Origin of the sequence: Pseudomonas sp. zfem005 (genome assembly GCF_032621735.1) — a bacterium.
In the GTDB taxonomy this organism is placed as follows: domain Bacteria; phylum Pseudomonadota; class Gammaproteobacteria; order Pseudomonadales; family Pseudomonadaceae; genus Metapseudomonas; species Metapseudomonas solani.
Window position 1 is genome coordinate 461374 of the sequence record NZ_JAVYJE010000002.1, and the last position, 56372, is coordinate 517745.

Genomic DNA, 56372 nt, shown 5'->3' on the forward strand with positions numbered 1-56372 from the left:
GTTGCGCGCGTCCAGCTCATCGGTGGTGCGCTCCTTCCAGTCCTTCAGCGGCACGAAGGACACCCCGGCGTTGCTGCGGGTGCCGAAGGTGAGCACGTCGAAACCGGCGAAGGTGACCACGTCCTGCACCGCCGGGTGCTTCATCAGTTGCTCGGTCACCGCGCTGGTGACCTCTTCGGTGCGGGTCAGGGAGGCGGCCGGCGGCAGGAAGTAGGCGTTGATCACATAGCCCTGGTCTTCATCCGGCACCAGCGAGCCGGGCACCCGGCCGAACAGCACCACCATCAGCGCGATCATCCCGCCGAACAGCAGCAGGCCGATGACGCTGCGCTTGAGGAAGAAGCGCACGCCGGCGGTGTAGCCGTCGGTGGCGCGGTCGAAGAAGCGGTTGAACCAGCGGAACGGCGCCGCCGGCTCCTCGTGGGTGGGCTTGAGCAGCAGGGCGCAGAGCGCCGGTGACAGGGTCAGCGCGACGATGCCGGAGATCACCACCGACACCGCGATGGTGATCGCGAACTGCTTGTACATCTGCCCCGCCAGGCCGCCGAGGAAGCCCACCGGGACGAACACCGCGCAGAGCACCAGGACGATGGCGACGATGGGCCCGGTGACCTCCTCCATGGCCTTGATCGAGGCATCGCGCGGGCTGAGCTTCTCGGTGCGCATCACCCGCTCGACGTTCTCCAGCACCACGATGGCGTCGTCGACGACGATGCCGATGGCCAGCACCATGCCGAACAGGGTCAGCAGGTTGATGGAGAAGCCGAGCATGTACATGCCGGCGAAGGTGCCGATCAGCGACACCGGGATGGCCAGCACCGGGATCAGCGTGGCGCGCCAGTTCTGCAGGAAGATGAAGACCACCAGCATCACCAGCACCAGGGCCTCGACGAAGGTGTGGATAACCTCCTCGATGGAGACCTTGACGAACTTGGTGGTGTCGTAGGGGATCTTGTAGGCGATGCCGTCGGGGAAGCGCTTCTCCAGGCGCTTCATGGTGTTCTCCACCGCCTCGGCGGTGTCCAGGGCGTTGGCACCGGGTTGCAGGTAGATGCCGAAGGCGGCGTTCTGCTGGCCGTTCAGCGAGGTCATCAGCGAGTAGTCCTGGGCGCCCAGTTCCACCCGCGCCACGTCCTTGAGCAGCAGGCTGGCGCCGGTGGAGTCGGTGCGCAGGATGACGCTCTCGAACTCCTTGGGTTCGGTGAAACGGCCCTTGGTGGTGACGGTGTAGGTGAAGTCCTGGGGCTGGTTCAGGGGCTGCTTGCCGAAGCTGCCGGCGGCGAACTGGGAGTTCTGCTCCTGGATGGCCTTGACCACGTCGCTGGGGGTCAGGTCGTACTGCGCCAGCTTGTCCGGCCGCAGCCAGATGCGCATGGAGTAGTCCTTGGAACCGAACTGGCTGGCGTCACCGACGCCGGGGATGCGCTTGAGCTCGTCGATCACGTTGATCAGCGCGTAGTTGCTGATGTAGATCGGGTCGCGGGAGTCATCCGGGGAGAACAGCGTGACCACCTGGAGGATGTCGGAGGATTTCTTCTCCACCTTCACCCCTTGCCGGCGCACCTCCTCGGGCAACTTGGCCAGGGCGGCCTGGACCTTGTTGTTGACGTCGATGGTGGCCTGGTCCGGGTCGGTGCCCACCTGGAAGTACACGGTCAGGCTCATGGCACCGTTGCTGTCGGAGTTGGACAGCTGGTAGATCATGCCCTGCACGCCGTTGATCTCCTGCTCCAGCGGCGCCGCCACGGTTTCGGCGATGACCTGGGAGCTGGCGCCCGGGTAGCTGGCGGTGACCGAGACCTGCGGCGGCAGGATCTCCGGGTACTGGGCGATGGGCAGCGCGCGCATGGCCGCGAGGCCGCCGAGGATGATGACGATGGAGATGACCGCGGCGAACACCGGGCGGTCGATGAAGAAGCGTGAGATCACGGCGGACGCTCCTCAGGATTGTTTCGGCTGGTCGGCGGGCTTGTCCTTCGCTTCGACGGCCTTGACCGGCGAATCGGGCCTGACCTTGGGCAGGCCCTCGACTATCACCCGGTCGCCTTCGGCGATGCCGGACTCGATGACCCAGCGCCCCTCGGAGGTGTCGCCGGTCTTGACCTCGCGCATGCGCGCCACGCCGTCCTTGTCCACCACGTAGACGAAGGTGCCGCGCGGCCCCTGGGCCAGGGCGCGCTCGGGCACGGTGATCGCCTTGGGCCGGCTCAGCCCCTTGACCAGTACCCGCACGAACTGCCCGGGCAGCAGCTTCTGCTCGGGGTTGGGCACCACGGCGCGGGCACTGACGGTGCCGGTGCCGGTGTTGACGAAGCTGTCGGTGAAGTCGACGCGGCCCTCCAGCGGGTAGGTGGAGCCATCGCCGAACTTGAGCACGGCGGCCATCTTGCCGCCCTCGGGTAGGGTCAGCTTGCCGGTCTGCACGTCCTCGCGGATGCGCTCGGCTTCGGTGTCCGGGTAGCCGAAGTTGACGTAGATGGGGTCGAGCTGGGTGAGCTGGGTAAGCAGGCTGGAATTGGGATCACCGGCCACCACCAGGCTGCCCTCGGAACGGGTCTCCTTGCTGGTCATGCCGGTGATGGGCGCCTTCACCGTGGTGTAGTCGAGGTCGATCTGCTTGGCCTGCACGTTGGCTTCGGCGGCCTGCACGTTGGCCTTGCTCTGCTCGTAGTTGGAGACGGCATTGTCCAGCTCGCTCTCGCTGGCGAAGCCCTTCTTCTGCAGTTCGCGGATGCGCTTGAGGTCACGCTCGGTCTGGCGGTAGCGCGCCTGCTCCTGGGCCAGGGCGCCCTTGGCGCTGCCGAGGGCGGCCTGGTAGGTGCGCGGGTCGATGCGGAACAGCACCTGGCCGCGCTGCACCTTGCTGCCCTCCTGGTAGGTGCGCTCCTGGAGGATGCCGCTGACCTGGGCGCGCACTTCCACTTCGCGGTAGCCGGCGGTGCGCCCGGCGTATTCCAGGGTCATCGGCAGTGGCGCGGTCTTCACCGTTTCCACCAGCACCTCGGGTGGCGGTGGCGCCGCCTTGGCCGGGGCATCCGCCGCTTCGGCGACCGTGCCCAGGGACATCAGGCCGAAAGCGAAGACGCGCAGCGAAAGGGTGAAAGAGGGTGAAAGCGGCATAGTGCGTCTCCATTCCATGACAGCGCCCGATTGGCAAAAACAGGAAACAGGTCAAGGCTGGATACATACATTCACGCTTGTAAAAGCAGTATCCGACTGCAAAATCGGTAAACTCTGGCCCCCGAACAGAAGCCTAGACAGTATTCGTCCAACTGCTATGCGCAGAACCAAAGAAGAAGCGGAGAAAACCCGCAGCGATATCCTGGCTGCCGCCGAGGTGCTCTTCCTCGAGAACGGTGTCGCCCACACGTCCCTCGAGCAGATCGCCCGGGCGGCGGGCGTCACCCGTGGCGCCGTTTACTGGCACTTCCAGAACAAGGCCCACCTGTTCCACGAGATGCTCAACCAGGTGCGCCTGCCCCCGGAGCAAATGGCCCAGCGCCTGCACGGCGCCGAAGGCCGCGACCTGTTGCAGTCGCTGCTGGAGCTGTGCGTGGAGGCCATCACCAGCCTGGCCCTGGACGAGCAGCGCCATCGCATCTTCAACATCCTCCTGCACCGCTGCGAGTTCACCGAGGAACTGCGCGAGGCGGAGGATCGCCACAACGCCTTCGTCAATCAGTTCATCGACCTGTGCGAGGAGCTCTTCGCCCGCCCCGGCTGCGTCGAGCGGCTGATGGACGGCCTCACCCCACGCCTGGCCTCGCGCGCGTTGCACGCGCAGGTGATCGGGCTGTTCACCGACTGGACGCGCGACCCCGAACTGTTCGATCCACAGCGCGAGGCCGGCATCCTGGTCGGCACACTGTTCCGCGGCATGTTCCGCGACTGGGACCAGGGCGCCTGAGGACGGGTCAGGCCGCCGCGGCCTGGTAGCCCTCCTCGCGGATCGCCGCCAGGACCTCGTCCAGGGACAGCCGGCTGGCCACCCGCACCTCGCCGGCGCCCAGGTCCACCTGGACTTCCGCCGCCAGGTCCCGGGCCTGCAGCGACTGGGTGATGGCGCGGACGCAGTGGCCGCAGGACATGCCGCTTACCTTGAGAATCTGCATGGTTCAACTCCTGAGTTGATGGGTCTGGAATCAGTCTCGGGCTTGCCACGGTGGCAAGGTCAAGCGGGCCGTGATCCCCTACACTCAAGCCATGCCGTTCCGGAGTCGCCGCCATGTCCCCCAGCCGTTTCTGCCTGCTCGCCCTGCTCACCCTCGCCGGCCCCGCCAGCGCGCAATCCCCCATCGACTACAGCGTGCTGATCGTCACCCGCGAACGGGTCGAGCTGCCCACCAGCTGCGACGTCGGCCTGTACCTGCAGGACCAGCTCGCCGCGCGCCTGGTGCAGGGCGAGAGCATCGCCGTCAACCTGCAACCGGGCCCGGTTTCCATCCGCCTCGGCCTGCTCGGCCCCGGCCGCTGCAAGCCCGGCATCGAGCAACAGCGCCAGCAGTCCATCAGCCTGGAAGCCGGCGAGGTGCGCAAATACCGCCTGGCGATGAACACCTCCGGCCTGTACCTGACGCCAGCGCTGTCCAATCCCTGAACCAGGCCCCGGTCCCGGGCTGAAGCCCGGGCTACCCGATGCGGCGGTGCCGGGCCATTACGGGTGAATCCGCTTCCACCAAAAAGCATGTGCTCATGGGGAGATCGCCGGGCGAATGAATTGGCTCTGTCTGCGTTAAGTGTTGCTAGAAGAATTGAGCCCAGCTGATTGCCGAGCTCTGGTGATGTTTCTGGTTTCGCCCCCCCGGGCGAGTCTCTTTTGGCAGTCGTCGGGGTGCCGAACCACCCAAAAGAAACCAAAAGGGCTTGCCCCATCATCCGGCCCCGGCTTCGCCGTGGTTCCCTCACTCCATCGTTGCTCTGGGGGCCGGCGCGATGGGCCATCCATGGCCTGGCGCGCCTCTCGCGGCATCCATGCCGCTCGTCCCCCGGCGCAACGACTGCGTTCGGCCTCCTGGAGGGGCGTTGGCGGCTGCTCCAACTTTCTTCGCTCAAATCCACACATTGATGTGCGCACCAAACCAACGTGCACGTGGCGGCGGCTTTCGTAGGATGGCGTAGAGCGAAGCGAAACCCATGCGGTGGAGCTGGCACCAACCCTTGGGCGCCCGGAAAGCACCGTGCTTGAGCGCCTGCATTAAAACCACAACAGCTAACGCAGACAGAGCCAATGAATTCGCCCCTACAGAGGGAGCGCTGCGACAACTCGCCGCTTGACCTTGCCCTCGTGTCAAGGTCGATCCTATGGGCAACCCAGGAGGAATTGCCCATGAATCCATCCGTTTCGTTCGACCTGCCGATTGCCGGGATGACCTGCGCCAGCTGCGCCGGGCGCGTGGAGCGTGCCCTGGCCAAGGTGCCGGGGGTGAAGGCCGCCAGCGTCAACCTGGCCACCGAGCGCGCCCGCATAGAAGCACCGGGCGACAGCCTGCCGGCCCTGCGCGCAGCGGTGGAAGGTGCCGGCTACGCAGTGCCCGGCCAGCGCCTGGAACTGGCCATCGACGGCATGACCTGCGCCAGCTGCGTGGGCCGTGTGGAACGCGCCCTGGCCAAGGTGCCGGGGGTGGGCGAGGTGACGGTGAACCTGGCTACCGAGCGCGCCCACCTGCTGTTGCTCGGCGAAGTGGAGCGCAGCACGCTGCTGCAGGCCGTGGAGCGGGCCGGCTACCACGCCCGCGCCCTGGATGCCGCCACACAGCCCGGCGACGACAGCGCCAGCCGCCTGCGCCGCGAACGCTGGGCGCTGTGCATCGCCCTGGCCCTGGCGCTACCCCTGGTGCTGCCGATGCTGCTGGAACCCTTCGGCCTGCACTGGATGCTGCCAGCCTGGGCGCAGTTCGCCCTGGCCACCCCGGTGCAGTTCATCCTCGGTGCGCGCTTCTACCGCGCCGCCTGGAAGGCCGTGCGCGCCGGCGCCGGCAACATGGACCTGCTGGTGGCCATCGGCACCAGCGCCGGCTACGGCCTGAGCCTCTACCAGTGGGCCACCGCCCACCCCGGCCACGTGCCGCACCTGTATTTCGAAGCCTCTGCCGTGGTCATCGCCCTGGTGCTGCTGGGCAAGTACCTGGAGAGCCGCGCCAAGCGCCAGACCAGCGCCGCCATCCGCGCCCTGGAAGCCCTGCGCCCCGAGCGCGCCATCCGCCTGCGCGACGGCCGCGAGGAAGAGATCGCCATCGCCGAACTGCGCCTGGGCGACGAGGTGCTGGTGAAGCCGGGCGAACGCTTCCCGGTGGACGGCGAGGTGCTGGAAGGCCAGAGCCATGCCGACGAGGCCCTGATCAGCGGTGAAAGCCTGCCGGTGCCCAAGGCCCCCGGCGACCGCGTCACCGGCGGCGCCATCAACGGCGAGGGGCGCCTGCGGGTGCGCACCACCGCCCTGGGCGGCGAGACGGTGCTGGCGCGGATCATCCGCCTGGTGGAAGACGCCCAGGCGGCCAAGGCGCCGATCCAGAAGCTGGTGGACCGGGTCAGCCAGGTGTTCGTCCCGGCGGTGCTGCTGATCGCCCTGGCCACCCTCGGCGGCTGGCTGCTGGCCGGCGCGCCCCTGGAAACCGCGCTGATCAACGCCGTCGCCGTGCTGGTGATCGCCTGCCCCTGCGCCCTCGGCCTGGCCACGCCGACGGCGATCATGGCCGGCACCGGCGTCGCCGCCCGCCACGGCATCCTGATCAAGGACGCCGAAGCCCTGGAGGTCGCCCACGCGGTGACGGCCGTGGCCTTCGACAAGACCGGCACCCTCACCTCCGGCACCCCGCGCATCACCAACCTGGCGGCCGCCGATGGCGACGAAGCCGCCTTGTTGCAATGGGCCGGTGCCCTACAGCGCGGCAGCGAACACCCTTTGGCCAAGGCGGTGCTGGACGCCTGCGACGAGCGCGGGCTGACGGTGCCCGAGGTGAACGACAGCCAGTCCCTCACCGGGCGCGGCATCCGAGGCGGGGTCGAGGGCCGCCTGCTGGCACTGGGCAACCGTCGACTGCTGGAGGAACAGGGGCTCGATGGCGGCGCCCTGCTGGAATCGGCCACGGCCTGGGAAGCCCAGGGCCGTACCCTCTCCTGGCTGCTGGAACTGCAACCCGAGGTGCGGGTGATCGGCCTGTTCGCCTTCGGCGACAGCCTCAAGGACGGTGCCCGCGACGCCGTGCAGGCCCTGCGGGAACGCCACATCGCCAGCCACCTGATCACCGGCGACAACCGTGGCAGTGCCCGGGTGGTGGCCGAGGCGCTGGGCATCGACGACGTGCATGCCGAAGTGCTGCCCGCCGACAAGGCCGCCGAAGTGGCGCGGCTCAAGGCCGGTGGCGCGGTGGTGGCGATGGTCGGCGACGGCATCAACGACGCTCCGGCCCTCGCGGCGGCGGACGTCGGCATCGCCATGGGTGGCGGCACGGACGTGGCCATGCATGCCGCCGGCATCACCCTGATGCGTGGCGACCCGCGCCTGGTGCCCGCTGCCCTGGAGATCGCCCGGCGCACCTATGGCAAGATCCGCCAGAACCTGTTCTGGGCCTTCATCTACAACCTGGTGGGCATACCCCTCGCCGCCGCCGGCATGCTCAACCCGGTGGTCGCCGGCGCCGCGATGGCACTCTCCAGCGTCAGCGTGGTGAGCAACGCCCTGCTGCTGAAGACCTGGAAGCCGGCCGGGGACGAACCCAAGGAAGACTGACGCCAGGACGCTGTTCTGGCAGGGGCGGATTCATTCGCCAAGCGCCCCCCACGGGGCGCCCGGACACCTCAACCCAAGAGGACAGATGCATGAACATCGGCCAGGCCGCGAAGAAGAGCGGGCTCACCGCGAAGATGATCCGCTACTACGAATCCATCGGCCTGCTGCCCGAGGCCGGGCGCAGCGACAGCGGCTACCGCCAGTACAGCCAGCAGGACCTGCACAGCCTGGCCTTCATCCGCCGCTCGCGGGACCTGGGCTTCTCCCTGGAGGAAGTCGGCAAGCTGCTGCAGCTATGGCAGGACCGTGACCGCGCCAGCGCCGACGTCAAGGCACTGGCCCGCGACCACATCACCGAGCTGAACCGCAAGATCGCCGAGCTGGCGGGGCTGCGCGACACCCTGCAGGAACTGGTGGATCACTGCCAGGGCGATCACCGCCCCGACTGCCCGATCCTCAAGGACCTGGAGTCGGGCGGCTGCTGCCACTGACCAGGCGGCCCAGCAGCCCCTTGGGCAGCACGGTGATCGCCAGGCCGACGAAGACGATGACGCAGGCCAGCCAGCCCGCCGGGCTCAGCGCCTCGTCCAGCAGCAACCAGCCGGACAGCAGCCCGGAGATGGGCACCGCCAGGGCGAAGGGGGTGACCAGGCTCGCCGGGTGGCGGCTGAGCAGGAAGCTCCAGATGGCGAAGCCCAGGGTGGTGGCGCCGAAGGCCACGAACAGCAGCGAGCCGTAGCCCACCAGGGTGGCGTGCTCGAAGGCTGCGGCCATCGCCTGCGGCCCCTCGAACACCCAGGACAGCGCCAGCAACGGCAGCGGCGGCACCAGGCTCACCCAGCAGATCAGCCGCAGCATGTCGGTGGCGCCCGCGCGCTTGGTGGCGATGTTGGCGAACGCCCAGGCCAGGGCCGCCACCAGCACCAGCGCGAAGGCCAGCAGGCTGTCGCCCATGGGCCGCTCCAGGCCGATCAGCACCAGCCCGGACGCCGCCAGCGCCAGGCCCAGCACCCCGCGCCGGCTGGGCCGCTCGCCCAGCAACAGGGCGGCGATGAGGATGGTGAAGAACACCTGGCTCTGTAGCACCAGGGAGGTGAGCCCCGCGGGCATGCCGATCTTCATGCCGATGAACAGCACGCCGAACTTGAACACCCCCAGCAGCAGGCCGATCTGCACGATGCGCCACAGCGGTGCCGGCATCGGCCCGCGCAGGAACAGCAGCGGCGTGGCCGCCAGGCCGAAGCGCAGGGCGCAGAACAGCAGCGGCGGGAATTCCGCCAGGCCAAGCTTGATGATCACGAAGTTGACGCCCCAGACCAGGGTCACCAACAGGGCGAGAAGGATGTGCGGCAAGGGCATGGCGGGCACTCGTATAGCGGGCTGGCCACGCTAGCAGGTCATCGGCCGCTTGTATGGATACAGATGCCCGCTAATGGCGGGATACAGGAGCGCCGGCGCGGCTCGGCGCCCATGAAAAAGCCCCCGGAGGCGCATCTACCTGGGTAGACGCCCCGCCGGGGGCTTTCCGGGACCCGGTGCGGACGCAATCAGCCCTGGGATTGCAGGTAGTTCTGCAGGCCCACGCGGTCGATCAGGCCCAACTGCTGTTCCAGCCAGTAGGCGTGGTCTTCCTCGGTGTCCTGCAGCTGCAGGGCGAGGATGTCGCGGCTGATGTAGTCCTTGTGCTTCTCGCACAGGGTGATGCCCTTGCTCAGGGCGGCGCGCACGTCGTACTCGAGCTGGAGGTCGGCGCGCAGCATCTCCGGCACCGTGGCGCCCGGGTGGATCGGCTTGGGCGACATGTCCGGGGTGCTTTCGAGGAAGAGGATGCGCTTGAGCAGGGCATCGGCGTGCTCGGTCTCCTCCTCCATCTCGTGGTTGATCCGGTCGAAGAGCTTGGTGAAGCCCCAGTCGGCGTACATGCGCGAGTGCAGGAAGTACTGGTCGCGAGCGGCCAGCTCGCCCCGCAGCAGGTCCTTGAGGTATTCGACTACTTCGGCTTGCCCTTGCATTCGTGTGTTCTCCCCTGCAAACGCGGTGATTCGAGCGCGTAATGGTCCTGCGCGGATCGGCCCCGGTCAAGCGAGCCGATGCCGCAGCCTCAATTCTGCATCCAGGGCGGGGGCGGCGGCTCGTCGCGGGCCTTGTCCTCGTCCTCGTTGAGCAACGCCTGGCGCCGCGCTTCCTCGGCCAGGGCGGCCTTGATCTCGCGCATCACCGAGTCGACATCAGCGGCGTCCTCCGGCTCGTCGAACTGGCCGGTGAGCGGTGTTTCCGGGGTCAGCTTGCCGTCCTCGTAGAGCGCCCACATTTCCTTGGCATAGCGCGTGTAGAGCAATTCCGGGGCGAACTGCCCGAAATACGCGGCCATGTTGCCGACATCACGCTCCAGCATGCGGAACGCGTGGTTGTTGCCGGCGGCATCCACCGCCTGCGGCAGGTCGATGATCACCGGGCCGTAGGGGTCGAGCAGGACGTTGAACTCGGACAGGTCGCCGTGGACCAGGCCGGCGCAGAGCATCTTGACGATCTCGCCGATCATGAAGCCGTGGAATTCGCGGGCGTCCTCGGGCGTCAGGTCGACGTCATTGAGGCGCGGCGCGGCATCGCCGTAGCCATCGGTGACCAGCTCCATCAACAGCACGCCATCGAGGAAGTCATAGGGTTTGGGCACGCGCACGCCGGCAGCAGCCAGGCGGAACAGCGCCGCGACCTCGGCGTTCTGCCAGTTCTCTTCCTGTTCCTTGCGCCCGTACTTGGAGCCCTTGGCCATGGCCCGGGCGTCGCGGCTGTTACGCACCTTGCGCCCTTCCTGGTACTCGGCGGCCTGGCGGAAACCGCGCTTGTTGGCCTCCTTGTAGACCTTCGCGCAACGCAACTCGCTGCCACAACGCACAACGTAGACCGACGCTTCCTTACCACTCATCAGGGGCCTGACCACTTCGTCGACCAGGCCGTCTTCCACCAAAGGTTCAATGCGTTTTGGAGTCTTCATGCTGCTTTGTAGCCAATCCTCTGTTTACGGGCGGACATCGTCCGACTTTATACGGCATGCGCGCCCCCGCGACTATCCGCCGCGCTGCAGACTGTGGCGCAGCGCATCCATGGCATAGCGCACCTTGGCCGGCTGGGCATCGCGGCGCGGGGTGACGATGTGGATGCCGACGGGGTCGGTGCGCCAATCCGGGAGCACCCGCAGCAGGCGACCGCTGGTCAGTTCGTCACGCACTTCCGGCTCCGGCTGCAGCGACAGGCCGAAGCCGGCCAGGGTGAAGCTGCGGGTGGAGAGGATGTTGTTGCACACCACCCGGCTCTCGATGCGCAGGCGCTGCACCTCGCCACCCGGCCCGTGCAGGGTCACCGGGCCCTGCTGGCGGTCGCTGCCCAGGCTCACCCAATCCAGTGCCAGCAGTTGCTCGGGGCGGGTGACGCCGGGGTGGCGGGCCAGGTAGGCCGGCGCGCAGCACAGCAGCATCGGCCAATCACCGATATGCCGCGCCACCAGGCTGGAGTCCTCCAGCTTGCCGACACGCACCGCCATGTCGATGCGCTGCTCCACCAGGTCGATCTGCTCGTCATGGAAGAACAGCCGCAGGCTCAGCCCGGGGTGCGCCTCCAGCAACGGTGCCAGGGCGTCAGTCATGAAGCGCCCGGAGAAGCCCACCGGGGCGGCGATGCGCAACTCCCCCACCGGCGCATCGCGCAGCTCGGCCAGGCGCTGCTCGGCCTGTTGCGCCAGCTCCAGCACCTGCGCACAGCTGCGGTAGAACAGGCTGCCGGCCTCGGTCAGGGTGAGCTTGCGGGTGGTGCGGTGGAGCAGGCTGACCCGGGTCGACTCCTCCAGCTTGCGGATCTGCTGGCTGACCGCCGAGGCGCTCATGCCCAGGGCTTCCCCGGCCGCCACCATCGAGCCTTTCTCCACCACCGTGGCGAACACCGCCATGCGCTTGAGCTGCTCCATTCGTAAGCACCGCTTAATTGTGAAAGCGCTTTCTGCCACTTTTTCCGTCGATTATCCAGCAGCGATGATGCAGCACCTCGAATCACTCACCCAGCTCCAGGAGAACACCATGAAGATCGCCCTTATCGGTGCCAGCGGTTTCGTCGGTTCCGCCGTACTCGCCGAAGCCCTGCAACGCGGCCACCAGGTCACCGCCCTGGTGCGCCACCCGGAAAAACTCGCCGCCCACCAACACCTGAAGGCGCTGCAGGCCGACATCCACGACTCGGCCGCCACCGCGTCGCAACTGGCCGGGCATGACGCCGTCGTCCACGCCTTCAACCCCGGCTGGGGCCGCGAGGACATCCGCGAGCAGTTCATCGCCGGCACCCGCTCGATCTTCGCCGCCACCAATCAGTCCGGCGTCCGCCGCCTGCTGGTGGTCGGCGGTGCCGGCAGCCTCTATGTCGCCCCCGGCGTACAGCTGATCGACACCCCGCACTTCCCCGCCGAATACAAGGAAGGCGCCGAAGGCGCGCGCCAGGCGCTGAACCTGATCCAGGCCGAAACCGCCCTGGACTGGAGCTTCATCTCGCCGCCCGCGCTGCTGCAGCCCGGTGAACGCACCGGCCGCTTCCGTATCGGCGGCAACGAGCTGCTGATGGACGGCGACCACCCGGCCAGCGTCTCGGTGGCCGACCTGGCCGTGGCCATCGTCGACGAGCTGGAAAACCCGCAGCACATCCGCCAGCGCTTCACCGTCGGCTACTGATTCCGGCGCAGGGTGGGCCCGCTTCCGGCGGCCCACCGCACCCCCTTATCCACAAGGAGCAGCCCATGAGCCTCACCGCCTCCGCGCACGTCGTCACCGACACCCCGGCGCGCTACATCAGCCGCCTGTGCAAGCACTTCGCCCACCGCATCCCGGTCAGCTTCGACGAGCACCAGGGGCGCATCGAGTTCGACTTCGGCATCGGCCTGCTGCACGCCGAAGCCGGCGGCCTGACCCTCAAGGTCGAAGCCGCCGACACGGCGAACCTGGAAAAGATGAAGGACGTGATCGCCAGCCACTTCGAACGCTTCGCCTGGCAGGAGGCGCTGCAGCTCGACTGGCGCTAAGCCTCACTCCGGCAACGTCAGCTCGATGCTTTCAGCGATGGAGTCTTCAAGGCGCTGCAGTTCGCCGTCGATGGCGGCGCGGCTGTCGGCGTGGCGTTGGGCGATGAGGGCGAAGCCGTCGGCCACTTCGAGGAAGGCCATCACCACCAGCGGGTCGAACTCGCTGCCGCTGCCGGCGCTGATGCGCATCACCGCCGCGTCGCCGCTCAGGCTGCTGCGATAGGGGTGGTAACTGGTGAGCCCGTCGTAGTGGTCCACCACCGCCATCAGGCGCGCCGCGAGGGGTATCTGGTCACCGCGCAGGCCCTGTGGATAACCCGAGCCGTCCCAGCGCTCGTGGTGCCCGTACTGGATTTCCTTGGCGTAGCCGAGAAAGCTCTGCTCGCGGCCGCCCAGCCGCGCTTCGGCGCGCTCCAGGGCTTCGCGGCCGAGTCGGGTGTGGCTCTGCATCAGGCGCAGGTCGTCGCCTTCCAGTTGCCCGGGGTTGAGCAGCACGCGATCGGGCAGCGCCACCTTGCCGATGTCGTGCAGCAAGGCCGATTTCGCCATCAGGTTGATGCGCTCCTCGGTCAGTTCCTCGGCCATGCCCGGCTGCTGCCGCGCCAGCGCCGTGCCCAGCAGGCGCATGTACAGCTCGATGCGCACCAGGTGGTTGCCGTCGGGGTTGTCGCGCATGTCGGCGAGGCCGGCCAGGGCTTCGATGGTGGCGTCGTGCAGGTGCTGGATCTCGCGGGTACGGCGGCGCACCTCCAGCTCCAGGTATTCGCTCTTGTCGCGCAGGAAGTCGGCCGTGGCCTTGAGCTGCAGCTGCGCCTGCACCCGCGCCAGGACGATGGGTGGGCTGATGGGCTTGGTGATGTAGTCCACCGCGCCCAGGTCGAAGCCCTTCTGCTCGTCGGCCATTTCGCTGCGGGCGGTGAGGAAGATCACCGGGATATCACGGGTGACGGCATCGGCCTTGAGCCGCGCGCAGACTTCGTAGCCGTCCATCTCCGGCATCATCACATCGAGCAGGATCAGGTCCGGGCGCATGTGCCCGGCGGCGATCTTCAACGCCTTGGCGCCGCTGCCGGCCACCTTGACCCGGTAGCGGTCCATCAGCAGCTCGCTCATCAGCTCGAGGTTGTCCGGGGTGTCGTCCACCACCAGGATCACCTCGCGCTCCGATCTGTCCAGCATGCCGACCATCTGCCGCACCTCGTCAAAGTGAAATGTCGCGTTGCCCCGCCATCTCCCGCAGGACCACCAGCGCCGACTCGAAATCGTAGCTGCGCACCGCCGACTCCAGCGGCCCGTAACCTTCATTGAAGGCGCTGCGGAGCAATTCCGCCTGTTCCTCGAAGAGCTTGCCGGCGCGCGGGTCGTCGTCCTCGAACAACTGCGCCAGGCGCTTGCACAGGGGCGCCAGGCGCGCCGGGTCGTAGGGGGCGGCGGCCGGTTCCGGTCGCTGCTCGCGCAGCAGCTCGTCGATGGCTCGGACCAGCGCCAGCAGCGGCGGTTCCAGCTCCAGCATCTGGCGCTCCAGCTGGGCCAGGCGCGCACCCTGATGAATGCTGCGCTCCAGGGCTTCGGCCTGGGCCTGCAGCGCCGTCGCCCCGAGGTTGCCCGCCAGCCCGCGCAGGCTGTGGGCCAGGCGTTCGGCGCTGTCGCGATCGCCATCACCCAGTGCCTGGCGCAGGCTGGCGATGAACGCCCGCTGGCCCCTGGCGAACTTGCCGAGCAAGCCGAGGTAGGCCTGCTGCTTGCCCAGCACCCGGCGCAGGCCGCTGGCGATATCCACCCCCGGCAACACCCAGTCGGGCAGATTCGCCACCACCGGCTTGGGCGGCTCGCCCAGCCCCCGTGAGCCCCGCAACCAGCGGCTGAGGGTGGCCCACAGCTCCAGGGGTTCGATGGGTTTGCTGACGTGGTCGTTCATGCCCGCCTCGATGCAACGCTCGCGGTCGCCGGGCAGGGCGTTGGCGGTCATGGCGATGATCGGCAAGTCGAGGAAGCGCGGTTCGCGGCGCAGTTCGCGGGTGGCTTCCAGGCCGTCCATCTCCGGCATCTGCATGTCCATCAGCACCAGCGCGTAGTAGCCCGGCGGCTGCCAGCGCAGGCGGTCGACGGCATCCAGGCCGTTCTCCGACTGGTCGATGAGCAGGCCGCTTTCCTCCAGCAAGGCGGTGGCCACTTCGCGGTTCAGCGCGTGGTCCTCCACCAGCAGCACACGCTGGTTGTCGAAGCGCGGCATGGCGTCCAGCAGCGCGGCGGTACTGGGTGGCGGCGGGTTGCCCCCACGGCGCCCCAGGCTGGTCAGCGACGCCTCCAGCAGCACCGAAGGGTTGAGCGGCTTGTGCAGGACCTCGTCTATGCCGGCCTTGGCGGTCTCCCCCAGGTCATCGAAGCCGTGGGCGGTGACCAGCAGCATCCGCGGTGGCTTGCGCAGGCCCAGGCGGTGCAGGCGGCGGGCGGTCTCGACGCCATCCAGGCCGGGCATCTGCCAGTCGATGAAGGCCATTTCGAAGGGGTCGTCCTCGCGCTCCGCCTCGGCCACCCGCAGCAGCGCTTCCTCGCCGGATTGCACCGCCTCCACCCGCAGCGCCAGGCTGGCGAGCATGTCGTTGATCACCTGGCGCGCGGCATCGTTGTCGTCCACCACCAGCACGCGGCGGTCGAGCAGGTCGGGCTGCAACAACAACTCATTGGGCTGCCGGGCCGATACCTGCACCGGCAGGCGACACCAGAACAGGCTGCCGATGCCCACCCGGCTGTCGACGCCCACGGCGCCGTCCATGGCCTCGGCCAGGCGCCGGCAGATGGCCAGGCCCAGCCCGGAGCCGCCATAGCGCCGGGTGGTGGAGTTGTCCGCCTGCTGGAAGGACTCGAACAGCCGTCCCTGCTGCTCGGCATCCAGGCCGATGCCGGTGTCGCGCACCGCCAGGTACAGCTCCAGCTCATCGCCACGCCGGTGCTCGCCACGGACGATCACTTCCACCTCGCCCTGTTCGGTGAACTTCACCGCGTTGTTGGCGTAGTTGATGAGGATCTGGCCGATGCGCAACGGGTCACCCACCAGTTGCAGGGGCAGTTGCGGGTCGATGTTGAACACCAGCTCCAGGCGCTTGCAGGCGGCCTTCTCGCTGATCAGCCCGGAGAGGTTCTCCAGCACCAGCTGCAGGTCGAAGTCGATGCGCTCGACGCTCAGCTTGCCGGCCTCGATGCGGGAGAAATCGAGGATGTCGTTGATCACCCCCATCAGGTGCTGGCTGGCCTGCTGGATCTTGCCCAGGTATTCGCGCTGGCGCGGTTCGGGGTCGGTCTTCAGGGCCAGGTGGGTCATGCCGATGATGGCGTTCATCGGCGTGCGGATCTCATGGCTCATGTTGGCCAGGAAGTCGGCCTTCGTCCGCGCGGCTTCCTCGGCCAGCTCCTTGGCCTGCTCCAGGGCTTCCTCGCTGTGCTTGCGCGCGGTGACGTCACGGCTGACGCCCACCAGGCCCAGCAACTGGCCCTTGTCGTCGTGGAAGGTGGCGCGCACGGTGTCGAACAGCACCTTGCGGCCGTCGCGCTGCACCACCCAGTCCTCGCTCTCGAAGGGCAGGCTCAGGGCCAGGGCCGCCTGGTCCTGGATCAGGCGCATGCGCGCCCGCTCGGTGGGCAGCAACTCGGCATCGGTGCGGCCCTGCAAGGCGTCGCGGCTCTGGCCGATGAGATCGGCGAAGGCCTGGTTGGCCCCCAGGTAGCGGCCGTCGGCATCCTTGAACCAGATCGGGTCGGGAATGGCATTGACCAGCGCCAGCAGGGTGCTGCGCTGGCGTTCGGCCTCGGCTTCGGCACGGCAGCGCTCCTCCACCTGCACCGCCAGGCGACGGTTCCACAGCAGCACGAAGCCCACCAGGACGATCACCCCCAGGGCGAACGGCCAGCCCACCTCGGCGGCCTTGCGCCAGTTGAACTCGGTGAGCGGCGGCAGCCAGCGATCCATGATCGCCTCGCGCTCCTCGCGGTCGATGCTGGCCAGGGCGTGGTCGATCAGGCCGGCCAGCTGCGGCCAGTCGCGGCGCACGCCGAAATGCAGCTCGCTGCTGCCCAGGCCGGATTCGCCGCGCAGCTCCAGGTTGCTCAGGTTGAACTGCCGGATCAGGTAGCTGGCGACGATCATGTTGCCCACGTAGCCGTCGGCACGCCCGGACGACACCGCCCGCAGCGCCGCCTCGGTGTCGGCGGTCTCCACCAGCAGCACCCCCGGCGCACGCTCACGGAGCATGGCCTGCACCGCATAGCCGCGTTCCACCGCAACGCGCTTGCCGGCCAGGTCGGCCACCCCCTGGAGGGCGCTTTCGCGGCGGGTGAAAAGCAGGCTGGTGCTGATCAGGTAGGGCTCGCTGAAGGCTGCCCAGCTCTGCCGCGCTGGGAGCCTGGCCATGGACGGCAGCACATCCACGCGGCGCTCACGCAGGGCGTCCTGGGCTTGCTGCCAGTCATCGAAATAGACCGGTTCGATACCCAGCCCGAGGCGCTCGCCCACCAGGCGCAGGAAGTCGGCGCTGATGCCCTGGTAGCTGCCGTCGGACTCCATCAGGTCGAAGGGCGGCCAGCCATGGCGCGGCACCCCCACGCGGATGCGCGGATGGTCCTGCAGCCAGGCGGCCTCGTCGGCGTCGAACTCGAGCCGCTCGTTTCCGCCCAGGGCCAGGGATGCCAGCAGCATCAGCAGCAGCCATACAGAGGCACGCAACATGGGTCTTTCCTTGTGCTCGTCCACCGCAGTTCAGCTTAGCCAGCGGCAGGGGGTTGGAAAGGTGAGGTGCCGAGTTCAGTGGCGCCGAGCGCCCGAGCGCGCCTGCAACTCCGCTCGGTGGACCGGTGAAGCGGGGTCCACCCTACAAGCCGCCAGCCAGCCGGAGAGCCCCGAACAGGGGAGAGGCGTCGAGCCTCAGCGGAACAGTTCGCCCGGTGTGACGCCGAACAGGCCCTTGAAGGCAGCGATGAAGGCCGAGGGCGAGTCGTAGCCGCTGCCGAGGGCGACCTGGGTGACGCTGTGGCCCTGCTCCAGCGGTTGCAGGGCGGCGAGCAGGCGCAGGCGTTGGCGCCATTGGCGGAAGCTGAGGCCGGTCTCGCGCTGGAAGGCGCGCATCAGGGTCTTTTCCGAGGTGGCCAGCAGGCTGGCCCATTCACCCAGGGGGCGGGCCAGGTCGGGCTGCGCCACCAGTTCGTTGCACAGGCGCAGCAGGCGCGGCTCGGCGGGCATGGGCAGGGAGAAGCCCGCCTCCGGCAAGGCGCGCAGCTGATCCAGCAGCACCGCCACCAGGCGCGCTTCGGGGCAGTCGCCCTCTGGGTATTCCACCGGCAGCTCGCAGAAGCCCTTGATCAGCTCGCGGGCCAGCGGCGTCACCTCCAGCACCCGGCAATGGTCCGGTGCCCAGGCGCAGGCGTCGCCGCGCACGTAGAGGCTGCGCATCTCGGCATTCATCGAGGTGACCACTTCGTGCTCCAGCCCGGCCGGCACCCAGATCGCCCAGTGCGGCGGGGCGAAGAAGCTGCCCGCGGCAGTGTGCACGCCGAGCACGCCACTGATGGCGTAGGAGAGCTGCACCCAGTCGTGGCTGTGGCGCGCCGTCCAGGAGCCGGCGCGCAGGCTTTCCACCCGCGCATAGAGCGGCCGGGGCAGCACGTCGAGGCTGGGAATGCTGCGTTGCAGGTCGATCTGTCCGTTTGGCGACATCTTCTGATCCGCTGTCGTTAGACGGTCGGATTCTGCGCCCGTTAACCTGCGGCCTCAATCCCGTTCGCTGCACGGAGGCCCCATGTCGGCACTCAACCCCCTCAAGCGCCTGGTCACCGACTGGTTCCTCGGCGGCATGCTCGTGGCCGTGGCACTGGCCTGGCTGTTCCCGGACATCGGCCGCCACGGCGGCGTGCTGCATGCCGAGAGCCTGATCAACGCCGGGGTGTTCCTGGTGTTCTTCCTGCACGGCATCAACCTGTCCACCGAGCAGATCCGCAAGGGCCTGAGCAACTGGCGCCTGCACATCATGGTGCAGGTCTTCACCTTCGCCCTGTTCCCGCTGGCCTGGCTGGCGGTGGACAAGCTGTTCGGCAAGCAACTGCCGCCGGCCCTGATGCTGGGCTTCTTCTACCTCTGCGCCCTGCCCTCGACTATCTCCTCGTCGGTGGCGCTGACCGGCAGCGCCGGCGGCAACGTGCCGGCGGCCATTCTCAATGCCAGCCTGTCGAGCCTGCTGGGGGTGTTCCTGACGCCCTGGCTGATCAGCCTGGTGGCTGACGCCAATGGCGGCATCGACCTGGGCAAGACGCTGATCGACCTGAGCCTGCTGCTGCTCCTGCCGCTGGTACTGGGCCAGGCGCTGCGCCCGCTGTGGGGCAAATTCTTCGCCCGCTACAAGCGCTACACGGCGGTGTTCGACAAGCTGGTGATCCTGCTGCTGGTGTTCGCCTCGTTCAGCGATTCGGTGGCCGGCGGCATCTGGCAACAACAAGGGCCGGAAACCCTGGTCATCGCCTTCATCGGCAGCGCCCTGCTGCTGGCGCTGATGCTCTGGGCCACCACACGCTCGGCGCGGGCGCTGGGCTTCAACCACGAGGACGAGATCGCCGCGGTGTTCTGCGCCACCAAGAAATCCCTGGCGGCCGGCGCGCCCATGGCGGCGATCATCTTCGGCGCCAACCCGGCGCTGGGCCTGATCCTGCTGCCGATCATGCTCTACCACCAGATGCAGCTGATCGTCTGCTCGGTGATGGCCGAGCGCTATGCCAACCGTGGCCGCGAACTGAGCCAGGCGCAGGCGAGCGCGGCCTGACACCCGCCCTCGAAAAGCACGCGAAAAAAAGGGCGGCCCAACCTGTGGGCCGCCCTAAATCACGGAGTTGCATACATCATGTGACCCGCGATGGATTGCGGTCACGGGTATTGGATTACTTTTCGATGATCGCGGTCACACCTTGCCCGCCTGCGGCGCAGATCGAGATCAGCCCGCGCCCCTTTTCCGCCACCGAAAGCAGCTTGGCCAGGTTGGCGACGATGCGCCCGCCGGTGGCCGCGAAGGGGTGGCCGGCAGCCAGGGAGCTGCCCTTGACGTTCATCTTGCTGCGATCGATGGAGCCCAGCGGCTGGTCGAGGCCGAGGCGGGTCTTGCAGTAGTCGGCGTCTTCCCAGGCCTTGAGGGTGCAGAGCACCTGGGCGGCGAAGGCCTCGTGGATTTCGTAGTAGTCGAAGTCCTGCAGGGTCAGGCCGTTGCGCGCCAGTAGGCGCGGCACCGCGTAGACCGGCGCCATCAGCAGGCCTTCCTTGCCACCGACGAAGTCCACCGCCGCCGCTTCGCCGTCCTTGAAGTAGGCGAGGATCGGCAGCCCGCGCGCCTTGGCCCACTCCTCGCTGGCCAGCAGCACCACGGAGGCGCCATCGGTGAGCGGGGTGGAGTTGGCGGCGGTCATGGTGCCGCGCGGGCCCTTGTCGAACACCGGCTTGAGGGTGGCGAGCTTCTCCGGATTGATGTCCGCGCGCAGGTTCTGGTCGCGGGTCAGGCCGAGGAAGGGGGTCAGCAGGTCGTTCTGCCAGCCTTCGGCATAGGCCGCGGCGAGCTTCTGGTGGCTGGCCACGGCCAGGGCGTCCTGCTCGTCACGGGGGATGGACCAGGTCTGCGCCATCAGCTCGCAGGACTCGCCCATGGACAGCCCGGTACGCGGCTCGCCGTTACGCGGGATGTGCGGCGCCAGGTGGCGCGGGCGCACCTTGAGCAGGCTCTTGATCTTGTCGCCGGTGGTCTTGCCGCGGTTGGCTTCCAGGAGGATCTTGCGCAGCTCCTCGTGCACGCCGATGGGCGCGTCGGAGGTGGTGTCGACGCCGCCGGCGATGCCGCTGTCGATCTGCCCGAGGGCGATCTTGTTGGCGATCAGGATGGCCGCCTCCAGGCCGGTGCCGCAGGCCTGCTGGATGTCATAGGCGCTGGTTTCCGGCGCCAGGCGCGAGCCCAGCACGCATTCGCGGGCCAGGTTGAAGTCACGGGAATGCTTGAGCACGGCACCGGCGACGAACTCGCCGATGCGCTCGCCGTGCAGGTTGTAGCGCTCCACCAGGCCTTCCAGCGCGCTGGTGAGCATCTGCTGGTTGGTGGCGGTGGCGTACACCGTGTTGGAACGGGCGAACGGAATGCGATTGCCGCCGACGATGGCGACCCGGCGCAGCTGGGTCATGGGTGACTCCTTGCCTGGGGAATGGATTGCGGTGCGCAACGTTGGCGACAAGACTAGTCGCCCGCCTGGCCGTCGCATTGGCCGCCTTGCCAACAGAGTGGTCAACACGGTCAATTGCGCGATTGTGTTGTCTGCGTAGAGTGAGCCCCACTTCATTTATGCGTGCAGGAGCCTGCCCCCATGTCCGACCGTTATCTCGCCTTCGCCAACTCCAACGCCGGCCGACGCCTGGTCGGCGCCCTCGGGCTGCCCGCGCCGATGCGCCTGGAGCGCTGGATGGCGGGCCGCACCCGGCCGGTGGATGGCGCCCTGCTGCTGGGCGGTGAGGGGGCCCTGGCCGAAGCCGCCAGCGGCGTGCTGAACAAGCTCACCGACCAATCCTTCGCCACCGAGGAAGGCCGCTTCGGCCTGACCCGCTGGACCGCCGAGCACGGCCCGAAACTCAAGGCACTGGTGTTCGACGCCAGCGGCCTGACCCGCTTCGAGCAGCTGATCGAGCTGCGCAACTTCTTCCAGCCGGCCTTCAAGGGCCTGGGCAAGTGCCCGCGCGTGGTGGTGCTGGGCCGCCCGCCGGAGTCGCTGAAGGACACCGTGGCCGCCAGCGTGCAGCGCTCCCTGGAAGGCTTCACCCGCTCCCTGGGCAAGGAAATCCGCCGGGGCGGCAACGTGCAGTTGGTGTACGTCGGCAAGGGTGCCGAGGACCAGCTCGAAGGCGCCCTGCGCTTCTTCCTCTCGCCCAAGAGCGCCTATGTTTCCGGCCAGGTGCTGCGCCTCTCCGCCAGCAGCGCCCAGGTCAAGGACTGGAGCCGCCCGCTCAATGGCCTGAAGGCGCTGGTCACCGGCGCCTCCCGCGGCATCGGTGCGGCCATCGCCGAAACCCTGGCCCGTGACGGCGCCGACGTGGTGCTGCTGGACGTGCCCCAGGCCAAGGACTCCCTCGACGCCCTGGCCGCACGCCTGGGCGGGCGTGGCATCGCCCTGGACATCTGCGCCGCCGACGCCGCCGCGCAATTGGTAGAAGCGCTGCCGGACGGCCTCGACATCGTGGTGCACAACGCCGGCATCACCCGTGACAAGACCCTGGCGAAGATGAGCGATGCCTTCTGGGACTCGGTGATCAACGTCAACCTCAACGCCCCGCAGGTGCTGACCCAGGCCCTGCTCGACGCCGGCAAGCTGCACGACAACGGCCGCGTGGTGCTGATCGCCTCCATCAGCGGCATCGCCGGCAATATGGGCCAGACCAACTACGCGGTGAGCAAGGCCGGCGTCATCGGCCTGGCACAGGCCTGGGCCCCGGCCCTGGGCAAGCGCGGCATCACCATCAACGCCGTGGCCCCGGGCTTCATCGAAACCCAGATGACCGCCGCCATCCCCCTGACCATCCGCGAAGCCGGCCGCCGCATGAACTCCATGAGCCAGGGCGGCCTGCCCCAGGACGTCGCCGAAGCCGTCGCCTGGTTCGCCCAGCCCAGCTCGGGGTCGTTGACCGGGCAGGTGATGAGGGTGTGTGGGCAAAGTCTGCTTGGAGCGTAAAAGCAACTGGAAGCTGGAAGCTGGAAGAAAGAGCTTTGGGGGCTGGGAGCTGGTTGTCACTTGTAGGGTGGGCTTCAGCCCACCAGCGATGTAACCGGTGGGCTGAAGCCCACCCTACGCGCAGACCCCCGCTTCCAGCTTCAGGCCTCTAGCTTCCAGCTGGCGACAAGCGACAAGAAAAAAGCCGGGACCTGTGTGCCCGGCTTTGACGTTGCGGTGTGATCGGTGGGCTGAAGCCCACCCTACGCGCAGAACCCTGCTTCCAGCTTCCAGCTTCAGGCTTCTAGCTTCCAGCTAGTTCCCCGCTGGCTTCCCCCGCCTGCGGAATTCCACCGGCGTCTCCCCCACCCAGCGTTTGAACGCACGGTAGAAGGTGCTCGGTTCGGAGAAGCCGGTGCGCTCGACTATCACTTCGATGCGCTCGTCGGTTTTCAGCAGCAGTTCCTTGGCCAGGCGGCAGCGGTAGTCGGTGACCAGGTCGTTGAAGCGAACGCCGGCCATGGCCAGGCGTTCGCGCAGGCGGCGGGCGGGCATGTTGAGGCGGGCGGCGACCTGTTCCAGGGTCGCGCCGCCGTCCACCAGCAGTTCGCCGATCAATTCACGCACCTTGCGCACCAGGTCCAGGCGCTCCACTTCGGCCAGTTGGCGGCGGGCCAGGGATTCGTGCATGCGCAGCAGTTCCGGGGCGGCGTGGCGCGAGGGCTTGTCCAGCACCGCGGCGTCGAACACCAGGGCATAGCGCTCGGCGCCCAGGCGTGCGGGGCAGCCGTACACCGTCTGGTAACGCTCGGCAGCCGCGCCTTCGGTGTGCATCAGTTGCACTTCGCAGGCCTTGAAGTCGCCTTCGGTCAGGGCGTCGAACAGGCGGATCACCGCGCCGGCGAGCATCTCCGGGAAATGGCGGTTGATGCTGGCGTCCTGCCCCAGGGACAGCACGGCGCGCTCGCCTTCGACTTCCAGGCGCGCGTTGAGGGTGTCGGACAGCAGGCGCACGTAGCGCAGGGCGTGGCGCAGGCCTTCGCCGAAGGTCTCGCTGGAGAGGAAGAGGTATTCGAGCAGCAGCCCGTGGAAGGCCGGCAGGTGCCCGGCCAGGTGCAGGCCGACGTGCTCCTCGGCGCATTCCTCGGCGGCGGCTTTCCAGAACAGGGTCTGCGCCGTATGGGGGAAACGGCCGGCGGGCAGCCCGCCCGGCGGCAGGCCGACACGCACCAGCACCTTGTCAGGGTCGGCACCGCTGGCTCGCAGGGCGTCGATCACCGGGCGCATTAGCGCCACGTCGTCGGTCAGATCACGCATCATTTTCTGAATATTCTTGTTATGCGGGGCGGGGGCCATCTTATGCATCTTCAGGCCCCCCGCTCAAGGCGCGGATAGCGATTGCAGACGGATTGACTCGCCTGCCAGCCGCGCTTGCCCCACGGCCAATGCACCCCGCCTGCGGGCGGCTAAGCTGCACCGTTCCGCAACGAGGAGACTGCCCATGGCCACCGACTGGCTCGACCTGCCTGCCCCACCCGCCCTGCCCGGCCTGTTCGCCCGCGCGGCCCTGCGCCGTGGCGCCACCGGCCGCACCCTGCCGGACCTCGGCCTGCGCAGCCAGGTGGACGTGGATGCCCGGCACCTGGCGCGCTACCGGCAGGTCTGCGGTTTCAAGGACAACGGCCAGCTGCCGCCCACCTACCCGCACATCCTCGCCTTCCCGCTGCAGATGCAGCTGCTCACCGACAAGCGCTTCCCTTTCCCGCTGCTGGGCCTGGTACACCTGGAAAATCGTATCCGCGTATTGCGCACCCTCGGCGGCCTCGGCCCCTTCCGCGTCAGTGTCGCGGTGGAAGGCCTGCGCCCCCACGACAAGGGCGTGACCTTCAGCCTGATCACCCGCCTGGAAGACCAGCTCGGCCTGCTCTGGGAAGGTGACAGCCGCATCCTCTTCCGTGGCATGCGCCTGGACGGCAACGCCCCCGAGCGCGCCGAAAGCGAAGCCCTGCCCCTGGAGGAGATCGACCACTGGCGCGCCCCGGCGGACATCGGCCGGCGCTATGCCAAGGTCGCCGGCGACTACAACCCGATCCACCTGTCGGCGCCCACCGCCAAGCTGTTCGGCTTCCCCCGCGCCATCGCCCATGGCCTGTGGAACAAGGCGCGCACCCTGGCCGCCCTCGCCTCGCGCCTGCCCGATGCCGCCTACGAAGTGGAGGTGCGTTTCCAGAAGCCGGTGCTGCTGCCCGCCGAGGTGCGCCTGCTGGCCAGCGCCCCCGCCGCCGAGGGCCAGTTCGCCCTGCGCGGCAAGGATGACCTGCCGCACATGGCCGGCAGCTGGGGCCCGCTGCAGGGCTGACGGCCGAGGCTTGCGCGGCGCCAGCCGGCGCACCAAGCTATGCGGCTCCAGGAGAGCCGCATGAACCTCGCAGAACTGACCCAACGCCTGCACGCCATCCGTGACCACAACGATTGGCGGCCATTCCACAGCCCGAAGAACCTGGCCATGGCCGCCAGCGTCGAAATGGCCGAGCTGGTGGAAATCTTCCAGTGGCTCAGCGAGGACCAGTCCCGCCAGCTGCCCGCCGCCACGCTCGAACACGCCGGCCAGGAAGTGGGCGACATCGTCCTCTACCTGCTGCTGATGTGCAGCGAACTGGGCATCGACATGGAGCAGGCGGTACGCGCCAAGCTGGCCGACAGCGAGAGGCGCTTCGTCCAATGAGCGCCCCGACCACCGACGACCGTCACTTCGACGAACTCGCCACGCGCTTCGCCGAGAAGATCTATGGCGGCGCCAAGGGCGCCATCCGCCTGGCGGTGCTCCAGGCCGACCTCGCCGAAGCCCTGCCCGAGCGCCCGCTGCGGGTGCTCGACGTGGGCGCCGGGCTCGGCCACATGAGCCTGTGGCTGGCCCAGCGCGGCCACCAGGTCACCCTCGCCGAACCTGCCGAACCCATGCTCGAAGGCGCCCGCGCGCGCTTCGCCGCAGCCGGCGTCGAGGCCACCTTCATCCAGGCGCCCTGGCAGGACCTGCTCGGCCAGTTCACCGAGCCCTACGACCTGGTGCTCTGCCACGCCGTGCTGGAGTGGCTCGCCGAGCCCCACGCCATCCTCCCGGTGCTGCACCAGTTGACGGCGCCGGGCGGCTGGTTGTCCCTGGCGTTCTACAATCGGGATGCACTGATCTACCGCAACCTGCTCAAGGGCCATTTCCGCAAGCTGCGACGCAACCGCTTCGCCGGCGAAGGCCAGAGCCTGACCCCGCAGCAACCGCTGGACCCACGGGAACTGGCCGGGCAACTCGAGGGGTTGTGGAAGGTCGAAACCCAGAGCGGCGTGCGGGTTTTCCATGACTACATGCCGAGTGAATTCCAGGCCAAGGCCGAGCTGGTCGACCTCCTGGAAATGGAGCTGGCCCACCGTCGCCACCCAAGCTTCATGGGGCTGGGACGGTACCTGCACTGGATCTGCAGACCCCAATAAGAGAGCCCCCACAGGCTCGCCTCGACGGAGGCCCCATGAAACGCACTGCCCCTGCTGCCCGTAACGCCCTTGCCGCCCTCGGCCTGCTGGCCCTCGCCGCCTGCCAGAGCCAGAACCCCTACAAGGCCGAATCCAAGCCGATGCCGCCGGCCCCGCCGGAGGCGGCCACCACCTTCGACCGCTCCGCCTACCCGGCGGCCCCGCGCGACTTCGGCCGCTACCGCAACTGGACCTGGCTCAACGGCCGCCTGCCCGCCGGCAACAGCTGGGCGACGCCGGAGCAGATGGTCGACATCGTCAACTCCGGGCTGGACCAGCACGGCCTGCGCCAATCCCGCGAGCCGGCCAGCGCCGACCTCAAGGTCGCCGCCAGCCTGCGGTTCGAGAAGCGCCTGCGCCAGTACAACGACTCCAGCGGCGCCTACTACGGCAATGGCCCCTACCGCGACCAGTACGGCGCCTGGGCCACGGTGCCCCTGGTGCGCACCTACGAGCAGGAAGTGGCGGTGGTCTACCTGGAGTTCTACGACGCCCGCGACAACCAGCCGGTGTGGAGCGGCAGCGCCGAGAGCGACGCCAGCGGCAGCCGCAGCGACCGCACCACCGCACTGCGCGAAGCCATCAGGGAAGCCCTGGACAACTACCCGCCCCGCTGACCCTTAACGCCCGGCGCCTCCGCCCCTCCCGCCTCACCCGGGGGTGGGCGGAGCGATCTACCACTCCCTCCCTGCACCATGTTCCTTTCCGGGCGCTCGACGAACGGAACCGCAACACGCCGTCACGATCCACATGGAAGCAGTCGCGGGCTTGCACGAAATCTTCTTGCCGGCCGCTCTGGCTTGCGCTTGGATAGTGATTCCGGCAGAGGAGATATGACCATGTTCCGCCGTCTGTTCATCGCTTCCACCCTCCTGCTCCTGGCCGCCTGCCAGAGCTACGAGATCAACCGCGACTTCGACCGCAACCGCGACTTCGCCGCCTACCGCAGCTGGAGCTGGAAAGAGCCGGCGCTGCAGTACAGCCCCGACGACCCGCGCATCAAGAGCGACCTCACCGAACAACGCATCCGCGAGGCCGTGGGCCAGCAGCTCGACCAGCGCGGCCTGCGCCCTGCCGCCAACGGCGCCGCCAGCGACCTCAAGGTGCAGAGCTGGCTGATCGTCGACGATCGCCAGCAGCAGGTCACCACCGGCTACGGCGGCTACTGGGGCGGTTACTGGGGCAACTACTGGGGCGGCCCGGCCATGACCGAGACCCGCACCTACGACTACAAGGTCGCCACCATCCAGATCGACCTCTACGACGGCAAGGACGGCAAGCTCGTCTGGCGCGGCAGCGCCGGGCAGATCATGCGCACCGACCCGCCGACCCCGGCCGAGCGCGAGGCCGCCATCCGCGAGACCGTCGCCAAGGTCCTCGCCCAATACCCACCGCACTGACCGAGCATCGATGAGCGCATTCGACACCGTACTCAGCCACCGTCCTGCCCAGGCCGCCGACCTCGACAAGGTCGTCGGCTTCCCCCAGGACCGCGACGAACTGTTCTTCTGCTACCCCAAGGGCATCTGGCCGCTCACCGTCGGCCAGCTTGCCGCGGTGATGGCCGAGCGCCGCGACAACACCGTGGTGCTGCTGGACGGCCGCGTCGCCGGCTTCGCCAACTTCTACCAGTGGCAGCACAACGACTTCTGTGCCCTGGGCAACCTGATGGTCGCCCCCTGGGCCCGTGGCCATGGCGTCGCCCAATACCTGGTGGGCGTCATGGAAAACCTCGCCCGCGAGCACTACCACGCCACCCGCCTGCGCATCTCCTGCTTCAACGCCAACGCCGCCGGGCTGCTGCTCTACACCCGCCTCGGCTACCAACTCAACGGCATCGCCGAACGCCAGGCCCCGGACGGCCAGCGCGTGGCCTTGGTGCTGATGGACCGTGCACTCACCCCAGGCGACTGACCGCCAGACAAGGAACAGGGATGACCCCGCAAACCGATGAACCCACCTTCGACGGCACCCGCTGGAGCAACGCCGACAGCGACCGCATCGAGGTGGTCGACCCCAACCCCGAGTGGCCCCAGCGCTACCACGAGGAGGCCGCCGCCATCAGCGACGCCCTGGGCATCCGCGGCCTGCGCCTGGAGCACTACGGCAGCACCTCGGTGCCCGGCCTCGCCGCCAAACCCATCATCGATATTCTCCTGCTGCCCCCGCCCGACTATGACTGGCAGCGCCTGGTCGCCCCGCTGGAAGCCCTCGGCTACCAGTTCTGGCGCGACAACCCGGCCACCGACCGCATGTTCTTCGTCAAGGGCATGCCACCCAAGGGCACAGGCCGCACCCACCATGTGCACGTGATGACCCAGGCCAACGCCGTGCGTCACCTGCTGTTCCGCGACCACCTGCGCGCCCACCCCGAGGACGCCGCCGAATACGCCCGGGTCAAACGCCAGCTCGCCGAGCGCTACCCCACCGACCGCGACGCCTACACCGCCGGCAAGGACGAGGTGGTCGGCGCCATCCTCGGCCGCGCCACGGCGGCCATGCATGAAGCGGGCGGGATACAGGGTGGCGATGAAGGCGGCCCGGTGAAGGGCTGAGTACCACAACACAAAGGACGTGAAGAACATGAAACCGTACTGGATAGTGCTGGCAGCGCTCCCGCTGTCAGGCTGCCCCGCCTATGGGGTCTACGACCGCACCGCTGAACAACCTGTGCTCACCAGCACCTGTTACGCGGTGAAGCTGTCTTCGTTTCTGTTCGAGGCCCGTTGCGCCGACCTGAAGGCAGGCGGGCTTGGAGGGCGTGAATTCTGCCCCGGCATCCAGGCGTTCAATCCTCCACCCCGTATCTACTCCAGCGGCTTCATACCCCCCTTTGCGTTTCCCAAGTCCTGGGCCGACTACGTGAGCGATAGGGAGAAATGGGATCAGCGGCTTCTGGAAAAGCCGCTGTTCGAAAAACAGCGGACGCTGATCGCTCCGATAGACCCGGGCACCCAGATGAAGATTTCAGGCCTCTACGACTATCCCAAGGGTGAAACCGGCCACGTCTCCATCGTTCGCGCACTGATAACCAGCGGTCCCCATGCAGGCACCAGCGTCGAGCTGACGAGCCCGGGCGACTTCAAAAGTTTGGGCCCTGCGTGGACAACCGTTCCCGACATCGGCAAATCCAACGTGGAGGTCGTGAACACCTACCTGGAGCCCTGCGAGACCCGGCCATAGCACCGTAGCCCGGGCTTCAGCCCGGGACGCTCCGCAAAGGTGAACCACGCCCGGCCGCACCCCGACCCGCTTCACGTATGATCCGGCGCCTCGGAAACAGGCGCGTGCAAGGCTCTTCGCAATGCTGGAATGGAACACCCTCAGCCTCAGGCAGCGGGCCTCGGTCATCTGCCTTCTCGGTTTCGTGCTGGCCTATGTGCAGATCACCCTGCCCTTCATCCTCGCCCTCACCGAGGTAGCGGCGATGCTGCAGAGCCTCTGCGAGCTGCTGGGCTGCATCGCCCTGTTCAGCGCCCTCGCCTTCGACCCGATGATCGCCAGGGGGCAGCTGCTGCAACTGCGCCCCAGCCGCATGCCGCCCCTCTGCAAGGGCCTGTGGATAACCGTCATCCTGATGTTCGGGCTGGGCAACCTCGTTCGGATCATCGGCAACTGATGCCTGGCTAGCAGATAGTTCGGGAGAGCCTGGCATTAATCTTCATTGGCAAAACTTGCCAACAAGGAGAGCTCGAATGAGCAGCATGACCATCTCCCTGCCCGAAGCCCTCAAGAGCTTCGTCGATGAACAGGTCAGCCAACGCGGCTACGGCACCAGCAGCGAATACGTATGCGAACTGATTCGTAAGGATCAAGACCGCCAGCGCCTGCGTGGCTTACTGCTGGAAGGCGCCACTTCCGCACCTGAAGGCCCGGCTGACGAGCACTACTTCGAGGCGCTGCGCAACCGGGTGCACAACGGCCAGGCATGAAGGCCAGGACAGTCGTTCCACGGGCGCGACCCAGCCAGGACGTCGACTGACCAGCGCCGAAGCACGGGCTACGGCGCCATGCCACCCGACTAGATCGCGGCCAGCGCCGCGACCCGCGATGCCAGGTAGGCATTCCAGGGCACCTTCTGGAAGTTGGTCCTGGGGCTCCCGCCACCGCCGCCATGGTTGACGAAGTTGTTGCTCGGCGCCCAGTACTGGTAGATGTCGCCGCTGGCGAATTCATAGGGGAAGGCCACTTCCTGGGCGTTGCCGAGGGTGCCGCCGTGGCTCCAATAGGTGGTGCCGATCGGTACCAGGAATACGTAGCAATGACCGTTGAAGCCCCACAGCTGGCCGACCGCCGGGGACTTGGCGGCATTGGCCGGCAGGCCGGCGCCGGCGCAGACCGGGAAGGTGAAGATCATCCGCCCGCCGGCGATGGCCGCGTCGTTTTCATCGACCAGGTATTCGGTGGAGTGGTCCGGGGAGATTCCGCCCCGGTGGACCTCGGAAGGGGTCAGCGCGGTGCCGTGTACGAAGTAGCGGGCGGCGCCGGTCAGGCCCTGCTGCCAGCCGTTCTTCTGCTGGCGGATCAGGTTGCCCCGGGCGCCGGCATAGAGATAGGGAGTCATCGCGTGTCACATCCTTTTGCTGGGGGTTGATCACCCACTCGCAAGATTGCCCTGCAACGTCCACTCAAGGCGCCCTGGTCCGGGCTCACGACGATACGGCGGTGCAAAGTTCTGCCAGTGCCAACGGCCCGACAGGGCCTGCAGGAAAAGATAGGCCGCACAGCGCGTGGTGTCGCCCGCCGCTGCTCTTAGCCGACGGGCGTGAAGCGCCTTGACCGAAATGCCCGGCGATGCCGTCAGCCGGGCCGTTCACCGCGCCTGCGCATCTTTCTATGGTGAGGGTCCGCCCCCTCCTCGACGGCCCCCCATGCACAGCCCATCGCCCTACCCGCATCTGCTGTCCCCCCTCGATCTCGGCTTCGTCCAGCTGCGCAACCGCGTGGTGATGGGCTCGATGCACACCGGGCTGGAAGACCGCCTGTGGGACTTCGGCAAGCTCGCCGCCTACTACCGCGAGCGCGCCCGGGGCGGCGTGGGGCTGATCATCACCGGCGGTTTCGCACCCAACCGCGAGGGCTGGCTGCTGCCCCTGGGCAGCAGCCTCACCGGCGGCATGGAAGTGCCCGCGCACCGGCGCCTGACCCAGGCGGTGCACGCGGAAGGTGGGCGCATCCTGCTGCAGATCCTCCATGCCGGGCGCTACGGCTATCACCCGCTGGTGGTCTCCGCCTCGCCGGTCAAATCCCCCATCAGCTGGTTCGCCCCGAGGGAGCTGAGCGAGCGCGGCATCGAGAAGACCATCCGCGCCTTCGTGCGCTGCGCGCGCCTGGCCAAGGCGGCGGCCTATGACGGCGTCGAGGTGATGGGCAGCGAGGGCTACCTGCTCAACCAGTTCCTCTGCCCGCGCACCAACCAGCGCCGCGACCGCTGGGGCGGCAGCCTGGAGAACCGCATGCGCCTGGCGCTGGAGATCGTCCGGCGCATCCGCCGCATGGCCGGCGAGCGCTTCATCCTCTGCTACCGCCTGTCGCTGCTGGACCTGGTGGAAGGCGGCAACACCTGGGAGGAAGTGCGCGAGATCGCCCTCGCCCTGCAGGACGCCGGCCTCACCCTGCTCAACACCGGCATCGGCTGGCACGAATCGCGGGTGCCGACCATCGTCACCTCGGTGCCCCGTGGCGCCTTCGTCGAGGTCACCGCGCGGCTGCGCAAGGAGCTGCGCATCCCGCTGATCGCCAGCAACCGCATCAACACCCCGGAACTGGCCGAAGCCATCGTCGCAAGCGGCCAGGCGGACCTGGTGTCCATGGCCCGCCCGCTGCTGGCCGACCCGCAGTTCGTCGCCAAGGCCGCCGCCGGCAAGGGCGACGAAATCAACACCTGCATCGCCTGCAACCAGGCCTGCCTCGACCATGCCTTCGCCAACCGCCGCGCCAGTTGCCTGGTCAACCCGCGCGCCGTGCACGAGACTGAGCTGCGCTACTCCCGCGCCCGCCAGCACAAGCGCATCGCCGTAGTCGGTGCCGGCCCGGCCGGGCTCTCCGCCGCCTGCGTGGCCGCCGAGCGCGGGCACCGGGTCACCCTGTTCGAGGCTGCCGACTGCATAGGCGGGCAGTTCAACCTGGCCCGGCGCATCCCCGGCAAGGAAGAGTTCGACGAGACCCTGCGCTACTTCCGCGTGCGCCTGCAGCGCCTGGGGGTGGAGCTGGTGCTGGGCCGGCGCATCGCCCCCGGCGAACTCAGCGGCCACTACGACGACGTGATAGTCGCCACCGGTGTGCGCCCGCGCCTGCCGGCCATCGACGGCATCCATCACGCCAAGGTGCTCAGCTACCTGCAGGTGCTGCAGGGCGCCCCGGTGGGCCCCCGGGTGGCGCTGATCGGCGCGGGCGGCATCGGCTTCGACCTCGCCGCCTTCCTGCTCCACGACCATGCGCCGGGCGCAGAACAATGGCTGGCGGACTGGGGCATCGACCTGGCCGCCACCACCCCCGGCGGCCTGGTGCCCGCCGAGCCGGCACGGCCGCAGCGGGAGATCTGGCTGCTGCAACGCAAGCCCGGCGCACTGGGCAGCGGCCTGGGCAAGACCAGTGGCTGGGTGCACCGTGCCCACCTGGCGCGCAACGGCGTACGGATGATGGGCGGGGTCAGCTACCAGCGCATCGACAACGACGGCCTGCACATCGAAGTGGATGGCAAGGAACAGGTGCTGCCGGTGGACAACGTGGTCATCTGCGCCGGCCAGGAGCCCCTGTGCGAGCTGCAACCGGTGCAGGGCTCCGACCACCTGCGCCTGCACCTGATCGGCGGCGCCCGCCGTGCCGGCGAGCTGGATGCCAAGCGGGCGATCAGGGAAGGTGCGGAGCTGGCGGCGCGGCTCTAGGGGCAGCCTGCCACTCCGCTCGATGGGTTTCGCTGCGCTCTACGCCATCCTACGGATGCCGCCACCGCACGAACCGGGACCGTAGGTCGGGTGCAACCCGGCGGTTTTATTCGCGGATGAATCCGCTCCCACAAGAGCCCGCTGCCAACGCCCATGTAGCCGGGCTTCAGCCCGGGACGTGCAGGCTCACAGGTCCCAGTCGGGGTTGTCCTGCAGGCGTTCGGCCAGGTGGTCGAGCAGCAAACGCAGGGCGGTGGGCATCTGCCGGCGGGTGCCGTAGAGGGCGTAGATGCCCAGCTCCTGGGGCTCGTAGCCGGGCAGCAGGTGCACCAGGGCGCCGGAGCGCAGCTGCGCGGCAACCGAGTAGCGCGGCTGCAGGCTGATGCCCTGGTCGGCCAGGGTGGCTTCCAGCAGCACCATGGATTCGTTGGCGCTGAGGCTGCCGTCCACCGACACCGCGCAAGGTTCGCCGTCGCGGAAGAAGGCCCAGAGGCTGCGGCCGAAGAAGGAGTAGGTCAGGCAGTTGTGCCGGACCAGGTCCTCGGGGGTGCGCGGCATGCCGTGGCGGGCCAGGTAGGCCGGGGTGGCACAGACCACCGAGCGGCAGGTGGCGAGCTTGCGCGCCACCAGGTTGGGGTCCAGCTGGTTGGTGATGCGCAGCGCCAGGTCGATGCGCTCCTCGATCAGGTTCACCGCCTGGCTGCTCACCAGCAGGTCGACGCTGACGCCGGGATAGGTCGTCTGGAAGCGGCCGATCTCGTGCACCAGCCAGGCTTGGGCGAAGGATTGGCTGCAGGTGATGCGCAGCCGCCCACGGGGGGCCTCGCGGCTGTCCCGCCCCAGCCCCTGCATGGCCTCGGCCAGGGCACAGACCTCGCGGCATTGCGGCAGCATCCGCTCGCCGGTGCCGGTCAGGCTCAGGCGCCGGGTGCTGCGGTGCAGCAGGCGCGCACCGGCCCAATCCTCCAGCGCGGCGAGATGGCGCGAAACCATCGCCCGGGACATTTCCAGGGCGTCGGCGGCGGCGGTCTGGCTGCCCCGCTCCACCACCTCGACGAAGACCCGCATGGCGGTTATTCGGTCCATGACACGCTCGGAATGTGCAACAAAGATGCGCGGATTATGGCGTTTTTAGCTGCACAACGAGCAACTATCCTGATGCCTTTCCATCGAGGACCCCATCATGGCCCCCATCGCTTTCCTGCGCCGCCTCCTGGCCGGCGCCACCCTGATCGCCGCCACCGGCAGCGCCCTGGCCCAGCCCCTGCAACTGCAGGTCTACAACCCCGGCGACAAGGCCGTGTTCCCGGTCACCTCGTCGCTGATCCTCGGCGAGCACGACGCCCTGCTGGTGGACGCGCAGTTCTCCAGCCACGAGGCCGACGAACTGGTGAAACGCATCCAGGCCAGCGGCAAGCGTCTGACCACCATTTTCATCAGCCACGGCGACCCGGACTTCTACTTCGGCCTGGACACCCTGCTGCGTGCCTTCCCCGAGGCCAAGGTGCTGGCCACCGCCCCGACCATCGAGCACATCAAGGCCACCAAGGACCTGAAACTCGCCTACTGGGGCCCGATCCTCAAGGACGGCGCGCCCAAGGCCGTGGTAGTGCCGCAGCCGCTGAAGGGCGACAGCCTGGAGCTGGAAGGCCAGCGCATCGACGTGATCGGCCTGGACGGCGCCGACCCGGCCCACACCGGCCTGTGGATCCCCTCCCTGCGCACCCAGCTGGGCGGCGTGCTGGTGAGCGGCAACATGCATGTGTGGACCGCCGACTCGCAGAGCGTCGAATCGCGCCGTAACTGGATCGCCGCACTGGACCGCATCGAAGCGCTGAAGCCCGAGCAGGTGATCCCCGGCCACTACCTGGGCGAGCGCGCCGTCGGCCTCGGCGACCTGCACTTCACCCGTGGCTACCTCAAGGCCCTGGAGCAGGAACTGCCCAAGGCGAAGAACGCCGCCGAGCTGACCGCCGCGATGAAGAAGCGTTACCCGGGCCTGGCCGGCGAGGCCGACCTCGAACTGAGCGCCAAGGTGCTCAAGGGCGAGATGCAGTGGCCCTGATCCACTGACGACGACAGCCACCGGCGTCGACGGCATACTGTGCGCCCGCCGAAAACCGGAGACTCACATGCCCAGCGCCTGGTGGCTGCTCGCCCTGCCCTTCATCGCCGGCGCCTTCCTGCCCTTGCAGGCCGGCATCAACGGCCTGCTGTCCAAGCAGGTGTCCAGCGTCATGGGCGCCGCGCTGATCTCCTTCCTGGTGGGCACCGTGGCGCTCTTCGTGGTGGCCGCCGTGCAACGCGAGCTGCCCAGCTTCACGGCGCTGAAGGGGCTCACCTGGTGGCACTGGAGCGGTGGCCTGCTGGGCGCCGTGTTCATCGCCACCGCCGCCTTCGCCGGGCCGCGCATCGGCGCCATGCTGTTCATGGCCCTGGTCCTGGCCGGCCAGTTGAGCATGGCCCTGGTGCTCGATCACTACGGCTGGGCCGGCTACCGCGAAGCGCCCATCAGCCTCGGCAAGATCGCCGGCATGGCCCTGATCATCGGCGGCGTGTGGATGATCCGCCGCGGCTGACGAACTGCGATAGCCATTTGCTGCTATCGCCCGAGGAACGCGATAAGCTCTGCGCATCCAGCCGTATTTGTGATCACAGCACATGACTGACGCAGAGCTGCCGCAACAACCGGAGGGTTTCGCCCTCTGGCGCGAGATCCAGGACACCCGCATCCGCACGCGCCTCGGCGGCCTCTACTACCTGCTGGCCTGGCTGCTTTCCTGGCTGTTCAGCGCAACGCCCCTGCAGTACCTCGGCATCGGCCTGGCCGGCACCCTGTTCTTCGCCCTGATGCTGGCGGCGCGCATCGCCCACATCCCGCGCAAGGGCGCCGCCGAGCTGGAGCTGCTGGGCTGGCTCAACCGCCACTGGACGCTGATCCTGGCCACCTGCCTGGCCTGGGGCCTGGCCCACGCCTGGCTGCTGCTGAACCCGGACTTCAGCGACTCGCGGATCATCGCCACCCTCAGCACCATCGCCTTCAGCACCGCCATGGCCTTCAACTTCGCCATGCGCCGGGGCCGCGCCGTGGTCGCCATCCTGCTGCTCTACCTGCCGGGCCTGGTAGCCCTGGGCTTCCACCCCGAGCCGATGCGCGCCGAACTGGTGACCCTGGCCTTCTACCTCAGCTACCTGCTGCTGGCGCTGTCGCGCAGCCACCGCGAATACCAGGGCACCCTGGAACTGGAGCTGCAACTGCTGGAGCAGCGCCAGCGCCTGGACGCCCTGAGCCGCACCGATGGCCTCACCCAGCTGGGCAACCGCTACCAGTTCAACAACCTGTTCCCCGCCATGGTCGCCAGCGCCGCGCGCCAGGGCTCGCCGCTGTCCCTGGTGCTGCTGGACATCGACTTCTTCAAGCGCATCAACGACGAGCACGGCCACGCCATGGGCGACCTGTGCCTGCAGCAGTTCGCCGAACGCATGCGCGAAGTATTCCGCCGCGACAGCGATGCGCTGCTGCGCCTGGGGGGCGAGGAGTTCGGTGTGCTGATGCCCGAGACCGGGCTGAAACAGGCATCGAAACTGGCCGAGGACTTCCGCCGCGACCTGGCGGCCAAGGGCTTCGGGGTGAAGGGCGAAACCCTGCCGCTGACCACCAGCCTCGGCGTCGGCTGCTACGACCCGCAGCGCGACGGTGATGCCGAGGCCTTCTTCAAGCGCGTCGACGACGCGCTCTACCAGGCCAAGGAAAAGGGCCGCGACCGCCTGGAAACGGCCTGACCCCTTCCTCCGGGCGGCCCGTCAGAGACGGAAGCTGCCCATCTGCCGCGCCAGGTCATCGGCCAGGCGGCTGAGCACCTGGCAATCCTCGCGGCAGGACCGCACTTCACCGGCGGTGGCACCCGCCAGGTCGGCGATGCCCTGGACGTTGCGGTTGATCTCCTCGGTGACCGACGACTGCTCCTCGGTGGCGGCCGCCACCTGGTGGTTCATGTCGCTGATCTTCTCGATCTGCTCGGTGATCGCCGACAGGGAGCTGCCGGTGCGCTGGCTGGCCTCGACACCGGTGCCGGTGGCCGACTGGCCGGCATGCATGGAGGTCACGGCCGTCTCGGCGCCGGACTTCAGGCGCTGGATCATCTGCTGGATTTCGTCGGTGGACGACTGGGTGCGGCTGGCCAGGGTGCGCACCTCATCGGCCACCACGGCGAAACCACGGCCCATCTCGCCGGCGCGGGCCGCTTCGATGGCGGCGTTGAGCGCCAGCAGGTTGGTCTGCTCGGAGATGCCACGGATCACCGCCAGCACCTGGTCGATGGACGCCACCTGGGTGGCCAGTTCGGTCACCGCGCCCGCGGCGCCGCTGATCTCGCCGGACATGCGCTCGATATGGCCGATGGATTCGCCCACCACCTTGCGCGCCTGCAGCGCCTCGTCGCGGGCCTGCTGCGAGCTGAGGGCGGCGTTGCCGGCGTTGCGGGCGATCTCCTGCACCGTCAGGCCCATCTCGTGCACGGCGGTGGCGACCATATCGGTCATCTCCTGCTGCTGCACGGCGCGGCCGGCGGTGTTGTCGACTACGGTGGCCACCTGGCCCACGGCGGTACGCAGGCTCTGGCTGGTGGACAGGACTTCGGCGATGAGGCTGCGCTGGCCTTCGAGGAAGCGGTTGAAGCCCCGGGCCAGGTCGCCCAGTTCGTCGGCGCGGTTGTCGTTCAGGCGTCGGGTCAGGTCGCCGCCGCCACCGCCGATCTCCACCAGCGCGGAGGTCACCTGGCGGATCGGCCGCACCAGCCCACGGGCGAGGAACACCACCAGCACCAGGAACAGCAGCGCCACGCCGATGCCCACCAGGCTGGTCATCACCAGCGCCTGGCGCGCCTCGCCGTAGATCTCCGCCTCGGGCACCTCGCTCACCAGCACCCAGTCGATGGACTGCAGCGGCTGCGCCAGGGCCAGGAAGCTCTCGCCATCACGCTCGAAGGTCACGGCCTTGCCCTCGCCTTGCAACAAGTGGCGGGCCGCATCGGCACCGGTCAGCTCCTGCAAGGTGCGGGTGTCGTTGAATTCGGACTGCGGGTGGATCTTCACCTTGCCGTCGGCGCTGGCCAGGTAGACGCGGCCGTTCTGGCCGAAGCGGAAGTTGCGGATCAGGTCGCTCATGCCGCTGAGGCTGTAGCCCAGGCCGGCGACGCCCAGGGTCTTGCCGCCGGCGGAGACGCGCTGGTTGATGAACAGGGTCGGCTGGTGGGTGCTGGCGTCGACGTCGATGTCCAGCGAGCGGTCCTTGCTGCCATCGACGAAGCCGTAGAACCAGTTGTTCTCCTGCGGGCCGCGGGTCAGCGTGCGGTTCAGGCCCTTGTCGGTGTAGTAGTTGCCCGAATCCAGCCCCACCAGGAAGGTGGTCAACGCCTTCTGCTGGCCCTGCACGCCCGACAGGTAGCGGACGAAGTCCGGCTGCCGCGCGGCGTCCTCGCCGGCGCTGAGCCAGTCATGCACCAGGCTGTTCTGGGCGATGCCCTGGGCCGCGGTGAGCGGCTCGGCCAGTACCCGCTCGAGGTCGTTGCGGATCGCCAGCGTGCTTTTGGGCAAGGCTTCACCCACCAGGTAGCGGTCGGTGAGGCGGTTGACCACGGCGGAATAGATTCCGACCACGATAAGGATGCTGGCCAGCAGGGCTGCGCCCATGCTGAGGATCAGCTGCCACTGAATACTGCGTTGCCAGAGGCGCATGGAGGTGTCTCCTTGGAGTTTTTATAGGGGCTCGGTGAGGACGGCGGCAGATTGTATACAGAGAATCGGACAATTAATCCGGCTGAAATGTACAAGCTGTTATCGCCCAAGGGATATCCCTACTTGAGTCCAAACTCATTCGATCACGCGGAACTCCAGACGAGCGGTAGCGCCGGCTTCGTCCAGCAGGCTCAGCTGGTGCCGGCCGAGGCCTTCGATCACTTGGTCGAAGGCGGCATCGGCGGCGCTTTCACCCAGTGGCTGGCCATCGAGGAACCACCAGCGCCGGCCACTGCCGCCAAGGGCCGAGAGGCGCACCCGCAGCGGCCCGTCACTGGCCGCCGGGCGCCGCAGCTGCCCGCCGGCGCGGAGGCCGACGATGGTCAGCGGCGCGGCCGCCGGCGGCAGGGGCGGCGGGCAGGTGGGCGAAACCGCCGGCAGCAGCGCCGAACGCCGCTCGCGCCGGGGCAACCAGGGCTCCAGCGGGGCGGGCCAGAGATCGAGGTCGCGGCGCGTGGCGCCCGGGCAGTCCGGCGCGGTGCGCAAGCCTTGGGCGTCCAGCCACAGCGGCTGGCGCAGGCCGAGGCCCAGGGGCTGGTCGGCGGCCTGCAGGGTCGGCGGAACGGTACCGTCGAGGGTCCAGGCGAAGCGCTGGCGGCGGCAGTTGGGGTCGCCCTGGGGCAGCGCCTGCCCGAGGGGCCAGCAGATGGCGGCGATGCCCACCGAGGCGGGCTTTTCATCCAGCGGCTGGGCGAGGCCGCGCTGGGCGTCGCGGTTGAGCAGCACATCGTGCACCTGCACCAGCAAGGGCGCTGCCGAGGCCAGGCCGAACTGGCCGGGCACCGGCGTGCCGTCGGGGCGGCCGATCCACACGCCGACCAGGTAGCGCGGCCCCACGCCTATGGCCCAGGCGTCGCGGAAGCCGTAGCTGGTGCCGGTCTTCACCGCCAGCGCCGGGCGCATGGTCGGCAGCGCGTGCGGGTCACGCTCGGGCTGCGCCTGGCCGGAGAGGATGCGCCGCACGATCCAGGCCGCCCCGGGCGAGAGCAGGCGCTTTTCGCGCAGGCCGTCGTCGGGTTGCAGGCGCGGTGCAGCGGCGCGGCCCTGACGGGCGAAGGCGGCATAGGCCCCCACCAGGTCTTCCAGGCGCGCGCCGGCACCGCCGAGGATCAGCGCCAGGTTCGGCTGCGCGCCCGCCGGCAGCACCAGCGGCAAGCCGGCGCTGCGCAGCTCGCCGGCGAAGCGCTTCGGCCCATAGGCTTCCAGCAGTTGCACGGCGGGCAGGTTGAGGGAGGTGGCCAGGGCGTCGCTGGCCGCCACCGGCCCGCTGAAACCACTGGAGAAGTTGCCGGGGCGGTAGTCGCCATAGCGGCGCGGCACGTCCTGCAACAGGGATTCGGAGTGGATCAGCCCGGCGTCCAGGGCCATGCCATAGAGGAAGGGCTTGAGGGTGGAACCCGGCGAGCGCAGGGCGCCGACCATGTCGACATGGCCAAAGCGGCGGGCGTCGTCCATCTCCACCGAGCCCAGGTAGGCGCGCACCGCCATGGTCGAGTGCTCCACCACAAGGATCGCCGCCGAGGTGCGCTCAGGCAGGCGCGCACGCCAGCCCAGCAGCAGGTCCTCCATGCGTCGCTGCAGGGTCGCGTCCAGGGTGGTGCGGATCAGCGGCGGGCTGCCCGGCCGGTTCAGCCGTCGCGACAGCAGCGGCGCCAGGCTCGGCTCCCGGCGCGGCGCCAGCAGCACCGGTTCCTCCAGTGCCTCGTCCACCGCCACCTGGGGCCAGATGCCGTAGCCGGCGAGGCGCTGCAGCACCTTGTTCCGGGCTTCGGTGGCGCGCTGTGGGTGGCGGTCCGGGCGCAGGCGGCTCGGCGCCTGGGGCAGGACCGCCAGCAAGGCGGCCTCGGCACGGGTCAGCTGGCTTGGCGGTTTGCCCAGGTAGGCCCAGCTCGCCGCAGCCACCCCCTGCAGGGTGCCGCCGAACGGCGCGCGGTCCAGGTAAAGGGTGAGGATTTCGTCCTTGGACAGGTGCCACTCCAGCTGCAGCGTGCGCCACAGCTGGCGCAGCTTGCCGGCGAAGGTGCGCGGGTGCGGGTCCAGCAGCCGCGCCACCTGCATCGACAGGGTGCTGCCACCGGACACCACGCGCCCATCGCTGAAGTTCTGCCAGGCCGCACGGCCCAGGGCCAGCGGGTTGACCCCGGGATGACGGTAGAACCAGCGGTCCTCGTAGCCGAGCAGCGCCTCCAGGTAATAGGGCGAGACCTGCTGCGGGGTGACCGGGTAGCGCCACACGCCTTCGGCATCGGCGAAGCGCCACAGCGGCGTGCCGTCCTCGGCCAGCACCACCCGCGCCTGGTCGTCCGCCGGCAGGGGCAGCGGGAACAATCGGTCGGCGCACCAGAGCAGCGCCAGGAGCAGCAACGGCAGCACAACCCAGCGGCGCTTCAGCAGGCGACGGGCACGGTGCAAGGTGGAGGGGAACGACAAGAATGAGGGCTCCGAAATGGGACCGTGCGACAGGCCGCTTCGAGGCGACCTGATGATGGGTTTCGCTTCGCTCTACCCATCCTGTGAATGAGCGGCACGTTCGCGGGAATGACGGCACCTGACCGTCACCCTCGCGAACACGAGGCCTACTCGAATAGCCTCAGCGTGCCTTGACCACCATTTCCTCCGGCGCATCGCCCAGTGCCTGCCATTCCGGGCGGTACATCGACTCCACCTGGGGCGGCGGCACGCGGTAGCGGCCGGGGGTTACGGCGCGGGCCAGGTACAGCAGGTGGGTGCGCTCGTACTCGCGGATATCCACCGCCGCGACGAAGCGGTCGTCACGGAATTCCTGGTGCTTGATCGCGGCGTTCTGCATCGCTTCCTGCCACTCCTTAACCTCGCTGCTGGCGTCCTGCAGGCTGGCGGCGCTCTGCCCCAGGTTCTGGTTCTCCGGCTCCAGGCCGGCGGGCAGCAGGTCCACCACCAGGCCGTCGGGCGCGCGCATCTTGGCCTCGATGCCGATGTGCACCAGCACCAGCTGGCCGCTTTCCAGGTTGCGGATATCCAGCGGCTTGCCGTCCATGCCCAGGTACTCGCGGTGGATGGTGAAGTTCTCACCCCCCGCCTTGGGCGCCTGGCTCGGGTAGCCGGACAGGGTCAGGCGCTGGTAGAGCGGCGCCTTGGTCTGGCTGGCCAGGGTCAGCGGTTCGGCCAGTTGCGCCTCGTCCAGCTTGAGCCCGCCCCGGTTGTTGTCCAGGGCATGACGCTGGCCGGCCACCTCCAGGCTGGCCTGCCATTGCGGCTCGGCCTTGCCCAGCAGGCTGCGGCCGGCGAGGAACAGCGAGTTGCGCTCCTGGGTCGACAGCCACTCCTTGGAGGCCAGCAGGTCGGCGAGATCGAACAGCAGCGCCTCGCGGCGATCAGCGGCGAGGTCGTTCTCTTCCAGCAGGGCGAGGATCATCGCCTGGTCACGCAGGCGGCTGCCGTAGTCGTCGAGCCAGAAGGTGTCGTCGCGCTGCACGGCGAGCCCGGCGTCCAGGGCCAGGTCGGCGCGGGGCTGGTCGCCCATGGCCTTGAGGGCGACGGCCAGTTGCACCAGCGGCAGGCCGGAGCGGGAATCGGCGCGGCGCTCGTACAGGCTGCGCAGGGCCCCCAGGGGCGCCTGCTGGCTGCGGGCGAGCACGTAGCCGGCATAGGCCTGCACGGCAAAACGGCTGTGGCCGGGGTACTGGCTGTAGGAGACCTCGATCAGGCTCGGCTCCTGCAGGTAGCGCAGCAGGCGCTCGTTGGCACGCTTCAGCGGTTCGGCGGGCACGGCGAAGCCCTGGTCACGGGCGCGCAGGAGGAAGTCGCTGACATAGGCGGTGAGCCAGTACTCCTCTTCGCTCTCCGCGCTCCACAGGCCGAAGCTGCCGTTGTAGCGCTGCATGCCCAGCAGGCGCTCGATGCCGATTTCGATGGCGCGGCGGCGCGCTTCGTCCTTCTCACCTTCGATGCCCAGGCGCGACAGGGTCGCCGCGTCCGCATAGAGCGAGGGGTAGAGGCCGCTGGTGGTCTGCTCGGCGCAGCCGTAGGGGTAGGCACGCAGGGCGCGGATCTGCTCGCCGATGTTCAGCGGCGGGCGCGAGGAGACGGCCAGCAACGCTTCACGCCCGGCCGGCTCGAAGGCGTCCAGGGTGCCGGCGGGCAGGCTCCAGCTGTCGCCCTTGAGCACCGCGCGGAAGTTCTTCACCAGCGCCGGCCAGGCCGGGCGGATGCCCAGGGTCCAGTCACGGGCGAAGGGTTGCAGGGTTTCGCCGGGCAGCTCCATGCCGTTGACCGAGACCTTGAGCCGGCCCTGCCCGTAGCCACCGAGGGCGCGCACCGGGATGCGCAGAGTGGTGCGCTGGCCGTCGGCCAGTTGCAGCGGTGCGGTCTGGCTGCCGGGGCTGTCGGACAGGCGCAGCTGGCCTTCTGCTTCCAGGCGCACATCCAGTGCCTGGGGCTTGCCGGAGAGGTTGGTCAGGTCCAGCGCCACGGTGGTTTCGTCGCCACCGGCAAGGAAGCGCGGCGCCGAGAGTTCGGCCACCAGGGGCGCGGCCACCACCGTCTTGGCTTCGGCCATGCCGTAGCGGTCGTCGCTCCAGGCCTGGGCCATCAGGCGCAGTTCGCCGTTGAAGTCGGGGATATCGAGGCTGAGCTCGCCCTCGCCCTGGTCGTCCAGGGTCAGCGGCACGCTTTGCAGCGCCACCAGGCGCACCTGGGTCTGCGGACGCTTGCCACCGGCGGTGAGGCCGGCGTCACCGCCAAAGGCGATGGATGCCAGGCGCCCCAGCCCCGCTTCGATGAGCTGGCCGTAGACGTCGAGCTGGTCGGCGCCATAGGCCTTGCGCCCGAACAGCGCGGCGAAGGGGTCCGGCGTGGCGTAATTGGTGATATTGAGGATGCCGACATCCACCGCGGCGACCAGCACGCGCACCTGGCGCGCCGGGCTGCCATCGGCGTTCCTGGCTTGCACATGCACCGCCAGCGGCTGGCTGGGGCGCATCTTCTCCGGGGCGCTGAGGGTCAGCGCCAGCTTGCGCTGGGCCCGGTCGATGGGCAGGTGCAACAGGCCGACGGCGCGGCGCGGGGTGACCCGCTCCTTGCGCTCGCCGGGGCGTACCACCAGGGCGCTGACGTACAGGTCGTGGCGCGCCCATTCGCGGGCAATGGGGATCTCGAAGGCCTTGCCCTCGGCGGGTACCTCGATGCTCTGCCACCAGAGCGGGCCGTCGGCCGACTCCACCAGCAGGTAGCCGCTGCCGGCCGCGGGCGGGGTGACGGTGACCTTGGCCACCTCGCCTTCGCCGTAGGCGGGCTTGTCCAGCGCCAGCTTGACCTGGTCGGGGCGCACCGCGCCGCCGTCGGTGTTGTCCTGCCAGCGGTAGCCGGCCCAGAAGCGCAGGCTGCTGATGACACCGCTTTGCGGGTCTTCGACCTCGACGCGGTAGGCGCCCCACTCCACCGGGAAGCTGACCTTGGTGGTGCCGTTGGCGGCGACGTCGACCAGCTGCTCGTCGACGTTCAAGAACTTCTCGTTGTAGTGGTAGCTCCAGCCTTCGCCGTCGGAATAGTTCCAGTAGTAGTCACGGCGCTCGCGTACCAGGCGCACCTTGAGGCCCTTGGCCTCCAGCTTGTTGCCGGCCGGGTCGGCCACCAGCAGCTCCACCTCGGCAAGGCTGTCGGTATCGACCGCCTCACCGTCGAACAGGGTGCGCAGGCCGGGCATGCGCGGTGCCGGCCAGACCGGCTGCTGCAGGCGCCGGGTGATGGGGCGGCCGCCGGTTTCCTGCAGGCTGGCCTGGAGGGTGAGCTGCAAGGGCGAGCGGGCGCTGGCCCAGCGGCTGTCGATTTCCAGGGCGCCCTTGCCGGCTTCGTCGAGGGTGGTTTCATCCAGCTCGATGTCCTGGTTCAGTTCCTCCTCGGTCACCGAGCCGAACTGATAGCCGGGCAGGCTTTCCACCGCCTCGCGCAGGGGACGGACGTAGAGCTGGCCCAGCAGGCGGTTGCCCGAGGCCGGCGCGCCGTAGAGGTAACGACCTTCGACCTGGAAGCGCGCCGCGTCGTCCGGCGCCAGGGGCTCGTCGCTGCCCTTGAGCTCCAGGGCCAGGCGCTCGGGGAGGAAGTCCTCGACCGAGAATTCGTAGAGTTCCTTGTGGCCGTTGCCCAGGTCCATCAGCAATTGCCAGCGGCCGGTAGGGGAGTCCCCGGAGAGCGCCAGCTGGTACTGGTAGAGCCCGCCTTCGTCGGGGTTCCAGACGAAGCGGCGGCTGACCTGCTCGTCCGGGCGGCGCACCTCGACCGTCACCGGCTGGCCCGCCACCGCGCGGCCGTCGCCGTCACGCAGCAGGGCGTTGAGCAGCACGGTCTCGCCGGGGCGATAGAGATCACGCGGGCCGAATACGAAGAATTGCAGCGGGGTGGCCTGGGGCCCGGTGATGTCGAATTCGGAGAGGTCCAGCGAGGGGGTATCGAGACGCAGCACGCTGGTCTGTTCGCCCTGGCGCGCCAGCAGCACGCGGGCCTCGCCGGTCAGCGGCAGCTGGGTATGGCCCTGGCCATCGGTCTTGCCCTTGGCGAGGACCTGGCCCTTGTCGCCGAGCAGTTCCAGTTCGACCTCGGCCTGGGCCTTGCCGCCTTCCAGGGCCTGGGTGAAGACGTCCAGGCGGTCCTGGTAGCGGTGGGCGGAGAGGCCGATGTCGCTGAGGCTGAACAGGGTCGCCGGGGTGTAGTAGCTGTAGCTGCCGGAGCGACGCATCACCGCGACATAGACGCCGGGCTGCTTCATCGGCTCGAGGCCGGCGATGGGCAACAGCAGGGTTTCGCGGGTGTTGCGTGCCGGCTTGAGGTCGAAGCGGCCGGTGTAGACCAGGTCCGCCATCTGCAGCAGGTTGTCGGCCTCCCAGACGCCCAGGGTGCCACGGCGGCCCCATTGGGCCAGCAGCGCGGGCAGCGAATCGGCGTGCACGCGGAAGAAGTCCACGTCCACCGCGTCGACGTTGAGGGCGATCACCGGCAGCCCTTCGGCGAGGCGGGTGGGCAGCAGCGAGCCCTGGCTGGCGAAGCCGACCGTGGCCTGCAGATCACGGGTCTGCAGGTGGGTGACGCTCTCGGCGGCCAGGCGCGCGTCGTTGACCGCGCGCACGCCGGGGTCGACGGTCAGCACCAGGTTGCGCTTGGGCTCGAGGTGGCGCAGGCGCAATTCCATGAGGTTGTCGGAGAGCTCCCAGGCCCCATCCACCTTGCCGCGCTCGCTGTCCACCAGGTGCAGGCGCTCGGCGAACGGCTGCTCCGGGTCCAGGGGCACGGAGAAGGTCACGGCCAGCGTGCTGGAGCCGTCGAGCTGGGTTTCGGAGACGTCCACCACCTTGAGCTCGCGGCCGGCGAAACGCTTGGCCAGCGCCCCGACATCGGCCGGCGCGCGCTGCTCCTGGGCGGCGGCAGGCGGGGCGGGTGGCTTCTCGGCGGTGTGTTCGGGGGTGGAGGAATCGCAGGCGGCAAGAAGCCCCAGCGAGAGGGCCAGTAACAATCCTTTGTACGACGACATGGTGACTCCGGGGAGGGGACGCGCAGGTGCGCGCGCGGCAACTATAGACGAGCCCCGGCGGCCGTAAAGCCCCCTTTTTCACGCTTTTGCAACGCTATACTGCGCAGCCCTTCCGGAGCCTCAGAATGCGCGCCTTTCTCGATGCCTGGCGGCACGTTCCCACCCATCGCCGGGTCTGGGCGCTGGCCGCGCCGATGATCCTGTCCAACATCTCCGTGCCCCTGGTGGCGCTGGTGGACAGCACCGTGGTCGGCCACCTGCCCCATGCCCACCAGCTGGGCGCCGTGGCGGTGGGCAGCACCCTCTATATGCTGCTGCTCGGGGTGCTGGGCTTCCTGCGCATGGGCACTACCGGCTTCGCCGCCCAGGCCGCCGGCCGCGCCGATGGCGGCGCGCTGCGCCAGGTGCTGCTGCAGGGCCTGGGCCTGGCGCTGGGCCTGGCCTCGTTGCTGGGGTTGCTGGCGGTGCCCTTCAGCAGCCTGGCCCTGGGGCTGATGAACCCCTCGGCCGAGCTGGACGCCATGACCCGGGAATTCTTCCACCTGCGCCTGCTGGGCCTGCCGGCGGCCCTGGCCAACTACGCGCTGGTGGGCTGGTTCCTCGGCACCCAGAACGCCCGGGCGCCGCTGGCCATCCTGCTGGGCACCAACCTGACCAACATCGCCCTGGCGCTGTGGTTCGTCCTCGGGCTCGACCTGGGCGTGGCCGGCGCGGCCCAGGCGGCGGTGATCGCCGAGTGGACGGGGGTGGCCATCGGCCTGGCGCTGACCCGTGGCGCCCTGCGCCGCCACCCCGGGCGCATCGACTGGCCGGCCCTGCGCCTGTGGCGCGCCTGGCGCCCGCTGCTGACGGTGAACCGCGACATCTTCATCCGCTCCCTGGCGCTGCAACTGGTGTTCTTCCTGCTGACGGTGCAGGGCACGCGCATGGGCGACGCCACGGTGGCGGCCAACGCCCTGCTGCTCAACGGCCTGCTCGTGACCGCCTACGCCCTGGACGGGCTGGCCCATGCGGTGGAGGCCCTGTGCGGCCACGCCATCGGCGCGCGCAACCGCCTGGAACTGCGCCGCGCGCTGCTGGTGGCCGGTGCCTGGTCGTTGCTGGCGAGCCTGGCCTTCGCGCTGTTCTTCGCCGTGGCCGGGGGGCTGTTCATCGACATGCAGAGCGACATAGGGGAGGTGCGCGCGGTCGCTCACGTCTATCTTCCTTATCTGGCGGTGCTGCCGCTGGTGGCGGTGTGGAGCTACCTGCTGGACGGCCTGTTCATCGGCGCCACCCGGGCCCGCGAGATGCGCGATGCCATGCTGCTGGCGGTGGCACTGAGCCTGCCCCTGGGGGGGCTGCTGCAGGCACAGGGGAACCATGGCCTATGGCTGGCGTTCCTTTGTTTTATGCTGTTGCGCGGCCTGAGCCTTGGCGCATTCGCCTGGCGCCTGTCCCGAAGCGACGCCTGGTTCACGCATGAGAACTGACTGGAGGAATCCCATGCTCGCCGCTCCGTGCTTCCCCGAAGAAGATCGACGCCAGAAGGCCCTGGATGAACAGGACATCCTGGACACCCCCGCCGAGCTCTACCTCGACACCCTGGTGCGCCTGACCCAGGAGCTGTTCCAGGTGGAAACGGTGCTGATCAGCCTGGTGGACCGCAACCGCCAGTGGTTCAAGGCACGCATCGGCCTCGAGGCCGCGGAAACCCCACGCGACATTTCCTTCTGCGGCCACGCCATCCTCGGCAACGGCCCGCTGCTGATTCCCGACGCGCGCACCGACGCGCGCTTCAGCGACAACCCGCTGGTGGTGGGGGGGCCCTTCATCCGCTTCTATGCCGGCCAGCCGCTGTTCTCCAGCAATGCGCTGCCCATCGGCACCCTGTGCATGCTCGACCCCAGGCCGCGCACCCTGAACCAGCAGGAGCTGTTCCGCCTGCGCGACCTGGCGACCCTGGCCGAGGGCTACCTGCAACTGCGCGGCATGGCCCAGCAGACGCAGAACCTGCGCCGCGCGGTGGACCGCGAGCAGCGCAAAGCCCTGATCGACCCGCTGACCCAGCTGTGGAACCGGGGCGCCCTGTCGCAGTTCTTTCCCAAGGAAATGGCACGGGTGAACAAGGCCGGGCTGCGCCTGGGGGTGATCTACGCCGACCTCGACCACTTCAAGCGCGTCAACGACCAACACGGCCACGCCGCCGGCGACCAGGTGCTGTGGGAAAGCTCGCGGCGCATGGCCGCGACGCTGCGCCCCGACGACCTGCTGATGCGCATCGGTGGCGAGGAGTTCGTCGCCCTGGTGGCGGTGCATGATGGCGAGGAACTGAACCATATCGCCGAGCGCCTGCGCCATTGCATCGCAGAGAAGCCGATGCGCGCCGCCGGCCAGGAACTGGCCCAGACCCTCAGCGCCGGCACCCTGCTGGTGAGCCCCGAGCAATCGCAGAACGAAGCCCTGGACCTGGCCGACCGGGCCCTGTACCGGGCCAAGCAGAATGGCCGCAACCGCGTGGAGAGCGCCAACTGACGCGGCGGCCCCCTATAAGAAACACCCCTGATGACCTGAAGGAGTTCACATGGCTCAAGCCATTGCCGCGTACCTGCACTACCTGTCGATCTTCCTGCTGTTCTCGCTGCTGGTCCTGGAGCACCGACTGTTCAAGCTGCCCCTGGACCTGGAGCGCGCGCGCAGCCTGATCCGGGTGGACATCGCCTACGGCCTGAGCGCCGGCCTGGTGCTGGCCACCGGCCTGGCACGGGTGCTGTGGTACGGCAAGGGCACCGAGTACTACCTGAAGAACAGCCTGTTCCACGCCAAGATCGGGCTGTTCATCCTAGTGGCGCTGCTGTCCGCGCTGCCGACCTTCGTCTTCCTCAACTGGCGCAACGAACTGAAGGCCGGCCAGGTGCCCCAGGTCAGCCCGAAGACCGCCAAGCTGGTGATCATGGCGATCCGCCTGGAGCTGTTGCTGGCGCTGGTCATCCCGCTGCTGGCCGCGCTGATGGCGCGCGGGTTCGGCGTGATCTCCTGATCGTCACGTCGCTCGCGCCGCGCCTTGCTCAGGCGGGAACGCCGGGGAAAGGCGCCGCCGCGAAATAGGGGTTGTTGGCCAGGCGCGCCCGCGCCTGCTGCAGGGTTTCGGCCACCACCTCCGGGCCCTGGGCCAGGCCCTGCAGGTGGACGAACTCCACATGGTGCAGGCCGATCACACCGAGGATGTGGCGCAGGTAGGGCGAGAGGAAGTCCGCCTGGCTGGCCTTGGCACCCAGGTAGTTGCCACCGGAGCTGACCACCACGAAGGTCGGGCGGTCTTCCAGCAGGCCTTCCTTGTTGCCATCGACCATGGTGAAGCTGCGCTGGATGCGCACCACGTAGTCCAGCCAGAGCTTGAGCGCCGCCGGCACCATGTAGTTGTGCATGGGCGTGGAAATCACCAGGTAGTGGGCGCTCTCCACCTCGCCGATCAGTTGCTCGGACAACGCCAGGGCCGGGTCCTCGCGGTGGGCGCGGCCGGTCACCGCCCGGGCGTAGTCGCCACACAAGGGCAGCAGCGGTTCACGCACCAGGTTGCGCACGGTGATCTGGGCGTTGGCGTGGATGCGCTCAGCCATCTCCCGGGCCAGCTGGCCACCAGGGGACGCGTCTTCATTGGGGCTGCATTCGATCAGCAATACACGGGGCATGATCAGTCCTCCTCGGGACGGAGCGTGGGGGTGGGCAATGGCCGGCTGAAGTGCAGGCCGGTGGACAGCAGGCCCTGGCGGAAATAAAAGCGCTGCGCCAGGGAATTCGCCAGTGCCGTATCCAGCACCAGGCGCTGGCAACCGAGCTGGCTGCCGATCAATGCCAGCTCATCCAGCAACTGGCCGCCGAGCCCCTGGCTGCGTTGTTGCGGGTCGGCCACCAGGTCGTCGACATAGATGAAGCGGCCGTGGATCAGGTTCTCCAGTTCGCGGTAGCCAGCCAGGGCCAGCACCTGGCCGCCACGCCAGGCACCCAGCAAACGGTAACCCTGCTTCGCCTGGCGACCCACGCGCTGGATGAACACCTCGGGGTCGGGCAACTGCGGGCGCAGCGCCTGCATCACCGGGAAGGCCGCGCGCAACTGTGGGTCGCTCTCCAGGTGCAACAGTTCGATGGGGCTGGGCTGATCGGGCATGGCCGCTTTCCTCTTCGCTGGGAGCCGCTACTCTAGGCAGGCCATGGACCAGCAACCAGGGCCAAGAATCATCGAAATGACTGGGACATGAGCATGCCGAGCAGCCGCCTACCCTTCCACCTCGACCGCGACCTGGGCACCCCGGTGTACCTGCAGTTGTACCAGCGCTTCCGCGAGGCCATCGAGCAGGGCCAGCTGCAGCCCGGCGCCCGGGTGCCGTCGCTGCGCAGCCTGGCCAGCGAACTGAACCTGGCGCGGGGCACGGTGGAGGTGGCCTACCAGATGCTGATCGCCGAAGGCTACCTGCTGGCACGCGGGCCCGCCGGGACCTGCGTCTCGCCCCGGCTGACCCCGGCGCCCCGACCCACCTTGCGCGCCACCCGCCCGGCCAGGGCCGAAAGCCCTCACATGGCAGAGGCCTCGCCCCAGCCCTTCCAGCTCGGCCTGCCGGCCCTGGATGCCTTTCCACGCAAGCTCTGGGCACGCCTGGCGGCCCGGCGCCTGCGCGAGCTGGGCGGTAGCGCACTGATGGTGCCGGACCCTGCCGGCCATCTCGCCCTGCGCGAAAGCCTGGCGGGCTACCTCGGCATCTCCCGGGGCATCCACTGCCGGCCCGAGCAGGTGTTCATCACCGCCGGCCACCGCGCCAGCCTGGCCCTGGTGCAGCGCGCGCTGATGCGGCCGGGCGAGGCCATCTGGCTGGAGGACCCCGGCTACCCCCATGCCCGCCAATTGCTGGAAGGGCTCGGCGTGCGCGGCGTGCCAGTGCCGGTGGACTGTGAAGGGCTGCGGGTGGAGGACGGCCTGCACCTGGCACCCGAAGCGCGCTTCGCCCTGGTCACCCCCACGCACCAGAGCCCCACCGGGGTGGCGCTGTCGCTGCCCCGGCGCCTGGCACTGCTGGAGCGGGCGCGGCAGACGCAGGGCTGGGTGATCGAAGACGACTACGACAGCGAATACCGCTACCAGGGCCGGCCGCTGCCCGCGCTCAAGAGCCTCGACCGCGACGGCCGCGTGCTCTACACCGGGACCTTCAGCAAGGTGCTCTACCCCGGCCTGCGCCTGGCCTACCTGGTGGTGCCGGAGCGCGACGTGGTGCGCTTCCGCGACATCGCCGCGCTGTTCCTCGGCGGCGGCAGCGAACTGCTGCAGGCGACGACGGCCGACTTCATCGACCAGGGCCACTTCGTCCGCCACCTGAAGAAGATGCGCAGCCTCTACGCCCGCCGCCGAGCCCACACCCGCGAGGCGCTGCTGGAACATTGCGGCGAATGGCTGCGCATGGACCCGCAGGCCGGCGGCATGCACCTGCTGGCCCGCCTCGCTGCGGGTAGCGACGATCGCCACATCGCCGGGCGTGCCCAGGCGGCGGGGCTCGCCGTGATCGCGCTGTCGCCCTGGTACCTGGGCGACGGCGGCGCGCCGGGGCTCTTGCTGGGCTTCACCAATGTCGCCACGGCGGAAGAGGCAAGGGGGTTGGCAGGAAGGTTGCGGGAGGTGTTGGAGGGTTGTGGGCAGCCAAGCGAATGAATTGGCTGTGCTGGTCGTTGTGGACTCAACGCAAAGGCTCAAAACGGTGCTTCTAGGGCTTTTCTGGACTCATGGCACACCCACCGCATGGGTTTCGCTTCGCTCTACACCATCCTACGAAAGCCGCCAGCCGCAGCGCTCGCCAAATGGTGATGCGCACATCAATGCAGAAAGTTGAGCACCAATCTTGAAGCAGCCGCCAGACGCCCCTTCAGGAGGCCGAGCGTAATCATCGTTTCAGGGGTTGAGCGACATGGATGTCGCGAGAGCCGCGATGGGCCAGGGATGGCCCTTCGCGGCGCGCCCCTGAAACGATGATGGAGCGAGGGAACCCGACGTAGTCGGGCCGGATGCAGGGGCGAGCGCTTTTGGTTACTTTTCTGTGGTTCGGCATCCCGACGATTGAGAAAAGTGACTCGCCCGGCAAGGCGAAACAGAAACCATCAGCAAGACTCGGCAATCAACCGGGCTCCAAATCCTCTAGCAACACTTTACGCAGACAGCGCCAATGAATTCGCCCCTACAGGGGATCGCGCGAGCTGTGGGTGAGGTGTCGAGCCTGAAGCTTCATCGCGAATGAATTCGCTCCCACAAAAGCAGGGCGGATAGCCGCCCATGAAAAAGCCCGGCGCTGGGCCGGGCTTTTTCATGGTGCGATGGATCAGGACGACAGGTAGGACGAGCGGGTCAGGCCGAGACGCAGGGCGTCGACGTACTGGGTGCGCTCGCGGGCGCTGAGCTTGGCGCCGGAGACCTTGTCGCGGTAGAGCGCCATCAACTCCTCGGGGGACAGGTGCACGTAGCGCAGCATGTCCTCGATGGTGTCGTGGGTCTCGATGCCGCCGTGGTACACGCTGCCATCCTCGCGCTGGTAGACGTTCACCGAGTCGGTGTCGCCGAACAGGTTGTGCATGTCGCCGAGGATTTCCTGGTAGGCACCCACCAGGAACACGCCCAGCAGGTAGTCCTCGCCCTCGCGCACTTCGTGCACCGGCAGGCTGGTCTCGATGCTCTGCTCGTCGACGTATTGCTTGATCTTGCCGTCGGAGTCGCAGGTCAGGTCCTGCAGCACCGCGCGGCGCACCGGCTCTTCATCGAGGCGGTGCAGCGGCAGGATCGGCAGTACCTGGCCGATGGCCCAGGTGTCCGGCAGGCTCTGGAACACGGAGAAGTTGCAGATGTACTTCTCGGCCAGCTTGTCGTTGAGCTCGTCCAGCACCTGGCGGTGGGAACGCTGGCGGGCCTTGAGCTGGTTGTGCAGGCGGCGGCAGATGGCGAAGTAGGTCTGCTCGGCCAGGGCTTTCTGCGCCAGGGTCAGCTTGCCTTCGGCGTACTGGGTGGCGGCGTCGCTGATGTAGTGGGTGGCGCGCCAGTAGGTCTCGGTGACCATCTCGGCGTCGGTCGGGCCCAGCAGGTCGGCGAGCCAGCGGACGATCTCCGGCTGCTCCTCGAGGTTGGCGATCTTCGGCACTTCGTCGTTGTGGCGCTCGACGTCGGTCACCTGCATCACCAGCACGGCGTGGTGCGCGGTCATGGCGCGGCCGCTCTCGGAGAAGATGTGCGGGTGCGGCAGGCCCTGCGCGTCGCAGAACTCCTTGAGCATGCCCACCACCACGCCGGCGTAGTCGTCCATGTCGTAGTTGATGGAGCTGGCGTTGCGCGAGTGGGTGCCGTCGTAGTCGACACCCAGGCCGCCGCCGACGTCGATGTGGTCGACCGGCAGGCCGAGGCTGCGCAGCTCGGCGTAGAAGCGGATGGCTTCCTTGAAGCCGTGCTGGTAGTCGGCCAGGTTGGCGATCTGCGAGCCCATGTGGAAGTGCAGCAGGCGCACGCCCTGCTCGATGCCGGCCTTGCGGAAGCGCTCGACGACGGACAGCAGTTGCGCGGCGGAGAGGCCGAACTTGGATTTCTCGCCACCGGTGTCAGCCCACTTGGAGGAGGCCAGGGACGACAGGCGCACGCGCAGGCCGACCTGGGGCGCGACCTTGAGTTCGGCAGCCTCCTCGATCACGAACTGAACCTCGGACTCCTTCTCGATGACGATGAAGACGTTGTGGCCGAGCTTCTGCCCCATCAGCGCCAGCTTGATGAACTCGCGGTCCTTGTAGCCGTTGCAGACGATGGTGCCGCCCTTGGGCGCCAGGGCCAGCACGGCGAGCAGCTCGGGCTTGGAGCCGGCTTCCAGGCCGATGGAGACGTCCTGGGTGGCGATGATGTTTTCCACCACCGCTTCCTGCTGGTTGACCTTGATCGGGTACAGCGCGGTGTAGCGGTTCTGGTATTCCAGGCGCTCGATATTGGCGTCGAAGGCGCCGGTCAGCTGGCGTACGCGGTCCTGCAGGATGCCGGGGAAACGCACCAGCAGCGGCAGGGACAGGCCGGCCTCGCGCAGGGCGTCGACCTGTTCGAACAGGTCGATCGGCTCGCTGACGGCGCCACTCGGGCGGACTTCGACGCGGCCGGCGTCATTAATCGCGAAATAACCGGCGCCCCAATGGCGGATGCCATAGACACTGCGGCTGTCGGCCACGGTCCAGCTGCTGCCATCGTCCTTGCGCGTGCGTCGTGCAGACATCGGATTCCCCCTGTGGGATAGAAAAGAGCCAGGCCCGCCGGTCATGTGGGGCGGGCTTGGGCAGATTAATTCGGTCGTGTGACGTTGGGGTGTTGACCGCATCAGCTGCAGTCAGTTTAGAAAGCCGGTGATCAACCGCCGGATTTCTTGGCCTTGAAGCCGCGCTTGGCGAGCTCTTCGAGCAGCAGGTCCACGTGATCGCCCTGGATCTCGATCACACCGTCCTTCAGGGCGCCACCGGTGCCGCAGCGACGCTTGAGCGCGCTGGCCAGCTCCTTGAGGGCGTCCTCGTCGAGCGGCACGCCGCTGATACTGGTCACCGTCTTGCCACCGCGGCCCTTGGTTTCCCGGCGAACACGGGCAATGCCGTCGCCAGCGGGCACGGAGGCTCGCTTGCAAACGCAGGCGTCAATGGGCTGGGCGCAGTCCGGGCAATGCCGGCCGCTGTCGGTGGAGTACACCAGGCCGCTTAATGCGGCGAAGGACGAAGCTTTCTTGACCACCGGCTTTCCTCGTAGGGGTCAGGATAGCGACTGGTCGGCGGGAACCGACCGCGAAGCCCCACTCTGGCAGGGGCAGCGCAGACCCGGCGGGGAAGCCGGGCTTGAAAGGCGGCGAAATTTAGCAGCATTCGGCGCGAATGCTAAGTACGAAATTGCGCCATTGATCGACAGAATAGCGACCTACCCGCCTCGCTGTGCAGCATCCCGCACGAAAGGGTCCGGAATATCGCACAAACCCGCGCCTGGCGCGGGTTCGGCAGGGGAAAATGGGGTGCCCACAGGTTGGCATCGAGCGAGAGCGGCGGGCTGAAGCCCAGCCTACGGCCAGCGATGGCACTTCGTAACCCGGGGCGCCGATCAGTGGATGAGAAAAGCGTCATCCACCCTACTCAGGGCATACCGTCGCGCCTGGGTCAGGTGTCGAGGTAGAGCTGCAGGGCGCGCTGGGAGTCGGGGCAGCAGGGCTGCAAGGCAGCGGCTTCCGCCAGGTCGACGAAACGGGCTTCGAGCACCTCTTCCGGCTGCAGCCGCAACGGCGCATCGGAAACGGCGGAGAACACCGCGCACCACAGGCGGTTGCCCGGCTCGTCGAAGAAGAAGCGCCCGTGCTCCACCAGCGGCACGCCAGCGATGCCCAGTTCCTCTTCCAGCTCGCGCTCGGCGGATTCGGCGTAGCCCTCCCCGGCGGCGACCATGCCGCCGGCGGCCAGGTCCCAGTAGCCGGGATACACGGCCTTGCTCAGGGCGCGCCGGTGCACGCAGAGGCGCCCGGCGGAATCGAAGAGGAGGATGAAGGTGCCACGGCCGATCAGGCCGCGCTCGCGCAATTCGGCCCGGGGCAGTTCGCCGAGCAGGCCATCGGCCTCGTCGACCCAGGCGATGCGCTCGGCATCGGAGGCGGCACGGTGCGCCGCCTCGCGTTCGCTGATGGCCATCAACCCTGCTCGAGCAACTGGCGCAGGTCGATGATGGCGGCGTTGGCGCGGGAGATGTAGTTGGCCATCACCAGCGAGTGGTTGGCCAGCACGCCGAAGCCGCTGCCGTTGAGCACCATGGGGCTCCACAGCGGTTCCTGGGCGGCTTCCAGCTCGCGGATGATCTGCCGCACGCTGATGGTGGCGTTCTTCTTCGCCAGCACGTCGGCGAAGTCCACTTCGATGGCCCGCAGGATGTGCGACAGCGCCCAGGCCTGGCCACGGGCTTCGTAGAAGACATTGTCGATCTGCAGCCAGGGCGTCTCGACGATCTCCTCGCTGACCTTGGGCACCACGCCTTCCTGGGCTTCCAGGGCCTTCACGTCGGTGTTCAGGCGCACCCGGCCGACGCTGGCGGAGAGGCGCTGGGACAGCGAGCCGAGGCGCGTGGCAACGTCGCCCAGCCAGTTGTTGAGGTTGTCGGCGCGGGTATAG

49 protein-coding genes and 1 pseudogene (2 of these 50 only partly in view) are annotated in these 56372 nt (G+C 68.4%); 26 read left to right on the forward strand and 24 right to left on the reverse strand.

Features of this window, described 5'->3' with window-relative positions; genetic code table 11:
- Both RTW82_RS06145 and RTW82_RS06150 read right to left on the reverse strand, forming a co-directional pair.
- Window positions 1–1929, reverse strand: partial view of an efflux RND transporter permease subunit gene (locus RTW82_RS06145; RefSeq protein ID WP_316924554.1) — the 5' portion only. It extends 1200 nt beyond the left edge of the window; only the first 1929 of its 3129 coding nucleotides appear in the window; the start codon lies at window positions 1927–1929; its stop codon lies beyond the left edge, outside the window.
- A 12-nt stretch (window positions 1930–1941) separates the two neighbouring features.
- Entirely contained in the window at window positions 1942–3120 is a 1179-nt protein-coding gene (locus tag RTW82_RS06150) for an efflux RND transporter periplasmic adaptor subunit (RefSeq protein WP_410478758.1), read from the reverse strand.
- 157 nt (window positions 3121–3277) lie between these two features.
- Here RTW82_RS06150 and RTW82_RS06155 point away from each other — a divergent pair, with 157 nt between their 5' ends.
- Window positions 3278–3907 (forward strand): TetR family transcriptional regulator, encoded by a 630-nt coding sequence (locus RTW82_RS06155; protein ID WP_021217166.1) that lies wholly within the window; start codon window positions 3278–3280, stop codon window positions 3905–3907.
- 7 nt (window positions 3908–3914) lie between these two features.
- On the opposite strand, the gene RTW82_RS06160 is transcribed toward RTW82_RS06155, so the two are convergent.
- Window positions 3915–4112 (reverse strand): heavy-metal-associated domain-containing protein, encoded by a 198-nt coding sequence (locus tag RTW82_RS06160; RefSeq protein WP_316924555.1) that lies wholly within the window; start codon window positions 4110–4112, stop codon window positions 3915–3917.
- Window positions 4113–4225: 113 nt separating this feature from the next.
- Between RTW82_RS06160 and RTW82_RS06165 the strand changes: the two genes are divergently transcribed.
- From RTW82_RS06165 to cueR, 3 genes are all read left to right on the forward strand, one after another.
- Window positions 4226–4597 carry a hypothetical protein gene (locus RTW82_RS06165; protein WP_052351372.1) on the forward strand — a complete coding sequence of 124 codons (372 nt, stop codon included), beginning with the start codon at window positions 4226–4228 and terminating at the stop codon, window positions 4595–4597.
- Between the two features lie 729 nt (window positions 4598–5326).
- A complete protein-coding gene (locus tag RTW82_RS06170) occupies window positions 5327–7729 on the forward strand; it encodes a heavy metal translocating P-type ATPase (protein WP_316924556.1) in 2403 nt (800 codons plus the stop codon).
- An 89-nt stretch (window positions 7730–7818) separates the two neighbouring features.
- Entirely contained in the window at window positions 7819–8220 is a 402-nt protein-coding gene (gene cueR, locus RTW82_RS06175; RefSeq protein WP_316924557.1) for a Cu(I)-responsive transcriptional regulator, read from the forward strand.
- On the opposite strand, the gene RTW82_RS06180 is transcribed toward cueR, so the two are convergent.
- The 4 genes from RTW82_RS06180 to RTW82_RS06195 all read right to left on the reverse strand — a co-directional run bounded on the left by RTW82_RS06180 (window position 8186) and on the right by RTW82_RS06195 (window position 11690).
- A complete protein-coding gene (locus tag RTW82_RS06180) occupies window positions 8186–9088 on the reverse strand; it encodes an EamA family transporter (RefSeq protein WP_316924558.1) in 903 nt (300 codons plus the stop codon). The two genes, cueR and RTW82_RS06180, sit on opposite strands and share 35 nt — an antisense overlap.
- 188 nt (window positions 9089–9276) lie before the next feature.
- Complete coding sequence (bfr, locus tag RTW82_RS06185) at window positions 9277–9741, reverse strand: bacterioferritin (protein WP_021219731.1); 465 nt, start codon at window positions 9739–9741, stop codon at window positions 9277–9279.
- 89 nt (window positions 9742–9830) lie between these two features.
- Window positions 9831–10724, reverse strand: a complete 894-nt coding sequence (locus tag RTW82_RS06190; protein ID WP_031287779.1) for a PA4780 family RIO1-like protein kinase — start codon at window positions 10722–10724, stop codon at window positions 9831–9833.
- A 72-nt stretch (window positions 10725–10796) separates the two neighbouring features.
- The gene (locus RTW82_RS06195; protein WP_316924559.1) at window positions 10797–11690 is read right to left on the reverse strand and encodes a LysR family transcriptional regulator; all 894 of its coding nucleotides are present in this window, start codon (window positions 11688–11690) and stop codon (window positions 10797–10799) included.
- Between the two features lie 109 nt (window positions 11691–11799).
- Between RTW82_RS06195 and RTW82_RS06200 the strand changes: the two genes are divergently transcribed.
- Window positions 11800–12441 carry an NAD(P)-dependent oxidoreductase gene (locus RTW82_RS06200; protein ID WP_316924560.1) on the forward strand — a complete coding sequence of 214 codons (642 nt, stop codon included), beginning with the start codon at window positions 11800–11802 and terminating at the stop codon, window positions 12439–12441.
- Window positions 12442–12506: 65 nt separating this feature from the next.
- Entirely contained in the window at window positions 12507–12788 is a 282-nt protein-coding gene (locus tag RTW82_RS06205) for a DUF2218 domain-containing protein (RefSeq protein ID WP_021219727.1), read from the forward strand.
- A 3-nt stretch (window positions 12789–12791) separates the two neighbouring features.
- On the opposite strand, the gene RTW82_RS06210 is transcribed toward RTW82_RS06205, so the two are convergent.
- From RTW82_RS06210 to RTW82_RS06220, 3 genes are all read right to left on the reverse strand, one after another.
- Window positions 12792–13976 carry a two-component system response regulator gene (locus RTW82_RS06210; RefSeq protein WP_316924561.1) on the reverse strand — a complete coding sequence of 395 codons (1185 nt, stop codon included), beginning with the start codon at window positions 13974–13976 and terminating at the stop codon, window positions 12792–12794.
- A 13-nt stretch (window positions 13977–13989) separates the two neighbouring features.
- Entirely contained in the window at window positions 13990–17511 is a 3522-nt protein-coding gene (locus RTW82_RS06215; protein ID WP_316924562.1) for a response regulator, read from the reverse strand.
- 195 nt (window positions 17512–17706) lie between these two features.
- Window positions 17707–18495: a helix-turn-helix transcriptional regulator gene (locus RTW82_RS06220; RefSeq protein ID WP_316924563.1), complete on the reverse strand. Its 789-nt coding sequence runs from the start codon at window positions 18493–18495 to the stop codon at window positions 17707–17709.
- Between the two features lie 82 nt (window positions 18496–18577).
- Between RTW82_RS06220 and RTW82_RS06225 the strand changes: the two genes are divergently transcribed.
- Window positions 18578–19591 carry a bile acid:sodium symporter family protein gene (locus tag RTW82_RS06225; RefSeq protein ID WP_316924564.1) on the forward strand — a complete coding sequence of 338 codons (1014 nt, stop codon included), beginning with the start codon at window positions 18578–18580 and terminating at the stop codon, window positions 19589–19591.
- A gap of 115 nt (window positions 19592–19706) precedes the next feature.
- Here RTW82_RS06225 and RTW82_RS06230 read toward each other — a convergent pair whose 3' ends face one another.
- Complete coding sequence (locus tag RTW82_RS06230) at window positions 19707–20984, reverse strand: acetyl-CoA C-acetyltransferase (protein ID WP_316924565.1); 1278 nt, start codon at window positions 20982–20984, stop codon at window positions 19707–19709.
- A 180-nt stretch (window positions 20985–21164) separates the two neighbouring features.
- Between RTW82_RS06230 and RTW82_RS06235 the strand changes: the two genes are divergently transcribed.
- Entirely contained in the window at window positions 21165–22520 is a 1356-nt protein-coding gene (locus RTW82_RS06235) for a 3-oxoacyl-ACP reductase (protein ID WP_043244614.1), read from the forward strand.
- 294 nt (window positions 22521–22814) lie between these two features.
- Here the strand turns inward: RTW82_RS06235 and RTW82_RS06240 are convergent, their stop codons facing one another.
- Window positions 22815–23816 (reverse strand): AraC family transcriptional regulator, encoded by a 1002-nt coding sequence (locus RTW82_RS06240; protein ID WP_031287774.1) that lies wholly within the window; start codon window positions 23814–23816, stop codon window positions 22815–22817.
- 184 nt (window positions 23817–24000) lie between these two features.
- On the opposite strand from RTW82_RS06240, the gene RTW82_RS06245 reads away from it, so the two are divergent.
- The 10 genes from RTW82_RS06245 to RTW82_RS06290 all read left to right on the forward strand — a co-directional run bounded on the left by RTW82_RS06245 (window position 24001) and on the right by RTW82_RS06290 (window position 29956).
- Window positions 24001–24858, forward strand: coding sequence for a MaoC family dehydratase (locus RTW82_RS06245; protein WP_316924566.1), 858 nt, complete (start codon window positions 24001–24003; stop codon window positions 24856–24858).
- 60 nt (window positions 24859–24918) lie between these two features.
- Window positions 24919–25224: a nucleotide pyrophosphohydrolase gene (locus tag RTW82_RS06250; RefSeq protein WP_021219718.1), complete on the forward strand. Its 306-nt coding sequence runs from the start codon at window positions 24919–24921 to the stop codon at window positions 25222–25224.
- A complete protein-coding gene (locus RTW82_RS06255; RefSeq protein WP_316924567.1) occupies window positions 25221–25985 on the forward strand; it encodes a methyltransferase domain-containing protein in 765 nt (254 codons plus the stop codon). The genes RTW82_RS06250 and RTW82_RS06255 overlap by 4 nt, the downstream gene beginning before the upstream one ends.
- A gap of 35 nt (window positions 25986–26020) precedes the next feature.
- Entirely contained in the window at window positions 26021–26641 is a 621-nt protein-coding gene (locus RTW82_RS06260; RefSeq protein ID WP_316924568.1) for a DUF4136 domain-containing protein, read from the forward strand.
- Window positions 26642–26863: 222 nt separating this feature from the next.
- Window positions 26864–27424, forward strand: coding sequence for a DUF4136 domain-containing protein (locus RTW82_RS06265; RefSeq protein ID WP_043244607.1), 561 nt, complete (start codon window positions 26864–26866; stop codon window positions 27422–27424).
- Between the two features lie 10 nt (window positions 27425–27434).
- Window positions 27435–27938, forward strand: coding sequence for a GNAT family N-acetyltransferase (locus RTW82_RS06270; RefSeq protein WP_316924569.1), 504 nt, complete (start codon window positions 27435–27437; stop codon window positions 27936–27938).
- 20 nt (window positions 27939–27958) lie between these two features.
- On the forward strand, window positions 27959–28579 hold the full coding sequence (locus RTW82_RS06275) for a GrpB family protein (protein ID WP_316924570.1): 621 nt from the start codon (window positions 27959–27961) through the stop codon (window positions 28577–28579).
- A 28-nt stretch (window positions 28580–28607) separates the two neighbouring features.
- On the forward strand, window positions 28608–29207 hold the full coding sequence (locus RTW82_RS06280) for a hypothetical protein (protein ID WP_316924571.1): 600 nt from the start codon (window positions 28608–28610) through the stop codon (window positions 29205–29207).
- Window positions 29208–29328: 121 nt separating this feature from the next.
- On the forward strand, window positions 29329–29643 hold the full coding sequence (locus RTW82_RS06285) for a hypothetical protein (RefSeq protein ID WP_316924572.1): 315 nt from the start codon (window positions 29329–29331) through the stop codon (window positions 29641–29643).
- A 76-nt stretch (window positions 29644–29719) separates the two neighbouring features.
- Complete coding sequence (locus RTW82_RS06290; RefSeq protein ID WP_316924573.1) at window positions 29720–29956, forward strand: type II toxin-antitoxin system ParD family antitoxin; 237 nt, start codon at window positions 29720–29722, stop codon at window positions 29954–29956.
- A gap of 89 nt (window positions 29957–30045) precedes the next feature.
- On the opposite strand, the gene RTW82_RS06295 is transcribed toward RTW82_RS06290, so the two are convergent.
- Window positions 30046–30588, reverse strand: coding sequence for a hypothetical protein (locus RTW82_RS06295; protein ID WP_184492043.1), 543 nt, complete (start codon window positions 30586–30588; stop codon window positions 30046–30048).
- Between the two features lie 307 nt (window positions 30589–30895).
- Between RTW82_RS06295 and RTW82_RS06300 the strand changes: the two genes are divergently transcribed.
- A complete protein-coding gene (locus RTW82_RS06300; RefSeq protein WP_316924574.1) occupies window positions 30896–32911 on the forward strand; it encodes an NADPH-dependent 2,4-dienoyl-CoA reductase in 2016 nt (671 codons plus the stop codon).
- A gap of 186 nt (window positions 32912–33097) precedes the next feature.
- Here the strand turns inward: RTW82_RS06300 and RTW82_RS06305 are convergent, their stop codons facing one another.
- Window positions 33098–33997, reverse strand: a complete 900-nt coding sequence (locus RTW82_RS06305) for a LysR family transcriptional regulator (RefSeq protein WP_316924575.1) — start codon at window positions 33995–33997, stop codon at window positions 33098–33100.
- Window positions 33998–34094: 97 nt separating this feature from the next.
- On the opposite strand from RTW82_RS06305, the gene RTW82_RS06310 reads away from it, so the two are divergent.
- The 3 genes from RTW82_RS06310 to RTW82_RS06320 all read left to right on the forward strand — a co-directional run bounded on the left by RTW82_RS06310 (window position 34095) and on the right by RTW82_RS06320 (window position 36694).
- Window positions 34095–34976 (forward strand): MBL fold metallo-hydrolase, encoded by an 882-nt coding sequence (locus RTW82_RS06310; protein ID WP_316924576.1) that lies wholly within the window; start codon window positions 34095–34097, stop codon window positions 34974–34976.
- A 67-nt stretch (window positions 34977–35043) separates the two neighbouring features.
- Window positions 35044–35490 (forward strand): DMT family transporter, encoded by a 447-nt coding sequence (locus RTW82_RS06315; protein ID WP_263404504.1) that lies wholly within the window; start codon window positions 35044–35046, stop codon window positions 35488–35490.
- An 82-nt stretch (window positions 35491–35572) separates the two neighbouring features.
- Window positions 35573–36694, forward strand: coding sequence for a GGDEF domain-containing protein (locus tag RTW82_RS06320; RefSeq protein WP_316924577.1), 1122 nt, complete (start codon window positions 35573–35575; stop codon window positions 36692–36694).
- Window positions 36695–36715: 21 nt separating this feature from the next.
- Here RTW82_RS06320 and RTW82_RS31625 read toward each other — a convergent pair whose 3' ends face one another.
- The 4 genes and pseudogenes from RTW82_RS31625 to RTW82_RS06335 form a co-directional block, all read right to left on the reverse strand.
- Window positions 36716–37453, reverse strand: a complete 738-nt coding sequence (locus RTW82_RS31625) for a methyl-accepting chemotaxis protein (protein WP_410478760.1) — start codon at window positions 37451–37453, stop codon at window positions 36716–36718.
- Window positions 37454–37582: 129 nt separating this feature from the next.
- Window positions 37583–38647 (reverse strand): annotated as a pseudogene (locus RTW82_RS31630) (cache domain-containing protein); the annotation flags it as partial.
- A 135-nt stretch (window positions 38648–38782) separates the two neighbouring features.
- The gene (gene pbpC / locus RTW82_RS06330; RefSeq protein WP_410478761.1) at window positions 38783–41098 is read right to left on the reverse strand and encodes a peptidoglycan glycosyltransferase PbpC; all 2316 of its coding nucleotides are present in this window, start codon (window positions 41096–41098) and stop codon (window positions 38783–38785) included.
- Between the two features lie 199 nt (window positions 41099–41297).
- Entirely contained in the window at window positions 41298–46208 is a 4911-nt protein-coding gene (locus RTW82_RS06335) for an alpha-2-macroglobulin (protein WP_316924579.1), read from the reverse strand.
- Between the two features lie 125 nt (window positions 46209–46333).
- Here RTW82_RS06335 and RTW82_RS06340 point away from each other — a divergent pair, with 125 nt between their 5' ends.
- Genes RTW82_RS06340 through RTW82_RS06350 form a run of 3 tightly spaced genes read left to right on the forward strand, consistent with a single transcriptional unit; the run spans window position 46334 to window position 49227 of the window.
- Entirely contained in the window at window positions 46334–47680 is a 1347-nt protein-coding gene (locus RTW82_RS06340) for an MATE family efflux transporter (protein ID WP_316924580.1), read from the forward strand.
- 13 nt (window positions 47681–47693) lie between these two features.
- Entirely contained in the window at window positions 47694–48722 is a 1029-nt protein-coding gene (locus tag RTW82_RS06345; RefSeq protein ID WP_316924581.1) for a sensor domain-containing diguanylate cyclase, read from the forward strand.
- A 49-nt stretch (window positions 48723–48771) separates the two neighbouring features.
- On the forward strand, window positions 48772–49227 hold the full coding sequence (locus RTW82_RS06350; RefSeq protein WP_043246855.1) for a DUF2214 family protein: 456 nt from the start codon (window positions 48772–48774) through the stop codon (window positions 49225–49227).
- 28 nt (window positions 49228–49255) lie between these two features.
- Here RTW82_RS06350 and RTW82_RS06355 read toward each other — a convergent pair whose 3' ends face one another.
- Together RTW82_RS06355 and RTW82_RS06360 are read right to left on the reverse strand one after the other, a co-directional pair.
- Window positions 49256–49879, reverse strand: coding sequence for an FMN-dependent NADH-azoreductase (locus tag RTW82_RS06355; RefSeq protein WP_043246857.1), 624 nt, complete (start codon window positions 49877–49879; stop codon window positions 49256–49258).
- A 2-nt stretch (window positions 49880–49881) separates the two neighbouring features.
- Window positions 49882–50355, reverse strand: a complete 474-nt coding sequence (locus tag RTW82_RS06360; protein WP_316924582.1) for a GNAT family N-acetyltransferase — start codon at window positions 50353–50355, stop codon at window positions 49882–49884.
- An 87-nt stretch (window positions 50356–50442) separates the two neighbouring features.
- On the opposite strand from RTW82_RS06360, the gene RTW82_RS06365 reads away from it, so the two are divergent.
- Window positions 50443–51885, forward strand: a complete 1443-nt coding sequence (locus RTW82_RS06365) for a PLP-dependent aminotransferase family protein (RefSeq protein ID WP_316924583.1) — start codon at window positions 50443–50445, stop codon at window positions 51883–51885.
- Between the two features lie 661 nt (window positions 51886–52546).
- Here the strand turns inward: RTW82_RS06365 and speA are convergent.
- The 4 genes from speA to RTW82_RS06385 form a co-directional block, all read right to left on the reverse strand.
- On the reverse strand, window positions 52547–54460 hold the full coding sequence (gene speA / locus RTW82_RS06370) for an arginine decarboxylase (RefSeq protein WP_316924584.1): 1914 nt from the start codon (window positions 54458–54460) through the stop codon (window positions 52547–52549).
- Between the two features lie 131 nt (window positions 54461–54591).
- On the reverse strand, window positions 54592–54963 hold the full coding sequence (locus tag RTW82_RS06375; RefSeq protein WP_021222371.1) for a translation initiation factor Sui1: 372 nt from the start codon (window positions 54961–54963) through the stop codon (window positions 54592–54594).
- A gap of 413 nt (window positions 54964–55376) precedes the next feature.
- Window positions 55377–55898 (reverse strand): NUDIX domain-containing protein, encoded by a 522-nt coding sequence (locus tag RTW82_RS06380; RefSeq protein ID WP_043246688.1) that lies wholly within the window; start codon window positions 55896–55898, stop codon window positions 55377–55379.
- Window positions 55898–56372 carry the final stretch of a DUF2333 family protein gene (locus tag RTW82_RS06385; protein WP_021222373.1) on the reverse strand. 593 nt of this gene lie beyond the right edge of the window, so only the last 475 of its 1068 coding nucleotides appear in the window; its start codon lies off the right edge, out of view; the stop codon is at window positions 55898–55900. The genes RTW82_RS06380 and RTW82_RS06385 overlap by 1 nt, the downstream gene beginning before the upstream one ends.

Coding starts and splice junctions, on each gene's coding strand:
- RTW82_RS06235 (WP_043244614.1), top strand. CDS start 21,165: ATGTCCGACCGTTATCTCGCCTTCGCCAACTCCAACGCCGGCCGACGC.
- bfr (WP_021219731.1), bottom strand. CDS start 9,741: ATGCAAGGGCAAGCCGAAGTAGTCGAATACCTCAAGGACCTGCTGCGG.
- RTW82_RS06360 (WP_316924582.1), bottom strand. CDS start 50,355: ATGCCCGATCAGCCCAGCCCCATCGAACTGTTGCACCTGGAGAGCGAC.
- RTW82_RS06335 (WP_316924579.1), bottom strand. CDS start 46,208: ATGTCGTCGTACAAAGGATTGTTACTGGCCCTCTCGCTGGGGCTTCTT.
- RTW82_RS06305 (WP_316924575.1), bottom strand. CDS start 33,997: ATGGACCGAATAACCGCCATGCGGGTCTTCGTCGAGGTGGTGGAGCGG.
- speA (WP_316924584.1), bottom strand. CDS start 54,460: ATGTCTGCACGACGCACGCGCAAGGACGATGGCAGCAGCTGGACCGTG.
- RTW82_RS06260 (WP_316924568.1), top strand. CDS start 26,021: ATGAAACGCACTGCCCCTGCTGCCCGTAACGCCCTTGCCGCCCTCGGC.
- RTW82_RS06155 (WP_021217166.1), top strand. CDS start 3,278: ATGCGCAGAACCAAAGAAGAAGCGGAGAAAACCCGCAGCGATATCCTG.
- RTW82_RS06230 (WP_316924565.1), bottom strand. CDS start 20,984: ATGACCCAGCTGCGCCGGGTCGCCATCGTCGGCGGCAATCGCATTCCG.
- RTW82_RS06350 (WP_043246855.1), top strand. CDS start 48,772: ATGGCTCAAGCCATTGCCGCGTACCTGCACTACCTGTCGATCTTCCTG.
- RTW82_RS06275 (WP_316924570.1), top strand. CDS start 27,959: ATGACCCCGCAAACCGATGAACCCACCTTCGACGGCACCCGCTGGAGC.
- RTW82_RS06265 (WP_043244607.1), top strand. CDS start 26,864: ATGTTCCGCCGTCTGTTCATCGCTTCCACCCTCCTGCTCCTGGCCGCC.
- RTW82_RS06165 (WP_052351372.1), top strand. CDS start 4,226: ATGTCCCCCAGCCGTTTCTGCCTGCTCGCCCTGCTCACCCTCGCCGGC.
- RTW82_RS06170 (WP_316924556.1), top strand. CDS start 5,327: ATGAATCCATCCGTTTCGTTCGACCTGCCGATTGCCGGGATGACCTGC.
- RTW82_RS06365 (WP_316924583.1), top strand. CDS start 50,443: ATGAGCATGCCGAGCAGCCGCCTACCCTTCCACCTCGACCGCGACCTG.
- RTW82_RS06270 (WP_316924569.1), top strand. CDS start 27,435: ATGAGCGCATTCGACACCGTACTCAGCCACCGTCCTGCCCAGGCCGCC.
- RTW82_RS06300 (WP_316924574.1), top strand. CDS start 30,896: ATGCACAGCCCATCGCCCTACCCGCATCTGCTGTCCCCCCTCGATCTC.
- RTW82_RS06290 (WP_316924573.1), top strand. CDS start 29,720: ATGAGCAGCATGACCATCTCCCTGCCCGAAGCCCTCAAGAGCTTCGTC.
- RTW82_RS06210 (WP_316924561.1), bottom strand. CDS start 13,976: ATGGTCGGCATGCTGGACAGATCGGAGCGCGAGGTGATCCTGGTGGTG.
- RTW82_RS06285 (WP_316924572.1), top strand. CDS start 29,329: ATGCTGGAATGGAACACCCTCAGCCTCAGGCAGCGGGCCTCGGTCATC.
- RTW82_RS06215 (WP_316924562.1), bottom strand. CDS start 17,511: ATGTTGCGTGCCTCTGTATGGCTGCTGCTGATGCTGCTGGCATCCCTG.
- RTW82_RS06240 (WP_031287774.1), bottom strand. CDS start 23,816: ATGCGTGATCTGACCGACGACGTGGCGCTAATGCGCCCGGTGATCGAC.
- RTW82_RS06225 (WP_316924564.1), top strand. CDS start 18,578: ATGTCGGCACTCAACCCCCTCAAGCGCCTGGTCACCGACTGGTTCCTC.
- RTW82_RS06280 (WP_316924571.1), top strand. CDS start 28,608: ATGAAACCGTACTGGATAGTGCTGGCAGCGCTCCCGCTGTCAGGCTGC.
- RTW82_RS06190 (WP_031287779.1), bottom strand. CDS start 10,724: ATGAAGACTCCAAAACGCATTGAACCTTTGGTGGAAGACGGCCTGGTC.
- RTW82_RS06200 (WP_316924560.1), top strand. CDS start 11,800: ATGAAGATCGCCCTTATCGGTGCCAGCGGTTTCGTCGGTTCCGCCGTA.
- cueR (WP_316924557.1), top strand. CDS start 7,819: ATGAACATCGGCCAGGCCGCGAAGAAGAGCGGGCTCACCGCGAAGATG.
- RTW82_RS06255 (WP_316924567.1), top strand. CDS start 25,221: ATGAGCGCCCCGACCACCGACGACCGTCACTTCGACGAACTCGCCACG.
- RTW82_RS06205 (WP_021219727.1), top strand. CDS start 12,507: ATGAGCCTCACCGCCTCCGCGCACGTCGTCACCGACACCCCGGCGCGC.
- RTW82_RS31625 (WP_410478760.1), bottom strand. CDS start 37,453: ATGACCGATATGGTCGCCACCGCCGTGCACGAGATGGGCCTGACGGTG.
- RTW82_RS06150 (WP_410478758.1), bottom strand. CDS start 3,120: ATGCCGCTTTCACCCTCTTTCACCCTTTCGCTGCGCGTCTTCGCTTTC.
- RTW82_RS06380 (WP_043246688.1), bottom strand. CDS start 55,898: ATGGCCATCAGCGAACGCGAGGCGGCGCACCGTGCCGCCTCCGATGCC.
- RTW82_RS06180 (WP_316924558.1), bottom strand. CDS start 9,088: ATGCCCTTGCCGCACATCCTTCTCGCCCTGTTGGTGACCCTGGTCTGG.
- RTW82_RS06220 (WP_316924563.1), bottom strand. CDS start 18,495: ATGTCGCCAAACGGACAGATCGACCTGCAACGCAGCATTCCCAGCCTC.
- RTW82_RS06310 (WP_316924576.1), top strand. CDS start 34,095: ATGGCCCCCATCGCTTTCCTGCGCCGCCTCCTGGCCGGCGCCACCCTG.
- RTW82_RS06315 (WP_263404504.1), top strand. CDS start 35,044: ATGCCCAGCGCCTGGTGGCTGCTCGCCCTGCCCTTCATCGCCGGCGCC.
- RTW82_RS06195 (WP_316924559.1), bottom strand. CDS start 11,690: ATGGAGCAGCTCAAGCGCATGGCGGTGTTCGCCACGGTGGTGGAGAAA.
- RTW82_RS06340 (WP_316924580.1), top strand. CDS start 46,334: ATGCGCGCCTTTCTCGATGCCTGGCGGCACGTTCCCACCCATCGCCGG.
- RTW82_RS06160 (WP_316924555.1), bottom strand. CDS start 4,112: ATGCAGATTCTCAAGGTAAGCGGCATGTCCTGCGGCCACTGCGTCCGC.
- RTW82_RS06320 (WP_316924577.1), top strand. CDS start 35,573: ATGACTGACGCAGAGCTGCCGCAACAACCGGAGGGTTTCGCCCTCTGG.
- RTW82_RS06345 (WP_316924581.1), top strand. CDS start 47,694: ATGCTCGCCGCTCCGTGCTTCCCCGAAGAAGATCGACGCCAGAAGGCC.
- RTW82_RS06355 (WP_043246857.1), bottom strand. CDS start 49,879: ATGCCCCGTGTATTGCTGATCGAATGCAGCCCCAATGAAGACGCGTCC.
- RTW82_RS06295 (WP_184492043.1), bottom strand. CDS start 30,588: ATGACTCCCTATCTCTATGCCGGCGCCCGGGGCAACCTGATCCGCCAG.
- RTW82_RS06245 (WP_316924566.1), top strand. CDS start 24,001: ATGGCCACCGACTGGCTCGACCTGCCTGCCCCACCCGCCCTGCCCGGC.
- RTW82_RS06250 (WP_021219718.1), top strand. CDS start 24,919: ATGAACCTCGCAGAACTGACCCAACGCCTGCACGCCATCCGTGACCAC.